General features: G+C 33.8%; 56 protein-coding genes, 3 tRNA genes, 2 other RNA genes and 4 pseudogenes (1 of these 65 cut by a window edge). 37 read left to right on the top strand and 28 right to left on the bottom strand.

The features are described 5' to 3' along the window. Positions 1-194: 194 nt before the first annotated feature. Complete coding sequence (locus BWZ41_RS02705) at positions 195-560, bottom strand: histidine phosphotransferase family protein (RefSeq protein ID WP_143689322.1); 366 nt, start codon at positions 558-560, stop codon at positions 195-197. After that, a complete protein-coding gene (locus BWZ41_RS02700; protein WP_143689321.1) occupies positions 545-820 on the bottom strand; it encodes a hypothetical protein in 276 nt (91 codons plus the stop codon). Before BWZ41_RS02700 ends, BWZ41_RS02705 begins: the two co-directional genes overlap by 16 nt. A 137-nt stretch (positions 821-957) precedes the next feature. On the opposite strand from BWZ41_RS02700, the gene purM reads away from it, so the two are divergent. Next, entirely contained in the window at positions 958-1,995 is a 1,038-nt protein-coding gene (purM, locus tag BWZ41_RS02695) for a phosphoribosylformylglycinamidine cyclo-ligase (RefSeq protein WP_063630867.1), read from the top strand. Here purM and purC read toward each other — a convergent pair. Next, positions 1,992-2,714 (bottom strand): phosphoribosylaminoimidazolesuccinocarboxamide synthase, encoded by a 723-nt coding sequence (purC, locus tag BWZ41_RS02690; RefSeq protein WP_063630866.1) that lies wholly within the window; start codon positions 2,712-2,714, stop codon positions 1,992-1,994. The genes purM and purC overlap by 4 nt on opposite strands. A 74-nt stretch (positions 2,715-2,788) precedes the next feature. Between purC and trmD the strand changes: the two genes are divergently transcribed. The 4 genes from trmD (at position 2,789) to BWZ41_RS02670 (ending at position 6,160) form a co-directional block, all read left to right on the top strand. Further along, entirely contained in the window at positions 2,789-3,487 is a 699-nt protein-coding gene (gene trmD, locus BWZ41_RS02685; protein WP_063630865.1) for a tRNA (guanosine(37)-N1)-methyltransferase TrmD, read from the top strand. Beyond that, positions 3,484-3,861, top strand: coding sequence for a 50S ribosomal protein L19 (gene rplS / locus BWZ41_RS02680; RefSeq protein WP_143689320.1), 378 nt, complete (start codon positions 3,484-3,486; stop codon positions 3,859-3,861). Before trmD ends, rplS begins: the two co-directional genes overlap by 4 nt. A gap of 254 nt (positions 3,862-4,115) precedes the next feature. After that, complete coding sequence (locus BWZ41_RS02675; RefSeq protein ID WP_143689319.1) at positions 4,116-5,366, top strand: PstA family ABC transporter permease; 1,251 nt, start codon at positions 4,116-4,118, stop codon at positions 5,364-5,366. Beyond that, complete coding sequence (locus tag BWZ41_RS02670; RefSeq protein ID WP_143689318.1) at positions 5,363-6,160, top strand: phosphoribosylformylglycinamidine synthase subunit PurQ; 798 nt, start codon at positions 5,363-5,365, stop codon at positions 6,158-6,160. The genes BWZ41_RS02675 and BWZ41_RS02670 overlap by 4 nt, the downstream gene beginning before the upstream one ends. A 198-nt stretch (positions 6,161-6,358) precedes the next feature. On the opposite strand, the gene BWZ41_RS02665 is transcribed toward BWZ41_RS02670, so the two are convergent. After that, positions 6,359-7,372 carry a DNA-methyltransferase gene (locus tag BWZ41_RS02665; RefSeq protein ID WP_143689317.1) on the bottom strand — a complete coding sequence of 338 codons (1,014 nt, stop codon included), beginning with the start codon at positions 7,370-7,372 and terminating at the stop codon, positions 6,359-6,361. 55 nt (positions 7,373-7,427) lie between these two features. On the opposite strand from BWZ41_RS02665, the gene BWZ41_RS02660 reads away from it, so the two are divergent. Continuing rightward, on the top strand, positions 7,428-8,147 hold the full coding sequence (locus tag BWZ41_RS02660; RefSeq protein WP_143689316.1) for a helix-turn-helix domain-containing protein: 720 nt from the start codon (positions 7,428-7,430) through the stop codon (positions 8,145-8,147). A gap of 82 nt (positions 8,148-8,229) precedes the next feature. On the opposite strand, the gene pdxH is transcribed toward BWZ41_RS02660, so the two are convergent. Genes pdxH through BWZ41_RS08270 form a run of 3 tightly spaced genes read right to left on the bottom strand, consistent with a single transcriptional unit; the run spans position 8,230 to position 9,754 of the window. After that, positions 8,230-8,823, bottom strand: a complete 594-nt coding sequence (pdxH, locus tag BWZ41_RS02655; RefSeq protein ID WP_143689315.1) for a pyridoxamine 5'-phosphate oxidase — start codon at positions 8,821-8,823, stop codon at positions 8,230-8,232. A gap of 15 nt (positions 8,824-8,838) precedes the next feature. Continuing rightward, positions 8,839-9,654, bottom strand: a complete 816-nt coding sequence (gene mutM / locus BWZ41_RS02650) for a bifunctional DNA-formamidopyrimidine glycosylase/DNA-(apurinic or apyrimidinic site) lyase (RefSeq protein WP_029237631.1) — start codon at positions 9,652-9,654, stop codon at positions 8,839-8,841. Beyond that, positions 9,620-9,754 (bottom strand): hypothetical protein, encoded by a 135-nt coding sequence (locus BWZ41_RS08270; RefSeq protein ID WP_255324779.1) that lies wholly within the window; start codon positions 9,752-9,754, stop codon positions 9,620-9,622. The genes mutM and BWZ41_RS08270 overlap by 35 nt, the downstream gene beginning before the upstream one ends. A gap of 28 nt (positions 9,755-9,782) precedes the next feature. Between BWZ41_RS08270 and BWZ41_RS02645 the strand changes: the two genes are divergently transcribed. Together BWZ41_RS02645 and BWZ41_RS07840 are read left to right on the top strand one after the other, a co-directional pair. Further along, positions 9,783-9,855: transfer RNA gene (locus BWZ41_RS02645), tRNA-Thr, on the top strand. Between the two features lie 66 nt (positions 9,856-9,921). Further along, positions 9,922-10,086: a hypothetical protein gene (locus BWZ41_RS07840; protein ID WP_241653867.1), complete on the top strand. Its 165-nt coding sequence runs from the start codon at positions 9,922-9,924 to the stop codon at positions 10,084-10,086. A gap of 608 nt (positions 10,087-10,694) precedes the next feature. On the opposite strand, the gene BWZ41_RS02630 is transcribed toward BWZ41_RS07840, so the two are convergent. Next, positions 10,695-12,221 (bottom strand): acyl-CoA carboxylase subunit beta, encoded by a 1,527-nt coding sequence (locus BWZ41_RS02630; RefSeq protein WP_143689314.1) that lies wholly within the window; start codon positions 12,219-12,221, stop codon positions 10,695-10,697. A 124-nt stretch (positions 12,222-12,345) separates the two neighbouring features. After that, on the bottom strand, positions 12,346-13,170 hold the full coding sequence (locus tag BWZ41_RS02625; protein ID WP_143689313.1) for a hypothetical protein: 825 nt from the start codon (positions 13,168-13,170) through the stop codon (positions 12,346-12,348). Positions 13,171-13,305: 135 nt separating this feature from the next. Between BWZ41_RS02625 and der the strand changes: the two genes are divergently transcribed. The 4 genes from der (at position 13,306) to lpdA (ending at position 18,083) form a co-directional block, all read left to right on the top strand. Then, positions 13,306-14,631, top strand: a complete 1,326-nt coding sequence (gene der / locus BWZ41_RS02620; RefSeq protein WP_143689312.1) for a ribosome biogenesis GTPase Der — start codon at positions 13,306-13,308, stop codon at positions 14,629-14,631. Positions 14,632-14,928: 297 nt separating this feature from the next. Next, positions 14,929-15,423, top strand: a complete 495-nt coding sequence (locus BWZ41_RS02610; protein WP_241653866.1) for a hypothetical protein — start codon at positions 14,929-14,931, stop codon at positions 15,421-15,423. Between the two features lie 92 nt (positions 15,424-15,515). After that, positions 15,516-15,995 carry a disulfide bond formation protein B gene (locus BWZ41_RS02605; RefSeq protein ID WP_063630855.1) on the top strand — a complete coding sequence of 160 codons (480 nt, stop codon included), beginning with the start codon at positions 15,516-15,518 and terminating at the stop codon, positions 15,993-15,995. A gap of 702 nt (positions 15,996-16,697) precedes the next feature. Then, positions 16,698-18,083, top strand: coding sequence for a dihydrolipoyl dehydrogenase (gene lpdA, locus BWZ41_RS02600; RefSeq protein ID WP_143689311.1), 1,386 nt, complete (start codon positions 16,698-16,700; stop codon positions 18,081-18,083). Position 18,084: 1 nt separating this feature from the next. Here lpdA and BWZ41_RS02595 read toward each other — a convergent pair whose 3' ends face one another. After that, a complete protein-coding gene (locus BWZ41_RS02595) occupies positions 18,085-18,438 on the bottom strand; it encodes a hypothetical protein (protein ID WP_063630853.1) in 354 nt (117 codons plus the stop codon). Positions 18,439-18,528: 90 nt separating this feature from the next. On the opposite strand from BWZ41_RS02595, the gene BWZ41_RS02590 reads away from it, so the two are divergent. Further along, on the top strand, positions 18,529-19,551 hold the full coding sequence (locus tag BWZ41_RS02590; RefSeq protein ID WP_063630852.1) for a UDP-N-acetylglucosamine--N-acetylmuramyl-(pentapeptide) pyrophosphoryl-undecaprenol N-acetylglucosamine transferase: 1,023 nt from the start codon (positions 18,529-18,531) through the stop codon (positions 19,549-19,551). Here BWZ41_RS02590 and gshB read toward each other — a convergent pair. Beyond that, on the bottom strand, positions 19,536-20,462 hold the full coding sequence (gene gshB, locus BWZ41_RS02585) for a glutathione synthase (protein ID WP_063630851.1): 927 nt from the start codon (positions 20,460-20,462) through the stop codon (positions 19,536-19,538). The two genes, BWZ41_RS02590 and gshB, sit on opposite strands and share 16 nt — an antisense overlap. Positions 20,463-20,525: 63 nt before the next feature. On the opposite strand from gshB, the gene bcp reads away from it, so the two are divergent. Together bcp and recF are read left to right on the top strand one after the other, a co-directional pair. Beyond that, the gene (gene bcp / locus BWZ41_RS02580; protein ID WP_143689310.1) at positions 20,526-20,993 is read left to right on the top strand and encodes a thioredoxin-dependent thiol peroxidase; all 468 of its coding nucleotides are present in this window, start codon (positions 20,526-20,528) and stop codon (positions 20,991-20,993) included. 8 nt (positions 20,994-21,001) lie between these two features. After that, positions 21,002-22,081 (top strand): DNA replication/repair protein RecF, encoded by a 1,080-nt coding sequence (gene recF / locus BWZ41_RS02575; protein WP_143689309.1) that lies wholly within the window; start codon positions 21,002-21,004, stop codon positions 22,079-22,081. Between the two features lie 17 nt (positions 22,082-22,098). Here the strand turns inward: recF and BWZ41_RS02570 are convergent, their stop codons facing one another. From BWZ41_RS02570 to BWZ41_RS02560, 3 genes are all read right to left on the bottom strand, one after another. Then, the gene (locus BWZ41_RS02570) at positions 22,099-23,259 is read right to left on the bottom strand and encodes an aspartate kinase (protein WP_143689308.1); all 1,161 of its coding nucleotides are present in this window, start codon (positions 23,257-23,259) and stop codon (positions 22,099-22,101) included. Between the two features lie 89 nt (positions 23,260-23,348). Further along, positions 23,349-25,073: a monovalent cation:proton antiporter-2 (CPA2) family protein gene (locus BWZ41_RS02565; protein ID WP_143689307.1), complete on the bottom strand. Its 1,725-nt coding sequence runs from the start codon at positions 25,071-25,073 to the stop codon at positions 23,349-23,351. Positions 25,074-25,078: 5 nt separating this feature from the next. Next, positions 25,079-25,651, bottom strand: coding sequence for a thioredoxin family protein (locus BWZ41_RS02560; protein WP_143689306.1), 573 nt, complete (start codon positions 25,649-25,651; stop codon positions 25,079-25,081). 102 nt (positions 25,652-25,753) lie between these two features. Here BWZ41_RS02560 and tmk point away from each other — a divergent pair, with 102 nt between their 5' ends. Then, positions 25,754-26,347 carry a dTMP kinase gene (gene tmk, locus BWZ41_RS02555; RefSeq protein WP_143689305.1) on the top strand — a complete coding sequence of 198 codons (594 nt, stop codon included), beginning with the start codon at positions 25,754-25,756 and terminating at the stop codon, positions 26,345-26,347. Between the two features lie 426 nt (positions 26,348-26,773). Here tmk and BWZ41_RS07835 read toward each other — a convergent pair whose 3' ends face one another. Continuing rightward, on the bottom strand, positions 26,774-27,037 hold the full coding sequence (locus BWZ41_RS07835; protein WP_241653865.1) for a hypothetical protein: 264 nt from the start codon (positions 27,035-27,037) through the stop codon (positions 26,774-26,776). Between the two features lie 350 nt (positions 27,038-27,387). Continuing rightward, positions 27,388-27,464: transfer RNA gene (locus BWZ41_RS02545), tRNA-Met, on the bottom strand. 96 nt (positions 27,465-27,560) lie between these two features. Here BWZ41_RS02545 and BWZ41_RS02540 point away from each other — a divergent pair. Genes BWZ41_RS02540 through BWZ41_RS02530 form a run of 3 tightly spaced genes read left to right on the top strand, consistent with a single transcriptional unit; the run spans position 27,561 to position 32,383 of the window. Beyond that, positions 27,561-29,585 (top strand): ComEC/Rec2 family competence protein, encoded by a 2,025-nt coding sequence (locus BWZ41_RS02540; RefSeq protein ID WP_143689304.1) that lies wholly within the window; start codon positions 27,561-27,563, stop codon positions 29,583-29,585. Positions 29,586-29,630: 45 nt separating this feature from the next. Next, positions 29,631-31,436: a hypothetical protein gene (locus BWZ41_RS02535; RefSeq protein ID WP_143689303.1), complete on the top strand. Its 1,806-nt coding sequence runs from the start codon at positions 29,631-29,633 to the stop codon at positions 31,434-31,436. Positions 31,437-31,471: 35 nt separating this feature from the next. Next, the gene (locus BWZ41_RS02530; RefSeq protein WP_143689302.1) at positions 31,472-32,383 is read left to right on the top strand and encodes an RluA family pseudouridine synthase; all 912 of its coding nucleotides are present in this window, start codon (positions 31,472-31,474) and stop codon (positions 32,381-32,383) included. A 6-nt stretch (positions 32,384-32,389) separates the two neighbouring features. On the opposite strand, the gene BWZ41_RS02525 is transcribed toward BWZ41_RS02530, so the two are convergent. From BWZ41_RS02525 to BWZ41_RS02510, 4 genes and pseudogenes are all read right to left on the bottom strand, one after another. Then, positions 32,390-32,737 (bottom strand): diacylglycerol kinase, encoded by a 348-nt coding sequence (locus tag BWZ41_RS02525; protein WP_143689301.1) that lies wholly within the window; start codon positions 32,735-32,737, stop codon positions 32,390-32,392. A 512-nt stretch (positions 32,738-33,249) separates the two neighbouring features. Continuing rightward, positions 33,250-34,458: an ankyrin repeat domain-containing protein gene (locus BWZ41_RS02520; protein ID WP_241653864.1), complete on the bottom strand. Its 1,209-nt coding sequence runs from the start codon at positions 34,456-34,458 to the stop codon at positions 33,250-33,252. A 38-nt stretch (positions 34,459-34,496) separates the two neighbouring features. Then, entirely contained in the window at positions 34,497-35,237 is a 741-nt protein-coding gene (locus tag BWZ41_RS08455; RefSeq protein WP_410543274.1) for an ankyrin repeat domain-containing protein, read from the bottom strand. Between the two features lie 16 nt (positions 35,238-35,253). Then, positions 35,254-35,991, bottom strand: a pseudogene (locus BWZ41_RS02510) (transposase); the annotation flags it as partial. Positions 35,992-36,325: 334 nt separating this feature from the next. Here BWZ41_RS02510 and BWZ41_RS07825 point away from each other — a divergent pair. Then, positions 36,326-36,623: pseudogene (locus BWZ41_RS07825) on the top strand (IS982 family transposase); the annotation flags it as partial. A gap of 161 nt (positions 36,624-36,784) precedes the next feature. Here the strand turns inward: BWZ41_RS07825 and tldD are convergent. Continuing rightward, entirely contained in the window at positions 36,785-38,203 is a 1,419-nt protein-coding gene (gene tldD, locus BWZ41_RS02500; RefSeq protein WP_143689299.1) for a metalloprotease TldD, read from the bottom strand. A gap of 62 nt (positions 38,204-38,265) precedes the next feature. Here tldD and BWZ41_RS02495 point away from each other — a divergent pair. From BWZ41_RS02495 to BWZ41_RS07820, 4 genes are all read left to right on the top strand, one after another. After that, a tRNA-Leu gene (locus BWZ41_RS02495) sits at positions 38,266-38,350 on the top strand. A gap of 61 nt (positions 38,351-38,411) precedes the next feature. Then, positions 38,412-38,903 (top strand): hypothetical protein, encoded by a 492-nt coding sequence (locus tag BWZ41_RS02490; RefSeq protein ID WP_143689298.1) that lies wholly within the window; start codon positions 38,412-38,414, stop codon positions 38,901-38,903. 812 nt (positions 38,904-39,715) lie between these two features. Then, a complete protein-coding gene (locus BWZ41_RS08260) occupies positions 39,716-39,847 on the top strand; it encodes a hypothetical protein (protein WP_277750550.1) in 132 nt (43 codons plus the stop codon). 107 nt (positions 39,848-39,954) lie between these two features. Next, positions 39,955-40,635 carry a molecular chaperone DnaJ gene (locus tag BWZ41_RS07820; protein ID WP_241653863.1) on the top strand — a complete coding sequence of 227 codons (681 nt, stop codon included), beginning with the start codon at positions 39,955-39,957 and terminating at the stop codon, positions 40,633-40,635. Here the strand turns inward: BWZ41_RS07820 and BWZ41_RS02480 are convergent. Both BWZ41_RS02480 and BWZ41_RS02475 read right to left on the bottom strand, forming a co-directional pair. Next, positions 40,623-41,975: a bifunctional folylpolyglutamate synthase/dihydrofolate synthase gene (locus BWZ41_RS02480; RefSeq protein WP_143689297.1), complete on the bottom strand. Its 1,353-nt coding sequence runs from the start codon at positions 41,973-41,975 to the stop codon at positions 40,623-40,625. The two genes, BWZ41_RS07820 and BWZ41_RS02480, sit on opposite strands and share 13 nt — an antisense overlap. Then, positions 41,972-42,556 carry an MlaC/ttg2D family ABC transporter substrate-binding protein gene (locus BWZ41_RS02475; protein ID WP_177429451.1) on the bottom strand — a complete coding sequence of 195 codons (585 nt, stop codon included), beginning with the start codon at positions 42,554-42,556 and terminating at the stop codon, positions 41,972-41,974. The genes BWZ41_RS02480 and BWZ41_RS02475 overlap by 4 nt, the downstream gene beginning before the upstream one ends. A gap of 115 nt (positions 42,557-42,671) precedes the next feature. On the opposite strand from BWZ41_RS02475, the gene ssrS reads away from it, so the two are divergent. The 3 genes from ssrS (at position 42,672) to BWZ41_RS02460 (ending at position 44,058) form a co-directional block, all read left to right on the top strand. Next, a non-coding RNA gene (ssrS, locus tag BWZ41_RS02470) (6S RNA) lies at positions 42,672-42,833 on the top strand. Positions 42,834-42,850: 17 nt separating this feature from the next. Continuing rightward, on the top strand, positions 42,851-43,312 hold the full coding sequence (locus BWZ41_RS02465) for a type II toxin-antitoxin system RatA family toxin (RefSeq protein WP_143689296.1): 462 nt from the start codon (positions 42,851-42,853) through the stop codon (positions 43,310-43,312). Between the two features lie 14 nt (positions 43,313-43,326). After that, positions 43,327-44,058: a thioredoxin domain-containing protein gene (locus BWZ41_RS02460; RefSeq protein WP_143689295.1), complete on the top strand. Its 732-nt coding sequence runs from the start codon at positions 43,327-43,329 to the stop codon at positions 44,056-44,058. Between the two features lie 28 nt (positions 44,059-44,086). Here BWZ41_RS02460 and BWZ41_RS02455 read toward each other — a convergent pair whose 3' ends face one another. After that, positions 44,087-44,365: a DUF2671 domain-containing protein gene (locus BWZ41_RS02455; protein WP_007302334.1), complete on the bottom strand. Its 279-nt coding sequence runs from the start codon at positions 44,363-44,365 to the stop codon at positions 44,087-44,089. A 252-nt stretch (positions 44,366-44,617) separates the two neighbouring features. Here BWZ41_RS02455 and BWZ41_RS02450 point away from each other — a divergent pair, with 252 nt between their 5' ends. Then, positions 44,618-45,295, top strand: coding sequence for an O-methyltransferase (locus BWZ41_RS02450; RefSeq protein WP_006013497.1), 678 nt, complete (start codon positions 44,618-44,620; stop codon positions 45,293-45,295). On the opposite strand, the gene BWZ41_RS02445 is transcribed toward BWZ41_RS02450, so the two are convergent. Further along, on the bottom strand, positions 45,267-45,920 hold the full coding sequence (locus tag BWZ41_RS02445; RefSeq protein ID WP_143689294.1) for a glutathione S-transferase family protein: 654 nt from the start codon (positions 45,918-45,920) through the stop codon (positions 45,267-45,269). The two genes, BWZ41_RS02450 and BWZ41_RS02445, sit on opposite strands and share 29 nt — an antisense overlap. Before the next feature lie 197 nt (positions 45,921-46,117). Further along, positions 46,118-46,246, bottom strand: a pseudogene (locus BWZ41_RS08450) (WPE palindromic element domain-containing protein); the annotation flags it as partial. 109 nt (positions 46,247-46,355) lie between these two features. On the opposite strand from BWZ41_RS08450, the gene ffs reads away from it, so the two are divergent. The 7 genes from ffs (at position 46,356) to dnaN (ending at position 52,342) form a co-directional block, all read left to right on the top strand. Next, an RNA gene (gene ffs, locus BWZ41_RS02435) (signal recognition particle sRNA small type) lies at positions 46,356-46,454 on the top strand. A gap of 16 nt (positions 46,455-46,470) precedes the next feature. Then, the gene (gene dnaX / locus BWZ41_RS02430) at positions 46,471-48,054 is read left to right on the top strand and encodes a DNA polymerase III subunit gamma/tau (RefSeq protein WP_143689292.1); all 1,584 of its coding nucleotides are present in this window, start codon (positions 46,471-46,473) and stop codon (positions 48,052-48,054) included. Between the two features lie 21 nt (positions 48,055-48,075). Next, a complete protein-coding gene (locus tag BWZ41_RS02425; RefSeq protein ID WP_019236840.1) occupies positions 48,076-48,390 on the top strand; it encodes a YbaB/EbfC family nucleoid-associated protein in 315 nt (104 codons plus the stop codon). A 336-nt stretch (positions 48,391-48,726) separates the two neighbouring features. Further along, the gene (locus BWZ41_RS02420) at positions 48,727-49,404 is read left to right on the top strand and encodes a P44/Msp2 family outer membrane protein (RefSeq protein WP_143689291.1); all 678 of its coding nucleotides are present in this window, start codon (positions 48,727-48,729) and stop codon (positions 49,402-49,404) included. 302 nt (positions 49,405-49,706) lie between these two features. Further along, complete coding sequence (locus BWZ41_RS02415; protein ID WP_143689290.1) at positions 49,707-50,600, top strand: RNA polymerase factor sigma-32; 894 nt, start codon at positions 49,707-49,709, stop codon at positions 50,598-50,600. After that, positions 50,593-51,090, top strand: coding sequence for an invasion associated locus B family protein (locus BWZ41_RS02410; protein WP_143689289.1), 498 nt, complete (start codon positions 50,593-50,595; stop codon positions 51,088-51,090). The genes BWZ41_RS02415 and BWZ41_RS02410 overlap by 8 nt, the downstream gene beginning before the upstream one ends. 112 nt (positions 51,091-51,202) lie before the next feature. After that, positions 51,203-52,342, top strand: coding sequence for a DNA polymerase III subunit beta (gene dnaN / locus BWZ41_RS02405; RefSeq protein WP_143689288.1), 1,140 nt, complete (start codon positions 51,203-51,205; stop codon positions 52,340-52,342). A gap of 1 nt (position 52,343) precedes the next feature. On the opposite strand, the gene truA is transcribed toward dnaN, so the two are convergent. After that, a complete protein-coding gene (truA, locus tag BWZ41_RS02400) occupies positions 52,344-53,081 on the bottom strand; it encodes a tRNA pseudouridine(38-40) synthase TruA (RefSeq protein ID WP_006013481.1) in 738 nt (245 codons plus the stop codon). 113 nt (positions 53,082-53,194) lie between these two features. On the opposite strand from truA, the gene recA reads away from it, so the two are divergent. Next, entirely contained in the window at positions 53,195-54,262 is a 1,068-nt protein-coding gene (recA, locus tag BWZ41_RS02395; protein WP_143689287.1) for a recombinase RecA, read from the top strand. Positions 54,263-54,528: 266 nt separating this feature from the next. Then, positions 54,529-55,617 (top strand): annotated as a pseudogene (locus tag BWZ41_RS02390) (IS256 family transposase). Between the two features lie 92 nt (positions 55,618-55,709). Here BWZ41_RS02390 and carB read toward each other — a convergent pair. Further along, positions 55,710-57,201: the final stretch of a carbamoyl-phosphate synthase large subunit gene (gene carB / locus BWZ41_RS02385; protein WP_143689286.1), read on the bottom strand. It continues 1,736 nt past the right edge of the window; the window shows 1,492 of its 3,228 coding nt (coding positions 1,737-3,228); its start codon lies off the right edge, out of view; its stop codon occupies positions 55,710-55,712.

Below are 57,201 nucleotides of genomic sequence, written 5' to 3'. Positions count from 1 at the left end.
AATTAAAGGTAGGAATAGTTTTATTGGTACAAAGTTATAAAAATTAGTTGTTTAAGTATTTTTAGCAATCTGTAACTTTCAAAAAGAAATTAACTACAGATTTTATGTCTAGGTTACTCCACAAAATTTTTCCTTTCCTTATCCAAGATTCAAATTTATAGTATCGAGTCCTTTTTATGAAATATGAAGCCATCTCAAGTTATAGTTAAGCCTATATTCAGTGAATTACTTTCACAAGTGCAATTGATTTTAGTGTTATACTGTTCTAACAGTAAAGAAGTCATATAGATAATAATGTCTTTTGTATCCAAAAGAATATCATTTTTTTTTGTTAACTTGCTCACTAATGATGTGCTTATTGATCTATGTTCATTTTCTACTTTTATAGTTAGTAGTGTTTTATCTTCTGTTTTAGCCAGCAAAATAGACACTAATTCAATTTGTGCTACTGCACTGACTATAGTTATCACCATATTGGAGATTATCTTATTTATTCTTTCAATTAAGTCTTCTGTAGGGCATTCACTTACTCTCCACTGAAGCTTTACTTTTTTTTTAATAAATAATTTTCTATATTGGATTTAGTCTTAACAAAGCTGCAATTATCTGATGAACGAGAATACGCTTGCTTCATAACTTTATATTTATATATTAAATCATCGGAGCTTTCTTTAAGCAATGACAATGCTTCGTTTTGCATATTAGGGTTGTTTTCTTCAAGCTCTTCCAATCCACCCACTATTCCTTGAATAGAACTAGCAAAATCATGAAGAATTCGTCCTGATAGGCATTCTGTTATTAACATTATGTTTTTATTCATTGGATAAAAGTATAAATGATTTAAGTTAACCCTATATTGGTAGGCACGTAGTAGTCAATTTAAGAGAAAGTTTCGTTGCGCTTTTTGTGTCAAAGCATTAATGTAGTATTAATAATTATAAGATTTATGAAGGCGCTATGAGTACTTATGCTAAATCTGGAATAGACCTTAAACTATATAATGAACTAATAAAAAAAGTTAAACCTATTATTGAAAAGACTAAAGGAGAAGAAGTAATTAGTGAAGTAGGATCATTTTCCGCATTGTTTGACTTTTCTTCGCTGAGCAAGAAATACGACCATCCAGTACTTGTTTCCTCAACTGATGGAGTGGGCACAAAACTATTAATAGCTCAAGAGGTAAATAAGCATGATACTATAGGTATAGACTTAGTTGCAATGTGTGTAAATGATTTACTTGCACAAGGAGCAACACCTTTATTTTTCCTTGATTACTTTGCAACAGGCGTTTTGAGTAAAGATGTTTTGGTATCTGTGATCCAAAGCATTGCAAAGGGGTGCGAGCAAGCTAAAATAGCATTGGTTGGTGGAGAAACTGCAGAAATGCCTGGAATGTATGGTAATGGTCACTATGACCTTGCAGGGTTTGTGGTTGGAGTGGTTGATAAAAGTAAAATTCTTCCAAAGTGTAACGCTATGAAAGCAGGTGACTGTGTAGTCGGTTTAGAATCAAATGGAATTCACTCAAACGGGTTTTCTTTGGTGCGCCATATTTTCAAAAGCTTAGGTATAAATTACAATGATATATCTCCATGGAATAATAAACCTTGGGGTGAAATATTACTTGAGCCAACAAAGATATATGTTGATTCTTTGTTGGCTATTATGCCAAAGGTAAAAGGCGTTGCGCATATAACAGGTGGCGGGTTAATAGATAATATTCCAAGAATTCTTCCAAAAAACTTATTTGCAAACATAGACATTAATTCCTGGAAATGGCCAGATATATTTTTATGGCTGAAAGAAAAAGGCAAAATAGAAAAGAGAGAAATGTTAAAAACATTTAATTGTGGTATTGGTATGGTGATGATTCTAGATCCCGCAAATGTTAAGGATGTGGAAAGCCATTTCCAAAAGTGTGGAGAAAAAATTGAGATTATTGGAAAACTCGATGAAGCATGTAACCCTCTACTTGATAGAGTGGTATTTAGTTAGCATAACTTTACTGATAATCTTTTTGCAACTTCTGAGTATGCTTCCTTTAAGTTTCCTAGATTTAAACGGAAAACATCTTTGTCTAGCTTTTTATGCGTATTTTTATCCCATAGCCTACAATTATCAGGGCTGATTTCATCAGCTAAAATGATTTTAGTGCTGTTGTTTATCAATTTGCCAAATTCTAACTTGAGATCAACTAAATATATACTTGCATTTGAAAATAGGTCGACTAAGATTTTGTTGATCTTTAAAGCTGTAGTTTTAACTTCATCCATTTCTTTACTAGATAGCCAATCAAAATACAGTATGTGATTTTCATTCACCATTGGGTCAGCTAGGTCATCATTTTTGTAAAAAAACTCGATTATAGGAGATGTAAGTGCCTCACCTTCTTTGATATTAAAACGTTTGCAAAAGCTGCCAGCTGCAATATTTCTAACCACTACCTCAAGAGGTATTATCTTGAGCTTTTTGACTAGCTGTTCTCTTTCATTTAGAGTTTTTATAAAGTGCGTGCTAATTCCTGCTTCTTCAAGCTTTTCCATGATAAAAGCACTAACATGATTATTAATTATTCCTTTGCCCTCAATAATTTCATATTTTTCCTTATTGAATGCTGTAACATCATCTTTAAAGTACTGTATAACAGTTGATGAGTCTTCAGTTTCAATAATGACTTTGGCTTTACCTTCGTATATCGTTTTATTCAGTGGCATATTTAATTTAACTATGTATCATATCAATTTACTGTTCTTAGAGTATAGCCCCAAATAACTTAAAATAAACCTTAATGGCGTTCAATGTTACAATATTAACCATATTTCCAGAAATGTTCCCCGGATTTTTGAACTATTCTCTTGCTGGAAGAGCGTTGGAAAAAAAAATATGGAATCTTGAAATAGTAAATATTCGTTCTTTTGCTAAAGATAAACATTCAACTGTGGATGATGTTCCATATGGAGGTGGAGCAGGGATGGTTATGCGCCCAGATGTGATTGGTAATGCAGTTGATAATGTGCTTTCTGCTCATAAAAATACTAGATTTATTTATATGACTCCATCTGGTACAAAATTTAATCAGAGAATTGCAAAAGAGTTAACAGAAATTCCTCATGTAACAATATTGTGTGGTCGATTTGAAGGTGTTGACCAAAGAGTAATTGATGTGTATACTCCTTATGAGTTAAGTATTGGAGATTATATACTTTCGGGAGGTGAGCCAGCTGCGATGGTGGTTCTTGATGCATGTATTAGGCTTCTTCCAGGTGTAGTAAATAATTTCGATAGCGTTGCTGAAGAAAGTTTTAGTTATAGTGGTGGTATGCTTGAATATCCTCAATATACTAGGCCTGAGCAGTGGAGTAGGTACAAAGTTCCTGAGGTTCTGTTGTCTGGCAATCACAGGAAAATAAGTGATTGGAGAAGGGAACAGTCATATGTTAGAACAAAGGAACGTCGACCTGAATTGTTGAATGGAGATGATAAATGACAAATTTGCTTGAGAAATTTAACGAACAACAAGTACAAAGATTAACCAAAGAGATGCCGGTTTTTTGTTCTGGTGATGATTTGAAGGTCACTTTTAAGGTAGTTGATGGTACGGGTGAGCGTATACAGATATTTGAAGGCGTATGTATATCAAAAAGAAATCGTGGGTTACACTCTTCTTTTTCAGTTAGAAAGGTAAGTTATGGAGAAAGTATAGTATCACAATTTTTTGTTTACTCTCCTGCATTAATTTCAGTACAAGTGATAAGAAAGGGAAAGGTCCGTAGAGCAAAATTATATTATCTGTGCAAGCTATTTGGGAAAGCTGCAAGGATCAAAGAACGTACTACTTATGTTAAAAAAAAATCTAAGTAGATATAATAGGGAGTGATGTCAATTGTATCATCTCAAAACTCTCTCTTATTATCCCAGTGTGTGACGCACAACTGTACGTTTGCCTCCCGCTGTGGTGTCATCCCATTGCTTGACAATGGGATCGAGATTCTTCTTTTGGTTTGTGCTTTCATGAGAAATATAAAAATTATTTGCAGGCAAAGCCTGCTAGATCTCAGTGTCACGCACTGGAAAAAGGGGAAAGTTTTTTCAAATCCTCATATAAAGAAAAGTAAATGAGTATAAAGAAAAACTTTCTTAAGTTACTTCAATCTAAGCGCGTACATGCTCGTGTAAAAAGAAAAAATAAAAAGAACAACATTTTATGCTTTTGCTCTTTTACAGCACTGATTGTCTCAATTGGGTGTCCTATATGTATATTACTAAGTATATTAGTTAACTCTTATAGTGCTTTAACAGTAACGAAAATTTTATTGCCAGTTGAAATAAATGCTGATCTTATTTTAACTAATAATCCTGGTGATTTACGATATAAGTCCATTATCCTACTCAATAACTCTTTACATAAAGTGTTTGAAGGCATTGACTTTAAAGACAGTGACGAAATTTTAAGTCGTAACTCTTACAAGGAGCTAGAGAGGTTTTTTCTTAAGAGAGTAAAAAATAGTGGTGAATATGAGATTTGGTTTACCGCATCGAGTGTGATCAATTCACTATATAAAAATAAATGTTTGAATGATCATTATGCTAAATTACTTGATTGGTTAAAAGAGAAGGGAAGAGTAAGAAAATTTTTTAATAAGTCTCTGTTTCTTAAGTCTGATTCTCGTGAGCCTGAGAATGCGGGGATTTTAGGGGCATTTATTGGTTCATTAATGACAATTATAGTATGCTTAGCATTGGCATTGCCAATAGGAATTATGTCAGGTATCTGTCTTTATGAATTTATGCCTAGAAATAGGCTAATAACCAGTATTGTAGAAATTAGCATGAATAACCTTGCTGCAGTTCCTTCGATAATATTTGGTGTGGTAGGGCTGACTCTCTACTTGGGCATATTTGGGTTACCCCGTTCTTCACCGCTTGTTGGCGGAATGACTCTTTCATTTATGATGCTGCCTAATATTATTATTGCGACAAAAAATGCCTTTACAAATGTTCCTATTGCAATAAAAGATGCAGCGTTTGCGCTAGGTGCACCTCACATCAAAGTAATATTAGACCACTCTTTACCGATTGCGTTACCACGGATAATACATGGTGCTGTGCTTGCAATTGCAAGGATTTTAGGCGAATCTTCCCCTTTACTTATGATAGGCATGGTAGCATTTATTGCTGATACACCTACATCTTTCTTCGATCCAGCAACTGTTCTACCTGTACAAATATATATATGGTCAAGTAGTCCTGAAATTGCATTCATTGAACTTGCTGCAATTGCAATTATAGCTTTATTGTTAATGCTATTTGCTTTGAATTTAATAGCAAATTTTGTAAAAAGAAAGTTTGAGTTTTTTGATTCATGAAAATTATTGTTTTATCTGGTTATGGCTTAAATTGTGAAAAAGAAACTGCATTTGCATTTATAGAATGCAGTAAAAAACTTGATATCAGCAATGTAGAAGTAAAAATCGTTCACATTAATGAAGTTATAAGTAATCCAGATGAATTAAAATCAAGTAATATACTTGCAATTCCAGGAGGTTTTTCTTACGGTGATGACACTGGTGCTGGCAATGCATTTGCTTTGCGTATAAAAAACAACTTGTTAGACGAATTTCAAAATTTCTTATCTCAGGATAAGCTTATTATAGGGATATGTAATGGTTGCCAGATATTAGTAAAATTAGTTCCAGAATTCTCTAATCTAGCTTTAACCTCTAATGATATAGGTAATTACCAATGTCGTTGGATTAGAGTGAGAGTTAATCCGCAGAGTAGTTCTGTTTGGCTACGGGGCCTGAGTGAGCTATATCTTCCTGTTGCTCATGGAGAAGGCAGGTTTTTTATGGATCAAGATATTTTAAATCAATTGATTGAAAATAATTCCGTTGCACTGCGTTACGTTGATGAAAATGGTGACTATGCAAATTTACAATTTCCTTACAATCCAAACGGGTCTATATACGACCTGGCAGCTTTGTCAGACAAAAGTGGTAGAGTTTTAGCTTTGATGCCTCACCCAGAGAGAGGAATATTTTTTACTCAGCAGGACAACTGGCCTCTTGAAAAAGAAAAATGTAAACGTTCAGGAGTGGCTATGCCAAAATATGGTGATGGAATGCTCATATTTGAGAATGCACTAAAATATTTTGCGTAAGTATTACAATACGTTACATACAACAAGTTTTTAAGCCATAAAAAGTTACTTGATCAGGATGACAATAAATCCTTATTTTTGATCTGCAGAGTAGCTTCCTCCAGTAACGCTAATGTGGAAAGTGTTGAGGATAGGCAACAAAAATGCTTATATAAAAATTATTGCTAAAAACGGGAAAACCATGAACAAAGAGCATAACTAAACTACTAATGACTGCCGAAGATCCAATACAGACTGTTTAACCTTTAATACTTGCTCTTCACCATGAACAATGCGTTGATAAATAGTTTCTTTTGAGCATTCTTTTTTTAAGAACCTAAAAGCAGATGCAGCAAGATATTCTCTATTCTCTTCAAATGCTAACCAGTGGCGGCCTTCTTGCTCACATACAAAACCTGTTGTGTTAGAGCCAGCAAAAATATCTAAAACAACATCACCTGGTTGTGTTAGAAACCGAATAAAAAATTGAGGTAATTTAGCAGGGAATCGAGCTGGATGCTCTTTTACACCTAGTTCCTTACATGCAGCAAGATACTGGCTGTTAGATTCTGAATTGGGAATCTGCAAAAGATTTGATGGAATAGCTCCTCCATTATCTTTACCAAAGCTACTACCAATATTATGTCCTGATGGTCGTTCTTTTGGAGTATAATAAGCCTTTGGGTTCTCGATAAGTTTTTTCATGCGGCCACTGTATTCCACTAGCACCTTTGTGACATCTGCTTTAGGCCACTCAGTTTTGCTGAACCACCATACTGTATTAACAGAATCTTTTGCTCTGATTTTTCTCTTATTTACCCATTCAATTGGACTTGGCAATTTAGAAGGATTATACCAATAGAAATCTTCTGCAAGGAAGAAGCCTATATCATCACAGAAATGCATAAGCACTCTAAAATTATATAAACTTCTGGATGGCACGCCTTTTTCATAAGCCCCACCTAGATCAAGTACAAAACTGCCTGTATCTCTGAGTTTGCTATATACTAATTTTGCAAATTGACCAAGCCATGCAACATATTCCGCTTGGGATTCATTTCCGTATTCTTTTTTTCTTTGCAAAGCAAACGGTGGACTGGTGATTACGAGATCTAAGCTATTATCTGGTAATTGCGGCAATAGGTTAAGAGAGTCTCCACAATATGCAGCTCCCCTATCCGTAGTATATGTGGGTTTATTATTAAACTTAAATTTTTCCAATATATGTGCCATATAAAAGATACTTATAGTCTGTAGACTTATAATTGTCAACTATTATCTTACAAAGATGATAAAAATAAAAAAACAATCTTTGCGGTTACTTCTTTCCCAAAATATACGAAAGATAAGAAATATAAAAGGGCTCTCCCAAGAAACCCTTGCTGATTTATGTGAATTACACAGAACATATATAGGCTCCGTTGAACGTGGTGAGAGAAATATCTCTATAGATAATATTGAGCGCATAGCAGATGCCCTTGGTGTTGAACCTACTGCACTTCTAAATCAGGATCAAGACAGAAAATGTCTGAAAGATATATTTTCTCATATACGGAAGTATCAGGAATTTGCTGTTAAGCACGGTATAAATGATATCTTTCAGGATAACGGCGGGAAAATTCTACAAGTCTTGTTACTAACTGGACTCACTATTCTTCCAGCACGCGAGGGAAATGATGCCATTGATGAGTATGGTAATGAATATGAGCTTAAATCAGTAAATGCTCTTCTTACAAAAAGCTTTTCTACTCATCATCATATGAATCCGACAATAATTGCAAAATACCGAAAGGTGGATTGGATATTTGCTATTTACGAAGGAATAGAGCTAAAAGAAATATATAAATTAACGCCGCAAGACCTTGAACCATATTATATTACATGGGAAAAGAAATGGCATGATACTGGTGGTAAAGACATCAATAATCCCAAAATTCCTTTAAAATACGTCAGAGATAAAGGTAAGCTTCTTTATCATTGTGATGAAAGAGTATGTGACCGCCACTAACTTCCTCCATCGCAGGTTGATTTTAGGGTGTCACCCAATTCCCAATAGTAAATTAAGAAGGGTCAGGAGCTTTCCAATAACGTTAGGGATATAATTGTTCCACTTTCCAATTGCTTTCTTTAATAAGAGTATATCTAAATCTAGTGTGTCTCCTATATTCACCTTCTTGCCAAAATTCAATTACCTTTGGGATTACGCAAAATCCCACCCAAAATTCAGGACGAGAAACTTGTGTATTATGAAATTCTCTCTCTTTCAATTCTATAGCCTGCTCAAAATCTTGCCAATTTTTCAGAACTCTTGATTGTTTTGAGCACCACGCGCTAATTTGACTATCACGTGCTCGAGAAGAGAAATATTCGTCAGCCTTTTTGCCGCTTAGAAGCCTAACTTCTCCTTCAATTCGTACTTGTCTAGAAAATTCTGTCCAATGAAATACGAGTGCAGCTTTGGGGTTCTCAGTCAATTCTTTTCCTTTTCTACTGTTTACGTTAGTAAAGAACACAAAACCTTCTTTACTATATTCCTTTAGTAATACCACTCTTGCAGATGGAATGCAGTCTTTGCTACACGTTGCTAGCGTCATTGCAGTTGACTCTTTACACGGAAAATTAAGTACTTCTTGATACCAATTTGAAAACAAATCAAAAGGATCCTTTTCAGGTGAGAGTGTCATATTCAAAAATAAAATTTAATTCTGACATGCATTGCAAAAATAAGTGCTACGACCATTTTGTCGTATAAGTGTTATGATATTGTTGCAGATTCTGCAAGGTTTTTGCACTTTACCATATACGTAAAAGTTATTTTGAAAGTATCCAGCAGATCCAGATGGTTGTGCATAATCTTTCAGTGTTGAACCACCAGCAGCAATTGCATCACTCAGAGTATTTTTTATTTCGATAGCAAGTTTTTCGCACTCTATATATGTTAAATCTTGTGCTAGCCTAAGTGGTGATATGCGAGCTCTAAATAAGCTCTCAGAAGCATATATGTTACCTACGCCAACTATTAGCTTATTATTCATTAATACTGATTTGATATTTGCTTTTCTGTTCTTTAGCAACTTCTGTAAATAATGTCCGTCAAATTCATCTGTGAGGGGTTCTATTCCTAGGTTATTAAAAAAATTTAGTTCTTGCTCTCTGTTTAAAACAATCACTAATCCAAACCTTCTTGGGTCATTAAAGATTAGTGAAGTGTTGTCAGAAAATAAGAATATCACATGATCATGTTTGTTCTGTGCTTGATTGTCTTCAGCATATATAAGCTTTCCGCTCATGCCAAGGTGTATGATTACAGCCATACTAGCATCTATATTCGAGATTATATATTTACCTCTACGCTTGATATCATTTATAACTTTGCCCTTTAGCAAATCATCAATATTTTTTGTTATTGGTACACGTAAATTACAATTATTAACTGTCACATTGCTTATTTTCTTATTTTTGATTTTATCAAATAAGAAGTTAGAGATTACTTCCACTTCTGGGAGTTCTGGCATCTTGTCTACTCTGTTGCTGTTTTTTTCTTTTTAGAATATTTTGCTTTAAAGCTTTTGCCAATCTTTTTCTCTCTTCTTCTTTTTCCTTATTTTTTTTCATGTTATTCATTATCATAATACGTGAACTTGCCGTTGTAGCTCAGGTGGTAGAGTACGTCATTGGTAATGACGAGGTCCCAAGTTCGAATCTTGGTAACGGCACACTGAATTATATTCATGTTATTGTAGACGTAAAGTAATTAATAAGGTTTAAGGTAGGAGCAATAAATGGTAGAAAATGTAGTTATAGATTTATCGCACTGGAAGCAGGATATAGATTTTAAGTTAGCGAAAGAAGATGGGATATTAGTCTTAAAAGACAGGAAAAACAACTTATTGGATAAGTATAGCCCTTCCCATAATACAAAGACAACTTTTGTATATCTTTGTTAGTAGTTAGTATCTTATTTATATACTCTCACTTGAAGTCTTTTTCACAATTACTGATGAGTATCTTTACTTAAAATCAACTACAAAGTTAAAAGAACAAGGTTATAGAGGTTTTCTATATTCTTATCAATAGCGCTGTTACTACAGTAATAACACTAAGAATAACTATAAGTTTCTTTGAATGATAGTTGAATTTTGATTGAAATTTTGAGGCTATAAAAACCGCAGGTACCAGTTGGTTTTTATTAGCTAAAGTAAAGGTCAAGTATCTGGAATTCTGAACATAAAATCCCCCTGTGAAAAAAAAGATTAGAAAAAGATGCAGTGCACATACGACAGAAATTAAGTATGTGTGTATGCACCCACATACGCTGAAGAGGATACGCTACATTTTTTTATGAGTTTAATAAAAAAGTCTGCAGACAAAGATAAATTTTTGAGCTCTAAAAGTATCTCTAATTGTCATTATAATCAGACTTAAAATATGCGGAAGTAATTTTTAGCTAAAGTAAGAATATATTGTAGAAAAAAGAACCCAAAAGTTAGCGTTATTGGTAATCCAACTTGGTGTAACGGCACTGTAGACCTTACAATAAAGACTGAGAGGAAAGTTACAAAGGAAGATTATCATGCTTCTTCCATATTCTTTCTACTTTCTTGTTTTTAAGTAGTTCTAGTGCTTTGTGAAGGTGATACCTTGTTTTACTTGGCACTATTATATCATCAATATATCCATGCGATGCAGCAAAAAATGGATTAGCAAATTTCTCTTTATATTCTTTGATTGACGTTTGCTGGTCTTTTTCATGCCTAAATATAATTTCAACTGCACTTTCAGGGCCCATTACAGCTATCTCAGCGGTTGGCCAAGCATAATTTATATCACCTTTTAAATGTTTTGAGTTCATAACAATATATGCACCACCATACGCTTTTCTAGTGATAAGGCTAATTTTCGGCACGGTCGCTTCAGCGTAAGCGTAAAGCAGTTTCGCTCCGTGTTGTATTATATTATTGTATTCTTGATTCGTGCCAGGTAAAAACCCTGGAACATCAATAAGTGTGATGATGGGAATGTTAAATGCGTCACAAAATCTTACAAACCTCGCAGCTTTTCTTGAAGAGTCAATATCCAAGCATCCTGCAAGGTGCATAGGTTGATTTGCAACAACACCAATAGTATTTCCTCCAATTCTGCCAAAGCCAATTATGATGTTACGAGCAAAATCGGGTTTTAGTTCAAAAAATTTCCTTTCATCACACACCTTTTCAATAAGTTCATACATATTATAAGAAATGTTAGGGTTTATAGGAACTAGAGTATTTAAAGATTCATCAACATCATCGATTAAGTCACAGGTTGGTACAGGCTTTGACAATTCTTGATTATTGGCTGGCAAAAAGGTAAGGAATTTACGCATTTTCAGTAGCATTTCAACATCATTATTGAACGCAAAATCTGCTACTCCTGTTTTGCTTGTATGAATTTTTGCTCCACCGAGATCTTCGTGGCTTACGTTCTCGTATGTAACTTTTTTCACTACATCTGGTCCGGTTATAAACATGTATGAGCTATTTTTTACCATGAAAGTAAAGTCAGTTAGCGCTGGAGAGTAAACTGCACCGCCAGCACACGGGCCCATGATTAGAGAGATTTGTGGTATAACGCCTGATGCATTTACATTCCTTTGAAAAATTTCTCCATAACCAGCAAGGGAATTTACTCCTTCTTGAATTCTGGCTCCACCAGAATCGTTTAGTCCGATAATTGGAACCCTGGCATTAATTGCCATATCCATAATTTTGCATATTTTTTTTGCATGTGATGCGCCAAGCGATCCGCCAAAGACAGTGAAATCCTGAGAATAAACAAAAACTTTTCTGCCATAAATAGTACCATGGCCAATTACAACTCCATCACCTAAAAAATCAGCATTTTGCATGCCAAAATCAGTTGCGTGATGTTTTACAAACTTATCATATTCTTGAAATGAATTTTCATCGAGCAATATACTCAGCCTTTCTCTAGCAGTTAATTTCCCTTTTTCATGTTGCTTGTTAACTCTATCAGGACCTCCTCCTTTTTCAGCTTCTAATGTTTTGATCTTTAGAGTTTCTAGTATTTCAGAGTCTTGCATGTAGTAAAATAACTTTCAAATTGGTTGCAAACTTTATTGAGCTTACAAATCCTATTGATTATACACATACACCGTTACTGCATGCAACGGTGTATGTGTACGATAATTAATGCGCTAGCAATTTCTATTTAATATTTTGAGAATGCTGAGACTCACTAACATTCTGTGCACTTGCATTTGTTACACCTGTTGATGGATTGATTGTTATAACTTCTCTTTCAATTCCTTGTAAGTTTGAAGCCAATGAGACCAATTTTGCTAGAGTCATGTCATTATATTTATCCATCTTCTTATTCTCATAATAGCCAATTTTTATTTTTACAGCTTTGTTTTCCTCGAAGTCCTCAGGACTTATATTATCACTTAAACCAGTACAAAATATGTTACCATTTTCACTAATATTTAAAGCAATACTGCAATCTCTATCACCCACTTTCCAGTTAAATTTAATTATACAAGACTCATTTAGTATTTGATAAAGCCTTACACCATCATCACTTTGTGAAACGCGCACCAACCTTTTATCTTCTGGAGATACCAATGTAAAAGCTCCAATTTTTAGATTACTATCCTTTAAGGCTTTACCAGGAAATGAGTTATCAAATTTTAACTCACCTCTGCCTTCTTTTAACGATACCCATGCAGTAAATGATTTATCTTCTTTTCCTCTCAACCTCACATCTACAGAATCATTACCTGTATATTCAGCAATTCCTTTTCGAATTACACTCAGAAGTTTCTTAGTTTCTTCATCATTGTCACTCAAAAAAAGCTCCTTATTTGCATGTGACCGGGATGGATCATTGAGATTCTCCAATGCTTTAGCTAAAGTTATATAGTTATATATACGTGTCCTGTTGTTATAAGGTGTCCCTAATTTATAATTTTGAGAAGTTAATTGAGCAACTTGATCGAAATTCATTATTAAAGTTTCATTTGCATTATGCATAGCGCCTCCAATTTTACATAATAAACTTAAGGTAAAATATCCTAATTTTAGGATAGGTATATAATCTATCAAGTCAATAGTTAAATTAAAAAATTTTGATTATAATTTACTATTTATAAAATACGCTCTTAAACTATGCTGAAAATAGTCATAATAGGCCTTCCAAATGCAGGCAAGTCAACTCTATTTAATAGGCTAGTAAGAAGAAAAGCAGCGGTAGTTAGTGACATTCCAGGAGTAACGAGAGATAGGCGTGAAGGAATTGGAAGAATTAGTGATTTAGAGTTTAAAGTTATAGATACAGGAGGATGGAATGACCAAACCAGTTTTTCACTACAAGTTATTGAACAAATAGAGTTTTCTTTATTAAGCGCAGATGTAATTTTTTTTCTTGTTGATGCAAAAGTGCAAAACGAGCAGAACAAAGAGTTTGCAAAGTGGCTGAAGAGAAAAACGAACAAACCTGTAATACTAATAGCAAACAAATGCGAAAGTCATAAATCAGAAAACGTTGATTACCTGCAGTTCTTTGATTTCATGGGTCCGGTGTATATCTCAGCCGAACATAATCTTGGTATGGTAGATCTTTATGATGCATTAACTGGTGTTATTGAAGGTTTGAACAAAAAAACTGAGCTGCCTGAAAGTGAGTCCATTAGACTGAGGATTTCAATCATCGGTCGCCCAAACGTTGGAAAATCAACTTTTTTAAACAGTTTACTTGCAGAAAATAGACTAATAGTAAGCTCAAAACCCGGTACCACGCGTGACTCTGTGGATATTTCATACGACCATAATGGGAAATTAATCACTCTCATCGATACTGCGGGAATCCGCAGAAAGGCAAATGTTGTTGATAACTTAGAATCAAGATTTGTTGAAAAAAGTATAGAGTCAATAAAGCGCTCTCATGTAGTGATTTTAATGCTAGATTCCTTGCTTGGCATTGAGCAGCAGGATTTATCAATTGCTGAAGCTGCAATTAAAGGGGGGAAGGGAATTATCATTGTTTTAAATAAGTGGGATTTAATAGGTAAGGATGACAGAAGTAAGTTAATAAAATTTGTCAAACAACAGGAAGTGACTCGGTTATTTTTGGAAGTGCCAACTGTAACAATTTCTGCGTTGAAAGGTATGCGCTGTGGTGATGTGATAGATAAGTGTCTTGAAGTGAGTGAATCCTTAAACAAGAAGATCAGCACTGCAAAACTGAATAATTGGCTAATAGATGCCGTGGAAAAACATTCTCACCCACTTATAAAAGGTAGAGCAATTAAAATGAAGTATATTGCTCAAATTGGCACCAAACCTCCAGCTTTTTCTTTGGTATGCAACGTCCCGGAAAGTGTTGATGAGAGTTATAAACGTTATTTGACTAATGGTCTTAGAAAAAACTTCTTTGTTGAAGGCGTACCAGTCAGATTACTTTTGAAAAAGAACAAAAATCCCTATGTAAAGTAGGTAATCTTGCTTCCTTTTAATCTAGACAAAAATGTAGAGATTATAGACTTTAATGAGCTGGATTTAGGAGAGTATGGATTTAGCTTTCACTTACAACCAAATAAGAAAACAGAACTATCTAAATGTCCTTTATACACTGTATCTCAATATTTTAGAGATCTATACTCTATTCCAGAAAGTAAAATTTTGGTGTTGAGATAGACAGTATGCGTATATTTATGTTGTTAGCACTGAAGTCTCCTATGATCTATTTTGATTTTACCTAAAGAAGATAAGAAAGTTGGTGAGATTCAGGCTGTGCATGGCTTTTTGGTTGCTGAAAATGACAGAAAAGGTTATGACTATGATGGTATAGCAAGTATTGAAAATGCTATCATTGCTCTAAGCGATGCTGGTAGAGTAAAAATTATGGAAATTTACAATGAAGTAAAGAATAAGTTTCAAAAAGATTATCCTTTGTTTAAGTTATCAGAACATGAGATTTACAAAATTATGGAAGAGATAGTATATTTCACTCTTTCTAATGACGTTCTTCTTCTTATATCTAGCTATCAAGATTCTAACAAACGTTACAATAGACGTTTGGAAGAAGCAAGATTGCTTATGCAAGAAACATTTGGGTTTAAAACCAATGGAGGAGAAGTTGATATTCAATATGACAATAGCTGGACGAAAAACAAGGATGAATTGTATACCAAAGAAGAAATTGCAAAAATAGATAGTGTTACTAGAGTTGTAACTAGTATACAAATCAAATCAGTATCCAGTTGTGAGCATGTGTATAGAGGTTAAAAGTAGTAGAGTAGCACATAGGTACGTGGGTTACATGAAACGTTGTCAAACAAGAGTTGACTCTTCACAGATATTGTAGTAATTCATTAACTATGTCAGATGTAAATAACAGTTCTATAATTTTTCTCTTATCAAGCGCTGTCGCTTTAATTTTTGCATATGTGCTAGAGTATTTTTTCAATATGATACCGTGTAAGTTATGTATATACGAGCGAGTAGTTTACTATGTTACAGGGCTACTTGCAGTTGCGTATATGTTCAAAGACAACAAAATCCTAATCTATGCGATGTTTTGCAGCTATCTCATTGGTGCAATAATATCTTTTTATCATGTAGGTCTTGAACTCCACTTATTTCATGATGTTTTAGGCTGTACAGAGAAAGCAAGTGGTAACGTTAGCATAGAAGAGCTAAGAAATAATCTATTAAACCCTAACTACTCTCCGTCTTGTGACAGACCTCATTATATTTTTGGTGTTTCGTTAGCAACATGGAATCTTATTTATCTTATAGTAGCTCTATTCTTATCAGGTAAAATGTATTGTGAAGAAAGAAATAAGGTACAACAGTAACTGGTATAGACGCTGTACTTGTGCGTTACTTGGTGCTGTCCGTAATTTAAAAATTTAGCAAGTCATACCCACTGATTCTTGCACAGCTGTACGAACATTATGGTTCAGCATGCCAGTGCCCTCTTTCTTGTCATCCGAGTAGCTGACACTGGAAGTGTGGCTATCATCCAAATAACCTTTCGTTGTTATTCAAGCAACCTATTTCTTGTCATCCTAGTGCCCAGATACTGGGATTAAGTTTGTCCATAATCTCACCAAAAACGTTGTGTTTTAGCATAATTTTGTGCTCAATATGCTTATTTGTAGTAAAGGTTTCTGGATTCCAGCATCAAGTGCTGGCCTGAAGCTTTAGCTATAAATATTAATAAAATTTACTAAGTAAAAAAAAGGCAAAAGAATCCCTATATAGCGAGTTTTAATAATGTAAATAGATAATGTGCTAACAAGCGTGTTTTGGCTGAAGTAGAAAAAATTTAAAAAACATGCAGCCGCTATAATTTTTATGTAATCTGCCAATAAATATCTGAGTTTTTTTTACTGAATTTTGTTGCTAAATCCGCGGAGATTAAAAACAAGGATAAATACTCTTATTGATATAAGAAGAAAAGTGGGAAGGTTTGTCAAGCCGCTTCTATGCACCTGAGCATTGATCATACGGGTTCCATCTGTTATATATAATCTTTTTGAATACGAAGAAAGCTGATGAATGAGTATGATATTACAGTTATAGGCAGCGGTCCTGGTGGTTATATAGCAGCAATTAGAGCGGCGCAGCTTGGACTTAAAACTGCAATTGTTGAAAAGGAAGAAAATTTGGGTGGTATATGCTTAAATTGGGGATGTATACCAACAAAATCGCTACTTAGAGTGTCTGAAGTTTATAGATTAATAAGAAGATCAGAAGAATTTGGCATAAAAGTAAAGGATACAAGTTTTGATATACAATCAATAGTGAAATGTTCAAGGAACGTTGTTGATAAGCTATCAAGTGGTGTTGAGTATTTGATGAAAAAAAATAACATCAAAGTTCATCAAGGCTTTGGTAAACTTGCAGGTAACTATGTTGTAAAAATTCTTAATGATAAGAAGGAGGAGGAAATTTCTTCTAAGCATATCATTTTAGCAACAGGTGTAAGGGCAAGAAATCTTCCTGGAATCGAAGTAGATGGAGATTTAATATGGAATGCGCAGCACGCTATGACTCCAAAGAAGTTACCAAAATCTCTACTAATCATAGGTTCTGGTGCGATAGGAATAGAGTTTGCAAGTTTTTATAGTACTTTGGGAGTTGATGTAACAATTATAGAAGTAAAAGACACTATTTTGCCGCTGGAAGATAAAGATATTTCAAATTTAGCACAAGAAATATTCACAAAACAAAGGATAAAAATATATACAAACAGTAGCGTAAAAGCTTTGACTAAAAATAAAGACTTTGCTCAAGTGTTACTAAGTAGTGGTGAGAGCAAAGAATTTGATAGGGTGATTGTTGCAGTTGGCGTGCAAGCAAACACTGAAAATATAGGTTTAGAAAATACAAAAATTAAGTTGAGTCCTTCTGGTTTCATTGAAACGAATGAGTGGTATGAAACAAGTGAATCAAGTGTGTATGCAATAGGTGATGTAGCTGGTCCCCCATGTTTAGCGCATAAAGCAAGTCATGAAGCTGTAATCTGTGTTGAGAAAATTGCCGGTAAAAATGCTCATAAGTTAAAAAAAGAGTGCATACCAAATTGCACTTACTCTCATCCGCAAGTAGCAAGCGTTGGCCTTACTGAGGAACAGGCAATAAAAAGTGGATACGATATAAAAGTAGGAAAATTTCACTCCAACTTTAATGGTAAATCTATTGCACTAAGTGAAACTGAAGGTTTAGTGAAAACAATTATAGACAAAAAAACAGGCGAACTTCTTGGAGCTCACATGATAGGAGCGGAAGTAACAGAGTTAATTAGCAATTTCGCTCTTGCAAAGCAACTAGAGGGAACAGACTGCTACATAAAATCTACGATTTTTCCTCATCCAACTATTTCGGAAATTATACACGAATCAGTACTTGCCGCAGATGGTGAATCGTTAAATAGTTAAGCTAACTTATTGTTTTAGAGCTACAATTATCCTGATTAGGCGATTCAATTCTAATAGATTGATTACCAATATCAGATTTTTCTAACTTTTCTTTTAACCCTTCAGCGGCTTCTTTCACTTCAAGCTTTTTTGCCTGACTAAGATCCTCTGGGCTTTTTCTTTTACTATCTAAACCTTGTTGTCTATCAATATTTTTATTGAGTTGTTCTTGCTGAGGTAGATCAACAACTGAGTTAAAAAGAGCTTTTATCATGCTTTTTAACAATCTTACAAGACCTCCGCTTCTGCCTTCTCTTTGCTCTTGAGGCTTATTTTTCACGTTAGATTCTTTTTTGCTGTCACTACTTTTAGGCATTTTTAACTCACTATCATAAAGCTTAATAAAATTTTACATGCAAATTATTAAAAAATAATTGACAATCTATTATCAAATTGCTACTTACAGATGACTATTATTCTAGCAACAGGTGGTACAGGTGGACACATTTTTCCAGCTATAACCTTAGCAAAAGCACTAAAGGCACAAGGGCACAATTGTATATTATTCACTAATCAAAAAATCATCAATGTAGAGGGTTATATTTTACCATTGTGCAAGCCAAGCAGCAACAAATTGAAGTTTCTCTTTTTGTTAACATATAGTTGTGTACTAACAATATATAAAATCAGAAAATTGAAACCAAAACTAGTCATTGGTTTTGGTAGCTACGCTTCTTTTCCAACTCTTCTTGCAGCAGGGATTTTTTCTATACCTATAATTTTACATGAACAAAATACAATTTTAGGGAGAGTAAATAGATTCTTTTTCAAGAGTGCAAAATTAATTGCAATTAGCTTTCCAGAGACTAAGTATGCAGAAGGTAGTAAATGCGTTTTTACAGGAAATTTTGTCGATATAGAAGCACAAGGCTATTCTAGAGATGAAACAGTTTTAAACGTGTTAATAATAGCAGGCAGTCAGGGTGCAAATTTTTTTGATGATGTAGTGAGCAGCGTAATTTGTGATCTACCTGTTGAAGTAAAAGAGAGGATTAGAGTAACGCAGCAATGTACGAAGAAAAATATAAACAAGGTCAAGAGTCTATACAAAAGTGAAGGGATTGATTGTGAGTTAAGTGAGTTTTTCGATGATATGGAGAGCAGACTGGCCAATGCTCATTTGGTAATTAGCAGAGCGGGAGCAACTTCAATAGCAGAGATTACTCTTGCTGAGCGCCCTGCTATATATATTCCTTACCCTTACTCAAAAGATAATCATCAATTTTGTAATGCAAAACATATTGAAGATTCGGGAGCAGCTGTAATGGTCGAGCAAAATAGTAACGCGAAAAAGAATCTAGGAGAGTTGCTAGTTGATTTATTGCAAAATTGTCAAAAATTGTGTGATATGGCTAATAATACTAAGAAAACAAGAATAAGGAATGGAGTTACTGAATTTATTAAGGCAATAGCTCAAGAACTTAGTTGACGAATTGCTTTTTCTTCAAATGCATCCCATAGTGCTTTTTCTAGTGATATATTATATAATTTGTTGATGTAAACTACTCCCGTGGGTGAAGTCGTGTTAATTTCGAGAAGGAAGTCATCTATAATATCAATACCAACAAATATTAGCCCTCTTTTCTTTAGCTCAGGACCAATTTTATTACATATTTCAGTGTCTCTATCATTCATTTCAATAGATTCAAAACTTGCTCCAAGCCTCATATTTGTTCTGATTTCTCCGCTAAACTTTGGAACTCGCTTCATTACTCCTATTGGCTTTCCATCCAGTAGCAGTATTCTTTTATCTGTATTTATCTTTTTACAAAATGCTTGTGCAATTACAGGACATTCATATTTTGCAATCATGAGATCGACTACCACTTGAATGCTATTTTGGTCTTGTATTCTTATTACGTCATTTCCTCCATAGCTATATAGTGGTTTCAAGATGATATCCTGATAGTCGTGACAAAAATTTCTAATCATCGATATATTTTCAGTGATCAAAGTTGGAGGAATTAGCTCTGGAAATAGTGAAGTAATTAATTTTTCAGGACAGTTTCTTATTTCTGTTGGATTGTTTATTACTAACGCAGTAGTCTTTTCTAAGATATAGGTTGTTGTAATGTACCGCATATCAAATGGTGGATTCTGTCTGATAAATATGATATCCATTTCATTTAGGTTGATTACTACATCCTCTTTTGAAATGAAGCTACAATCATCAACGCTGACTTTCTGAGCAAGGGCAATTGGCTGATTTAACTTGAGTGCTAAATTATTAGGTACATAAACAAAAATTTCGTACCTTCTTCTTTGCGCTTCTTTTATTAATGAAAATGTAGTATCAGCTTCAAAATTTATACTTTCATCCATCTGAAAAGCTACTTTCATTTATCCTCCCTTCCTATTACAATATAATATAGTACCATAAAAGTGTTAATAATGGAGCAAAGTATGGAATTAACAATAGGAAATAATACACCTGATTTTAGCTTGCCAACAGATTCTGGTGAGATTTTATCACTGAGTGAATTTTTTAATAAAAAAAATGTAGTTCTTTATTTTTATCCTAAAGACGATACTCCGGGCTGCACAATGGAGGCAAAAGGCTTTAGAGACAATATAGAAAATTTTTCTTCTCTTGACACAGTGATAATTGGTGTATCAAAAGATAGCGTTAAGTGCCACGCTAACTTCAAAGCAAAATATTCTCTGCCATTTTCTTTAGTTTCTGATGAAAATGCTGAAATGTTGGAAAAGTATGGTGTTTGGGTAGAGAAAAGTATGTTTGGCAAAAAGTATATGGGAGTAGAGCGTACTACTTTTTTAATAGATAAAAAAGGTAAAGTAGTGAAGATTTGGAAAAATGTAAAAGTGAGTGGACATGTTGATGAGGTTTTAGAGGAAGTAAGCAGAATATAAATTAAAGAATGGCTACCCATTGCTATATAAAAAAATTGAAATTACATAATTTCCGTAGTCATTCAAATTTCGAACTGGATTTAGACGATAGATCGGTTGTAATAACTGGTCAAAATGGTATTGGTAAAACTAATATACTTGAAGCAATCTCATTGCTTGCTAAAAGTAATGGCATGAGAAAAGTAAAAATTAGTGAGATGCAAAATAGACTCAGTAATGAAGATTGGGCAGTGCATTATGACTTTTTTAATGGAACATACTTTAACTCAATTGGTATAGGAAAGAATCTTAATAATAAACTAATACAAATTGATGGAAAAACACAATCAAGTTATTCATCTCTGTATAGAATATCCAATGTAATATGGCTCATTCCACAAATGGACTATATTCTTCTTAATTCTCCGAGCGACAGATTAAAATTTTTAGACCGTATCGTCTCACTGTTTGAAGAAAATTACACTTATTGCTATATGAAATACAGGAAAGCTAAACATGAGCGAAGTAAACTGCTTAGAGAGAATATTTTAGACGGAAATTGGCTCTCTAGCCTTGAAAATGTCATGGCTACCAATGCAGTTGATATTTTACGTATGCGTTTGTCTGTTTTAAAAATACTACAGGGCACAATTGATAACCATTCTTGTGAGTTTTTTCCAAAGGCAAGTTTGAAATTTAGCAGTCAGCTAACTTTGAACGATACTGCAGAATATTTTCAGAATCGTCTAAAGGAAAACAGAGAAAAAGACTCATTAACTGGTAGAGTAACCTTTTCTGTACATAATGATAATTTTCGGGTTTTTTGCCAAAAAGGGGACATGCCAATAAATCTTTGTTCTACTGGAGAGCAAAAGCTATTACTGCTTTCTATCATCTTATCCAGTGTAAAAGCAAGGTGTATTTACTACAATAAAGCACCTCTTCTTCTGCTTGACGATATAATGTCGCATCTGGATAAAGATTACAGAAAGGTGTTAATGGAGGAGGTGTTAAGCATTCAATGTCAAACTTGGATAACCGATGTAAATCAAGATAATTTCAATAACTATCTTTGCTCTTTCAAGTTTGTTGAATTATCAAGTAAATAAATTTCAAGCGTGCTGCCTCATACATCAAGCTCATATTCGGTATGTAAATCTCTAATTAAAGCCTCAGCGTGTTTTTTTTGAACAACTATACTGATCTTGATTTCGGAAATTGTGACAGCAAGTATTTCTATCTTTTTTTCGCTTAAAACCTTGAGTGTGCGGTACATCACTTCAGTGTTAGACATAATACCAATACCAATTATTGAAATTTTAGCTATATTATTGTTTACGACATAATTTTCATTTTTGTTCAATAACTTTGTCATTAAATCAACATCAAATTTAGAAATCAAAAAGCTTGACCCATGTATCATGTCAACTTTAACGTTTGCTCCTGCTATATCTCTTAAAGTATCCAGAGTATTTGCAAAGTTAGTAAAAGTTACAAGAGCTTCGTGAGTGCTATAAGTTATTCCAGTAATTAAGTATCTTTCCAGTACATCTTTTTCGTGTAGTACTGTAGTGCCTTCTACTTCCTCAAAAGTGGATAACACTTGCACCTTAATATTATGCTTCATTGCAAGTTGTACTGAACGATTATGCAATATTTTAGCACCAGATGACGACATCTCCAATATTTCATTGTAAGAGATAGATTTAAGCTTGCGTGCCCTTGGAACAATTTTTGGGTCTGCTGTATATATTCCGTCAATATCAGTAAAAATTTCACAAGTCCTAATACCAAAGACTACAGCAAAGGCAATTGCTGAGATGTCAGATCCTCCTCTACCAAAAGTAGTGATTCTATCATCGTATATACCCTGAAAACCAGCAATGATTGCAGCAGTATAACCCTCAGCAAAAGATCTTTTTACATGGTCAATTTTTATCTTTTTTATTTTAGACTCAGAATAAAAATTATCCGTTAGAATTGGTAACTGCCAGGCGAGCCATGATTTAGCATTAACTCCAACAGACAGAAGAGTGATAGCTAATAACCCGCAAGATATTTGTTCTCCTGCTGAAAGCAGGACATCATACTCTGATAACTCTTGTCTACAATTTAAATTTGAAATTTGCCTGGCTTGAAAAGCCATTTGGTCAGTGAATCCTGCAGCAGCAGATACAACAGCAATTACATTATAACCTTTTTTAATATCGTTTTTTATTAGATTTGCAACTCGATTTAAGTCAGTTAGCGAAGTACCACCAAATTTTTTTATTATTATTTTGTTCATAGTTACAATAAGGTCAATTTCACCTTTCTAGAGAGTATAGTTACTTAATTAAATGTGTTTTTCTGGTCACTAATTAAAGTTATAGAGGATTATTCATCTTTATCACTACCACTACCAAGGTCTTTTAACATACTGTAGTTGCCTTTTCTGAATTTACCTTTTAAAGATGTAACTCCGCTTTCGCTAATACCACTTAAACTTAATGCTGCTCCACCTAGCTGCAATCCAATTTCAGACGTTTCGGGAATAACTTTACTAGCCCCTAGATCTTTATAAACCTCCACATTATTCAAATCTGGTAAACGTATTATAATATTTACATGCGGGAAGTTTGTTGCAACTAGAGAAACTATTTTCTTTATAGTGACTTCGTTCTTTATTGAAACCACAAGAGCTTGAGCTCTTTCTATTCCTACTGATTTTAAAATTTCATATCTTGTAGCATCTCCAAGATATATAGGGAAACTGTCATTTTTTCCTTCTTTCACTATTTTTGATTGAATATCTACAACAACATAACTTAAATGCTCTGCAGTAAGCATTTTCGTTACCATATATCCCACTCTACCAAACCCGGCAACTATTACGTGGTTATAAAGATCTTGTGTGTCTGTTTCGATTGCTTCATCGTCTAGTATTATTTTTTCAGTGCTAAATGAATTTGCTATCCAGTCTCCTATTCCCGATAAAAGAGGAGTAAAAGCCATAGTTACTGTAGTTACCATCATAAGCACTTGAGCGATTTCACTTGATAGTACATCTAATTCATCTGCTAAACGGAATAAAATAAATGCAAATTCACCGCCTTGTGCAAGCAGTAATCCAGCTTGTATTGCAGGTGCACTTCTAAATCCAAAAAATCTACACAATGTATATATAATGGACGTCTTTAAAAGGATAAGGATAATTGATAATAAAGTAACGAGTGGTAACTTATTGAGTAAAAGGTCAATATCAATAGACATGCCAACAGTCATAAAGAATAAACCAAGAAATAAGTCTTTAAATGGCAATACTGCATGTTCTACCGAATTCCTGTGTTCTGTTTCTGCAACTAGTAACCCAGCAACAAATGCGCCTAATGCCATTGATAAATGAAATTGTTCAGTAATAAATGCTGATCCTAATATTATCAGAAGTGTTGTTGATATAAAGATTTCATTACTCTCCATTTTGGCAATAACCGAAAACAATGGCCTCAGTAATAACCTACCAGTTACAAATATCAACACCAATGCAATAGCTGCTTGCACTAATGAGCCTGCCAACGAGCTTATTAAGCTGTGTTCAGAATTGCCAGTAAGCAGGGGCACTAGTACTATTAGAGGTACCACTGCAAAGTCCTGCATTAGTAGCACTGCTATTGACAATCTGCCAACTTGGCTTGCTTGAGAACCCTTTTCTTGCAGAACCTGCAACACTATTGCTGTTGAAGATAGTGCAAGCCCACCACCAATAACTGCTGCCATGTTTATGCTCACTCCAAAGGCGAGAGCAATGCACCATATTGCTATCATAGTAACTATAACTTGAAGAGAACCAAACCCAAATACATGCCTACGCATAGCGATAAGGCGTTCAAATGTCAATTCAAGACCTATAATGAACAATAGGAAAACTACGCCAAACTCTGCAAAGTTATCCATTACTTCAACTGAATGTATCAGATTAAACCCATGAGAACCAATCAATGCACCTGCAACAAAGTAACCAAGTACTGGGCTAATATTCATTTTCCAAAACGCTATGACTATAAACACAGCAGCAGAGAGTAAAATTATAATATCAAACAAATGCTGAGAGCCGCTGTGCATAATATTCAACCTGTAGAATTAGACCATTTTATTGAACAACCAATGCTTGATTTTTGGTCAACTGGAGGATTGCTAGTTTCTGCAATAAATTTCATGGCTTGAAATAAATCACTACTTCCTACTTCGTAATTTTGAACTTTCTCTTTTTTTGTGTTGTTAAAACGCCCGCGATAGCAGAGGGCTAGTTTGGAATTAAAGCCAAAAAAATCAGGGGTACAAACAGCACCATACTCTTTAGCTACTTCTTGGTTATTGTCAATCAAATATGGAAATGTAAACTTATTTTCCTTGGCAAAATTAATCATGTTTTCAAAGGAGTCTTCTGGGTACTCATTTACATCATTTGGCATGATTGCAACGGTGTTTACCTGATAATCTTTTTTTAACAAATTAACATCGCTTACTAGATTGCTAATAATTGATTGAACGTAAGGACAGTGATTGCATATAAACATTACAATGAGACCATTTTCCCCATAGCAGTCACTTAATGTATAATATTTTTTATCCACTCCCAGGAGATTGAAATTCTTTGCAGTAAAGTCTAAATTTATCTTAGGAGTGTCTAGCGTAACCATAGCTCATAGAGAATTTCATACCATAATTTATGATCTTATTGCTTAAATGTCAAATGGTTTCTATGTAAACTGTTTGCATTTAGCATTGTAATTATAAAATTTATGTTCATAACCTTTGAAGGAATAGATGGTTCTGGTAAAACAACACAGTCTGAGTTACTTGCAAATTATTTCAAGCAAATTCACGGTGAAAATAATGTCGTATTGACTAGAGAACCAGGTGGTACTGATTTTGCAGAAAAAATAAGAGGATTACTACTTAAGGATAATATTGATCCTATTTCTGAACTCTTGCTGCTTATCTCGATGAGGCACGAACATATGAAAAAATTAATATTGCCAGCTCTTTTAGAAGGGAAAATAGTGATTTGTGATCGGTTTATTGACTCAACTATTGCGTATCAAGGGTATGGACTAGGTGTTGACTTAAGTCTAATAAGAGACTTACACAAATTAGTGGAAATTAAATATCCAGATATCACATTTATTTTAGATATTGATGTTCAAGTTGGACTCAGCAGAGCAAAAGACAAAAATAAATATGAAGAGATGAACGTTGATTTTTATAATAAAGTTCGAGAAGGATTTCAAGAAATAGCTAAAAAAGAACCCAGAAGGTGCAGTGTTATTACTAAAATTGAAACAAAAAGTGATAATCACGTACAAAATGAAATTATTGATATTGCAAAAACTTAGCTACACGCATTGAACTTTTGCTAGTTTAAACAGTTACCATACCAGCCTGTAGCAAAAAATTGTCAATTTTAGGTGACATTATTTCATATGAAAGACTCTCTTTTTGATTATCTAAAAAACTTTGTATTTCATTTTTAGGTTTTTCACTTATTGTTCTATATATTCTTGCGCGATTAATTAGCTCATTTCTAATATTCTTATTGCTTGCTTCAGTTATGCTAAAAAATTGATCAAAGTGATTTAACAGATCCTCGTCTTTTATCGAGGATGCAACGCTATCAATGTCTCTTACATATAAAGCAAGTTTGTGCGCTTTGCTACGATCCTCAAAACAAAAGTACTTTACAAAACTTATTTTTTGTAATATCTCTTGTCTCTGCCAGCAAAAATCCGATTCCGTCTTGGCAATGCACTCTCTTAACTGACTCAGCAGATACCTAGAACATTCTCTACTACAGACTTTTTCTCACAACCAAAAAGAAACGTATAATATCCCATAGATAGGGTCAAAAGAAGGAATATAGCTGGAAGCAAGAAAGGAGCAAGTATATTTTGCGATCCAGGAAAGATAAACCAAACAGCAGTTGCTGCTGATACAGCTAAAAATAACCCTGACATAACGAGTTTTATTTTTCTTCTGTATCCGTTATCAATAACTGTCTTTACACCAATAAAAGCTACATCAACCATTGCTCACACCTCACTAAAAGTAATATTAGCTTAATAATAGCATTGTTGTGATAAGAAATCAATATTATGAATATTTTAATTAATTTATAAAATCATCCAACCAAATAGAAAAAAGGCAAAAGAAGTCCCGAATAGCGAGTTTTAATAATTTAAATTGATAATGTACTAATAAGCGTGATTTGGCTAAATGTAGAAAAAATAAAAAAGACATGCAGCCACTATAATTTAATGTAATTCACCAATAAATACCTTAAGTTTTTTTGAGCCTACAGGTCAAAAACAAGCTTTGAGTCAAAAATATCATTGCTATTATAATTAAGAGAAATCGCGATGTTTGTACAATTGCAAGATGGTTGCGGGAGTAGGATTTGAACCTACGACCTTCAGGTTATGAGCCTGACGAGCTACCGAGCTGCTCCATCCCGCGTCGTTGCTTATTTATTATTATATGCGTAATAATAATAAATAAAAGAATAAAATCACACTATTACATATATTTATATATCTATTAACCTTTCTTAACATGATAGTAAATTATATACATAACAATCTGTGCAATGAAAAATATAACTTGATATTGTGGTTCCCTGTTTTTCAGTGTGCAGGAATTTTAACCTATTTCTCATTAAATTTTGAACCAAGCTGTGCTTTCACTATATCTATTTTTCTCTTGCTTTCACCTATACTAATTCTGATTGCAACATTATACAGGAAGTACGTAATATTATGCATTTCTTTAATTGCAGTGCTCATAGGATTTACAACCAGCAAATTCAGAACAGATTCAGTTAATACTCACATTCTTGATAAGGAAAGGTATGTGAAAGATATTGTTGCTACAGTGAAGGATATTAATAACAGGGGCTCATATAAACAATTTTTGCTTTATGAAATAAAAAACACGAAGTTCAAGCTGGATAACATCAGAATATCAGTTAGAACCAAAGCGGAAGAAGGCATTAAAATAGGGGATCAAGTAAAATTATCAGCAAAACTCTTTCCTCCAAAAATTGCGCCTTCGGAATATGCATATGATTTTGCAAGAATAGCATATTATCAGAAAATAAGTGCAACAGGCTTTGCAACAAGCAAAATAGTCCTGTACAAAAAGGCTGAAGCAAGAAAATTTCAAGAGTATATAGAATCTTTCCGTCAATATATCTATGAAAACCTACAGCAAAATACCAAAAAGCCACACGCGGACATAATCTCTGCATTATTAATTGGCAAAAAAGACGGGACAGATCAAAAAACTATGAATGCGATACGAGATTCAGGTATAGCACATTTATTCGCTATATCTGGTTTACATTTATCGTTTGTTGCTGGTCTATTTTTTATAGTATTCCGTAATTTATTTGCAATATCTGAAACTTTGACTCTTAAATATAACACTAAAAAAATATCTGCATTCTTTACTATCTTGCCAACTACCTTTTATTTGTTGATTACCGGTATGCAAATTTCTGCTCAGCGTGCCTACATCATCGTGATCTTGGTACTTGTTGCAATAATCATAGAAAGGAAATATCGAGGATTAATAGCAATTGCGTTTGCTGCTTCGGTGATACTCATAGTGGAGCCAGAAGCAATCTTAAAGCCAGGTTTTCAAATGTCATTTTCTGCTGTTTTGGCACTAGTTGCCAGCTATCAGATCAATGCTAATAAGTTATTCAAAATAAAAATAATAAAATATTTTGTGTCGATAATGATCAGCTCAGTCATAGCAAGTTTAGCAACTGTTCCGTACACAATATACAATTTTAACTATTTTTCAATCAGTGGCATTATCACAAATTTGATTGCTATACCAATAGTTACACTCATTATTATTCCACTTGGAATAATTTATGTTTTATTGATTCCTTTAGGTATTGAATGGATTATAGCGCCATTTATAGAGCGCCCAATTGACAGTATCTTGTGTATAACAAATGCAATCGCTAGTCTTCAGTATTTGGTTATTCCCACTCGCACTTTTCCTGGCTCATCAATTATTATAATAACACTTGGGTTATTGTGGCTATGCTTGTGGGAAAGGAATTGGCGTTTTTTTGGAATTTTCTTTATTGTGCTGGGTATTTTCTCTAGCGCTATGTATACAACTTCTGACATTCTAGTCAGTGCTGATAATCTTGCTGTAAAAGAAGATGACAATTTACTATATTCCCTTACTAGAAAAAACAGAAATTTTGTTGTCAAAACGTGGGCAAAGCAAAACGGGCAGAATCAAATTGTGAATCATACTAAATTCAGTAATTCAAACAAAAGGCTAAAATGTAATGATTATGACTGCATATATAATAAAGGAAATAATAAGTCAGTGTTGCTAGCTCACAAAAGAGAAGATATTTTAGAAAATTGTAACAATGTCGATCTAGTAATTCAGTTAAGCAAGTTTAACTATCCAGCTTGCAATACTAAAATCATCAAATACTCTGACTTAGAGGCATATGGCACACACTCTGTTTGGCTAGCAAATAGTGGCATAAAGGTTAGCAAAGTCCGTTCTAATCGTCCTTGGCATAAGCCAAAAACTTGTTTTTAAAGTATCATTTATATATAATTACTTAATTATGATGCAAGGAAATTTATGCCTTTAGATACAACAAATCCTTTCAATGTTAAAGTAGATCATAATTTTGCCAAAATAGATGATGCTATTGGTTTTTTTCCTAGATTATGGCGTGCAACAAAAAAATATTCTGTAAGTAACACTCTACCCATAGCAACTGTAAATATTTGGCTTCAGTTTTCTTTGGCTTACGTGGCTGCAATAATAATAACCCATAATGATCTAAGGTTTATTACAGATATTTTTAACCCAACATTCATGCCAATTTACACTTTGGTTTCTGTTATTCTTTTAACAGCTTTTGTTGCCTCTTCTGCTATGAGATATATGCATAAGCAGAAGATAAAAGAAGGAAAAAAGCTGATAGAGGAATTAATAAATGATAAAATTAGAGGTGGCAAAGACAACGAGATAAGTGAAATTGCTGAAAATGCTTTGAAAATAGAGATAAAACCAAATGTAAGTCTTATAGGTTGCAAAAAAGCAAACTTTTCAATAGTTTTGCCAATTTCTGAAAGTCAAAAAAAAACATTAGATGATCAAAGACAAGAGAATAAAAATAAGGCAATTTTTCTTACCATACCATATATAATTAGCACTGTAATTATAGTTGGCGCATTAATACAAAATAGATTTAGCTTTGCCAATGTTCAGGATTTGGAATGGGCCATAGTTGCACTGGCTAGTATCATTGCTATTGTTGGGATATGTATAACATTCATCAAGCTAAAAAACAATGAGATAAACAATAATCATAATATTGTTAAAAAGTTTAACAATTTGGATATTCTCTTTCCATTCAGAAGAGGTGGGGTTGTATCGGTAATAGAAAAAAAGACAAAAGATGAGGAAGAAAATGATTCTATATCTCGATTGATAAAATTACTTGATAAGCACTTGACTGATTTTACAGATAAAATTGTTGCTTCATTTGATAAGCAGCTAGATGAAGTTAAAGATCTACTTGATAATAGCCTTCTAAAGCCTGCAAATGATGAAATTCAAGAAACACTTGTTCATCTACAAGGAATTAGAGGAGACATCAAAAAAGATTTAGATAAGTTGCGTAAGGAAATGATGGTCATTTTAAACGAAGCTAAAGGGTTGGCAAAAAGAACAAATTCACTAAACATTGAAAGCATTTTTTCTAGTTTAGAGAATACTATTAAAATCGCTGAAGATAAGGTTGAGCGATTTGAACCAAGCAGATTTGTTGGCTTTTTTCAATCTAGAGAAGAAAGAATTAGCAACGACAACGATTTTTTTTGTATGTTGAAAAAGCAAGAAGAAGCGGAAAAGATAAAGAAGGAATTAGAAGAAGAACTAAAAAAAGTAAAAGATGAACTAGAGGAATTAAAGAATAAACAAACAAACGAACCTACTAGCAATGAAGAAAGTGCTATTCCTCCTTCTCCTCTTGAAGAACAGCGAGATGAAGAGAAAAAAGCAAAGGAAAAAAATAGACTATTAAAATCAAAACAAAGGATGAAGGAATTGGAGAAAGAAAATGCAAAATTGGAAAAAGAATTATCTGAACAAGAAAAAACAGATAAGTGGAAAGAAAAAATTAACGGCAAAGCAAGTGAGTTTTTCTTCTATTTATTAGAATCTATTAAGTTGGAAGAAAAAGATGATAAGGGAGAAAAAGTAAGTGAGGTAACATTAAGAAATTTTGATAATAAGGTAATAATCCACTGGGAAGATGGCTCTCAAATGACTTTTAATATCCAGAAACAAGATGGGCTTCAAGCTCAACCTAACACAAAAGTTGATTTTGTGGATCCAGATGTTCATGCAGCACTTGAAGTAGCGTATTCAAGGTAGCTACTATAGATATATAGTCTTAGATATTGTTAGTAATGAAAAGGCTAGATACCTACATAGCTAAAAAGTGTAACATATCACGCAGTAAAGCACAAAGATTGATACAAGATGAGCGGGTAACATTACTTGGCACACCGATAATTAATAATGACCACATAGTAAAACCAGGTGAAGAGTATATAGTACATCTCGTTCAACCTGACATATCCACATCAATTGAACCTAACTATAATATAAAGCTTGATATCATCTACGAAGATGGGGACATTATAGTTCTGAGTAAACAAAGTAGATTAACAGTACACCCAGGTGCTGGAACAAACAATGATACACTCCTGAATGCAGTGATCGCTCACCTTGGCAAAATTCCATATACAAATACAAGACCAGGAATTGTTCACAGGCTTGATAAAGATACTAGTGGACTCATGGTAATTGCAAAAAATGAACAATCCCACAGCTTCTTGTCTGAGCTGCTATCAAATCGTAAAATAAAACGGGAATACTTAGCAGTAATTTGGGGAGCATTACCTAATCTGCAAGGAACAGTAAAAACCCATATTGCTCCAAAACGCAGTAATAAAGAAATGATGTGTGTCACAAAAACAGCAGGTAAATTAGCAATCACTCATTATTCAGTGAAGAAAATTATAGGGCAAGCAAGCCTGGTTAAATGTACTTTAGAGACAGGCAGAACACACCAAATTCGAGTACACATGAGCCACATAGGACATTCTGTAGTTGGTGATCAAGTTTACGGAAAAAATAGTAGTAAAAGTGTAAAATATGCTAAAAATTCTGACTTTATCCGTAATTTCAATAGACAGGCACTACATGCTCACACGCTAGGCTTATATCATCCAAAAAGTAAAGAATATATTGAATTTGTTTCTGATGTACCACAAGACATGCAAGTCTTAATCGGTGAATTTGAAAATATATCTTAATAAAATTCATATCAATATTATCATCCATGTTATCAAGAAGTTAATTAATGAGAGAAAAACTGCTGCACTACCTAAATCTTTCACCTTTTTTGACAGTATGTGTTGTTCACTGGAAATACGCTCAATTGTTGTTTCAAAAGCAGTGTTAATAATTTCCACAATTAACACTAGAAATAGGCTGCTCACCATTACTGCACGTTCTAGATTACTTACATCTAAAACAAATAAAGCTGAAACACATACTATAAAAAGCAGTAACTCCTGTCTAAATGCAACTTCTGATATAAAAGCTGATTTTATTCCTTCACAAGAATATTGAATTGCCTTTACTAGACGAATAATACTTTTCTTCATTATCAATTTTGGAAACTCAATGAATTATACTTATTGCACTCAGGTAAAAAATGCATAAAAGCACCTTTCAGTAATGATTACTTGCAAAGCAGTCTATAAGTACAAAGATTTTTATAGTCAAAATCTAGCATATTGTTTGAACCTGGAGAATTAATACAAATCCTTTCAACAAACGCTTAAGAAAGTTATATATCGATACTGACACAAAAATTCTTTAATTAAATTTCTCTTACCTTAGCTNCCATGCAGTCGAAAAAGCCCTCTATTTCTATGCCTTTCTTTGCTGGCTAATCCATAGTTGGGGTTATCATAACGTTACCCAAACTTCTATATCAAAGCTACGTGCTGTAAGTTCAATATGGAAAATACATTAATCACTTAGCATTTAATGTCTACTTCATCCATTTTAGCATTAAGACTATCAAACTTGCTACTGGTTGTTTCCCTAATTATTTTGGCTACCCTCACTTTAAATTTTCCACTACTTGGCATATTACCTCTTATATTATAACCTACCTATTGATATTACCTCCAAGCTTGGTTACTCCTATCTCAGAAAGACAAGTTGATACTTTGTTCTTTGAATTGCCTTGAACGGAAGCATTACTTAAATAACTTTGAGGCTCTAAATTCATTTGCTTTGCACTATCAACTTCTAATCTACCATCTCCGTTGTGCTCTATTGATTGATTTAGCAGACCCTTATTAAATTGAGCCTTAAACTTTTCAAATTTCTTCGGACTTAATTTACCAGCTTCTTTACCAGGACATGCTTTCTCTACATATGAGCTTAAAACCTCTGAAATCTCATTAAATTTACCACCCATGATTTTTGCAGTAACCTCTTTCTTCATTTCTACATAATCAATATTTAACCGGTGCATTGATATGCCACTTTTTAATGCAGCTTGATCTACTACTTTCTCAAATTCCTCTATAATATTTAATGAATAGCCATGTACCTCTAGTAAAGATATAGACTGATTCACTGTAGAAATGTACTGCTGACCTTTAATTTTGCTTATAAACATATTTAGTAATAGTAGTGTACCATTTATATCACTACTTTGAATTGCCACAGCTTTGGAAGGTTCCATCTCTATAGCTGACTTGAAAGGAGAAGATATAAATTGAAAAACATTTTTTATAGTATCTACTGTAGTGTAAGCAAAAATATTTACCCATAAAGATGGCTTGCTTATTCCGCTTGTAACTCCTATTTCATCATTTTGTAATGAATTTTCATCTTCTTTTGCAATACTACGGCGATTATGGGCATCTATTGATAGAGAGCTGCCTTTCCCTTGTGAGTTAAGATGTTGCGTAATTCCTTCATTTTTCCTTATTCTTTCCTCTAGAAGGCTTACTATTTCTGAGCTGTTTTCTTTACTAAGCGTATTTGCCACGGTTAAAGCCCCTATAGCATCAACATCATCCCTTTTATCAAGAATGAGCTCAACTACATTCAAATTGCCACAAGCAGCTGCAAAGTGCAAAGGCGTCCAATCATCTTTATTTTTAGTGTTAACGTCAGCATGCTTACTCATAAAAAATTCAGCTACTTCTGAATTATTATTTCTAGCAGCCTCGTGTAGAGGAGTATCGTCATTATTGTTCCTAGCATTAATATCAGCCCCTTTCTCTATAAGCTTTTCTACTACATTTAAGTGACCAGTGATAGCAGCCTCATGTAGAGAGTTAAACCACACAATTTTTAGCATAATATCAGCCCCTTTTTCTATAAGCTTTTCTACTATATTTAAATAACCATACTTTGCAGCTTCGTGCAGAGCAGTACTGCAAAACCACTCTTAGTATTAACATCAGCTCCTTTCTCTATAAGCTTTTCTACTACATTTAAATGACCATTAATGGCAGCCAAATATAGAGGAGTATTGTCAAAACTGCCCTTAGCATTAACATCACTTCCTCTATCTAATAAAAGATCTACTAAGTTTGCATTATTGTCCTTAGCAGCATGATGCAACAATGTATAATGATGTTTATCTTTATAACATACAAAAAGATTTACTATCTCTGCATTGTTTTTGTTGTTTGCTAATTCTAAAGGAGTTAAGCCATAATTGTTTTTATCATAAACTTTAGCCCCTTTCTCTATAAGCTTTTTTACTACATTTAAATGACCACTGATAGCAGCCTCATGCAGAGGAGTAAAACCTTTATTATTGTTCTTAACATTCACATCGGCTCCTTTCTCTATAAGCTTTTCTACTACATTTAAATGACCATACTTTGCAGCCTCATGCAGAGGAGTATCGCCATTATTGCTCCTAGCATTAACATCAGCCCCTTTCTCTATAAGCTTTTCTACTACATTTAAGTGACCAGTGATAGTAGCCTCGTGTAGAAGAGTATTGCCATTATTGTTCCTAGCATCAACATCAGCCCCTTTCTCTATAAGCTTTTCTACTACATTTAAGTGACCAGTGATAGCAGCCTCGTGTAGAGGAGTATCGTCATTATTGTTCCTAGCATTAATATCAGCCCCTTTCTCNGTAATACTTGCTCAGCACTAATTTTATCCTCTGGAATATTAGTTTTGACCAGTTCAACAATTTCTGATTCCTTTTGGAAGATCATGTGATTTTGCCAATTTATTAGCTTTTCTTCTTCTGGCTAGAGACTGCTCTTCAGTTAATTTATGACATATCATTCTTACTCTAATCTTTGCTTCTTTTCCCAACAACACCTTCATTTCTAAAAATAGCTTATCTCCTAAACATTCCAATAATTCCATTTTTTGATTTGTTTCTATAGCATATACATTGGTATCAACGACTTATAAAATAAGCTCCCGTTCCATTGATCTGTTTAAAAGAACTTGAACCAAGGTCAGATATTAGCAACTTCTCCCTATAACCTTCTTACTCCCTCCGTTATGTTAAGTTGATCCAATGTCTGATTTAGGTAATCAAAAACTAATTTTAACTTTATTCCACACTTAGTGTTACTCTCATAACCTTTTCCATAACCTTTATATAGATTTTCCATGCTGTTAGGCAAAGCTACTATCCAATGCTTTTAAATTGCTGCAAGATTCTACAATCAATTTGCAGGGTATTTTAAATAAAGCCATTGTACATTCTTTTCATAAATTCTACTGCTTCTTTAGTAAACCTGAAATCTAAACCCTGTTTCGTTATTATCACAGATTCTTCATTTAATAATTGGCACATTGTATCTATGATTCAGTTTGTAACCCCTATATTACCCAAAATTATAGCTTTTATGAATCATCAATTACTCAATTTTCTTTTCCTTTTCTGTTTCAATTATTTGCCATTTCATTGAAAAACTTTGTTGAGGTGATTTGATAAGCAAGTTATTTATTCATCATTAGTTCTCTCACTAAAACTATACCCGAGAGAATTTTTATATCTTCTTAATCCTATCTTCTTCATACCTTTATTTCCTTAACTTGACCCTTATGCTTTTTTTAAAACTGTTTCCCGAATTTGTGGTGGTTGCATCCTTCTCCACATATGTCGTCATTACCAAACGTTCAATTTTTAATTTATCTAAAAGAGGGTAAACTCCAGTATTTTAGACATAATAGGAGGTTACCCATTGAATAAGAATGTAACAGAATTATTCTGTTTTGTAGATGATTATTGTAAAATGATAGACAAAAATTTTGCAGGTAGATTATTATCCAATGGTAAAAAACCTACAATAGTGACAGAAATAACGCATTCCGAAATTATAACAATAATTTTGTTATATCAGCAATCTAAACTTTAAATCATTTTACATACGTTACTTACAGTTGCTGCATAAGTCAGACTTTTCCAGACTACCTTCTTATGATAGATTTATTGCGCTAAAACCTCGAGTTTTATGGTATTTAGCAATAAAGATCACCTATTGAATTCTATGATATTATTTTTTGTGAGATTGTTATACACGTTATGGCAAGAAAGGCAGAGAGATTTGTTAAGTAGTTTTTGCATCTATATGGGCTACTTGGATAATGGTTACAATGTTTGTACAATTGTACAGCATGAGCTGAGTTCGCTTAGCACTTATCTACATTTCAGTTCCACCAACAGTTATTGCATCGACCTTAAGTGTTGGCTGACCAACTCCAACAGGCACATTTTGTCCGTCTTTTGAGCACGTACCAACACCAGGATCTAGCTTTAGATCATTACCAACCATAGATACTTTTTTCAACACTGTTGGACCGTCACCAATTAGTGTTGCTCCTTTTACTGGCTGTGTAATTTTACCATTTTCTATTAGGTAAGCTTCTGAAGATGAGAAAACAAATTTTCCTGATGTTATATCAACCTGCCCACCACCAAAATTTACCGCATATAGACCTTTCTTTACACTAGATATTATTTCTTCTGGTGTATGTTTTCCTGGCAACATATAGGTATTTGTCATGCGTGGCATAGTAACTTCTTCATAACTTTCCCTTCTACCATTACCTGTTGGATTTACACCCATAAGTTTGGCGTTCATATGATCTTGCATATATCCTTTGAGAATTCCATCTTCTATCAGCACATTATAGCCAGGTGAAGTACCCTCATCGTCTATGCTAATAGAGCCACGCAAATTAGGTAGAGTTCCATCATCAACTACAGTAATGTTATTCGCTGCCACTTGTTTACCCATAGAATTTGAAAATGCCGAGATTCCTTTACGGTTAAAATCACCCTCAAGTCCATGACCCACAGCTTCATGCAACAATACTCCTGGCCAGCCTGGACCTAGAACAACTGTCATCTCTCCCGCTGGAGCTGGAATTGCCTCAAGATTTACTAGTGCTTGCTCTAACGCTTGGTTTGCAACTTCTTTCCACTTCTTCTCAGAAACAAATTTACTATAAGAGTCTCTTCCACCGTGCCCTGCAGAACCTCTCTCAGCTCGGCCATTTTTCTCTACGATGACTAGTACATTAAAACGTACCAAAGGCCTAATATCGCTTAACCTGTGATCATCTTTTATTATTTGTACAACTTGCCATTCTCCATTTAGAGTTATTTTTACCTGCTTCACGCAATTATTCTTCGACCTTACATACTCATTAACCTCATTAAGTAGTTTAATCTTTGAGCTCAGGTCCATTTCATTTATGGGATTAATCGTTGAATACAGGCTTTTTGCCTCCTCATTTAAGTTTACTGAATTTGTTTTGCTTAAAGATGCTGAACTTTTTACCATGGAAGCAGCTTTACTAATTTCCTTTTCGCTAATTTCAGAAGAGCAAACAAAAGACGTACTATCCTCACAAAAGGACCTTAACCCAAATCCCCTTCTGATATCCAAATCCATGTGTTTCAATATGTTATCATCAAAAACCAGGGACTCTGATTGGCAAAATTCTAAAAATAATTCACCACCATCACTATCGCTCAAAGCGTTGTTGACTATTTTATACACATTATTAATATTAAAATCGTTTTGAGCAAAAAATATTTGATCTAGATTTGGCATTACCTTTGAGCTAAAAATTGTTTAAGTATATTATTTAATTTTAACATAGTAAATCACAAAAAGCCCGGGTGGCGGAATTGGTAGACGCGCTAGCTTCAGGTGCTAGTAACTTTTCAAGTTGTGGAAGTTCAAGTCTTCTCCCGGGCACTCTGTATTGATTTTCAAGTCAATTAATGTTATGATATAATATGTATTTACTGTTAAGTTTATGAGTTATGAGAAAAAGGGGCTTATTTACAGAAAAAAAATACGAACTTATTCAAAACGCTTAGTTACTGCACTATCTATTGCTTCTTTGAGTGGGTACATAGCAGCATTAGCCCTAAATATTTCTTCCTTAAGCTTGTATTTTACTATTGTCAGCACTATGCTAAGTGCACTTTCGCTTGCTTTAAATATATGGTCATTAACTGATCATTTTAGGCAGTGTGGCCTTAATAAGCAACTCGATACCTTTTGGCAAGAGAAATTAATGAAGATCTGCCTCGACATTGCATCTAACGTTTCATTTTTAATAGGAGGAATTACATCTATATTACCTCTTGAATTTCCTATTATCCCCTTTATTTCCGTTGCTTTTTTTATTCTAGGTTGTACCTTTATGGCAACTAATTTCATTCGAACTATGATTAGTCAGCTGCAAATAGATGAAACTAAAACCTCAAAGTTAGTGAACATTCAATCTGCAATAGCTCCCTGATTATTACATGTTAATAAGTTAGCTTATTTAACTTGACAAGTTATGCCATCTCCCTTACTATGATAGCAAGAGTATTTATCCTTGTTTTTAATATCCGCGGATTTAATCGCAAAATTCAGTAAAAAACTCAGATATTTATTGGCAAATTACATAAAAATTATAGCGGCTGCATGTCTTTTTATTTTTTCTACATTCAGCCAAATCGCGCTTATTTTAAGCGTTAGCACATTATTACAACGCCAATTTAAATTATTATAGGGTCAAAACTCGCTATACGGGGGTTTTTTGTCTTTTTTTTATTTAGTAAATTTCTTAACACTTGTAGCTAAAGTAATTTTAGAGAGCCAGCGTGGGACACACAACCGCACTAACATTTATTTTTGAAGGTACTATTTATATAGTAGATGGTCACTGGAATCCAGCTTTTTCATAATCATCAAAACATTGATTACTTTTATACTCGTAAATTTAACTAGATCCCATTGTCTAGCACTGGGATGACAGCATCATAAAGGAATCAATGTCAGATACTTGAATAACATCACTATAAAGTAGATTCCTGTGCTGAAATAGAGGCTACTTAAGTGACAAGATAGATAGAACTGGCATGAATCGGATTTGAGTTACTTCAAATGACCAATGAAAACTGTAACCCTAAACATTGAAGCACTATTATGCACTAAATGATAACTTTCATACACTTGTCATGGTAGTCGTGAAAGAAATAATTCATACAATAAGCATCAATGAAAGAATTGACATGATTTGGAAATTTATATATTTAATAGTTAGTTAATTTATGAGGTGGAGACATGGGCTATAAGCTAAGAAAAAGAGAATATGATTATAATGAAAGTTTATTTAAAGAGATAGGTATTCAAGTACAAGAAGTAGAAGGTCGTAACTTCTTAGGAATATCTAATATAATAGCAAAAAAATTATAGAAGGTTATCAATAAAGTGTCACCCAGATAAACCAGGAGGTAGCGATGAAAAAATACAGGCCCTTAACAGAAATAAAGCAGCACTTTTGCAATATATTAAACCACTAAGTGAGACGAAAGGGATTAATAATTCCTGGAGAAATGCGAAGGTGTGTACAATTGATTCAGCAACGTCAGAATGATAAGCATACAAAGTATTATGTTGTTTTTAGTTTAGTAGGATTCCTACTGTACATCTCGTCATTAGTGTCGTATATTTACTTGGGGTGTAAGCTATATAAGGCTGCTAATTTTACTGATACACTTGGCATTTTGTTTAGTGCGAGCCTAATAACATTTGTTACAACTTTTTTCTTATCTGTTTATTTGATATCTTCTTTATTTAAAAAAGCTATGGATTTGCAAAATCCTCAACGGGAACAAAGTGAAAATTTAGATCAAGAAGAGCTAAAGGATGAAATGTTCAAAAGTAAAGCATTTAAATATTTCATTTTTACTTCCCAATGTTCGAGTTATCTCTCTCCTATTTTATTAATAGCAGGTTTGGTGTTACAGTATCAATCTAGTTGCGTAGACAGTAAAATACTCATTGGATTTGCTACAGTACTAGGTTGTAGTTTATTACTACACTTAGCAAGTGAAATCTACGAGAGAAAAGTTGTAAATCTTGTAAAAACTGAAGGAATAGGTGATGAACAAAATGTACCTATAGGAGCATCAACCGAAAAGCCAAGCAGCATTGTAAATCCTGATGGTGCTTTTAACGTCTCGGCTCATCAAGTAGGTTGATTATTCTCCATACTCAAATCTCTGGCTAAAAATAACGAGCCACAAATTAGTATGGTTTTGACGTTTTGAATAGAGGCTTTTAGTATGTGATTTGATATTGCATCACCGATTGATTCACATTCAATAGCATTTACTCCTATATTATTAGCTCCTTCTTTGATTAAATCTGTACTTGTTGCTTTAGGTTCAGATTTAACACAAACGGCGCATAGTAGTTTGATGTATGGCTTTAAGTGCTCTAAGAACTCTGCGACGTTTCTGTTACGAGTGACACCAAAGATCATATAAAAACCTTCAACAAAGTTGTCTTTTATCCACCTAGCTAACACTCTGGCACCATCATTGTTGTGTGCACCATCTAGAAATAATTGCCAATCTTTTGGTAATAAAGAAATCAAATTACCTTCTTTTATAGACTCTAGCCGCGCAGGCCAATAAGTGCTCTGTAAACCTGAAGCAATGTCCTCTTCTCCAATATTAAATCCATACTTCCCACTCAAAATGCTACATGCTGCAATTGCGTTTCCTGCATTGATTATTTGGTGATCACCCTTCAGAGATGGCAAAGAAAATTCTATTGATTGAATAGCCGATTGAAAAATCATTCGATCTTCAGTGTGTGACCATTCATTTTTTTGTTTCTTGATCCCAGTTTGGATAACAGATAGTTTTTTAGTGCAATTCCACTCAATCCCCCCTCTATATAAAGGAGATTCTTTGTTTATTGCGTGTTGTTCTAACGTGTTCATTATAGATTGTGCTTGTGGTGCTATTACACAAGGAACATTAGGTTTCATTATTCCAGCTTTTTCACCTGCTATGGTTTCTACGGTAGGACCAAGATATTCTGTATGATCAAGAGCAATGGAAGTGATGATCGTTAAAATCGGATTATCTATAACATTTGTTGCATCAAGCCTTCCACCCATACCCACTTCAACTAAAGTAATATCCGCTTTATGACGAGCAAAAGCTAAGAAAGCTGCAATTGTTGTGGCCTCAAATAGAGTGATATGTTGTTCCGCAACTGCTATACGGCATTCTTCCAGTGAGTTATGTAATTCACTATCATCGATATTATTGCCTGCAACAACTATTCTCTCATTAAAATTCACTAAATGTGGAGAAGTGTACGTATGAACTTTATACCCTGCTGCTTGCATTATATATCTTATAAATGATAGTGTTGATCCTTTGCCATTAGTGCCAGCTATGTGAATTATTGGCGGTATTTTTTTCTCGGGATTACCCAGTTTATTTAGAAAACTTTTTATGCGATCAAGAGAAAAATCCTTTGGCCTACTGCCAATTGGCTTAGGCCAATGAGGCATGTATATCATAAATTATTGTTACGTTTTAATTCATCTATTACACTTGCCATGCCATTCGTGTCGATCTTTTCACTAAATTGAGAACGTTGATTAATAGAAATACTTATTCCACTCATTACAACATCGTTTATTAAGAAAGAACTGTCACTTTTAGTAACTTTAAAGTCAATATTTGTAAATTCCTCATCACCATAAGAAAATCTTGTTCCTATCAGACAAGTTTCATTGTCAACTGCTTTTGTACTCATTATGATCATTTCACTATTATTTATGTATTTATACAAAATTTTAGTGCACAAGCGCGCGAGATATACTTCATATTCTTTTAGAAACTCTTCTTTTTCTTTCTGAATAGATAAATTCCAATATTTCCCTATGACAAATCGAGATATTCCTTTGAGGTCAACATTATTCTGAATAATTTTCAGAAGTTCTTCTTGTACATGTTCTAGATTTTTTCTATTCCCTTTCATAGACGTGTTGTCTACTTGCTGCTTCATGGCAAGCACAAAAGTTTTGTGCCCTATACAATTCGCGTAAGCACTTGAGGAGATTACAATAAAAATGGTTAAGAACTTAATAAGATCCATAAGATATATTTATTAGCTATGATACTTAAAATGCAAAATTTAACAAAGGCAAAATAATAGTCGCTAGCTCTAACATACCTATAGACATACTCTATATAAATAATCTATAATTAACGGGGGTCTGTGCTATACGTTATGAGTTAAGTTAAATTTCCCGAGCGATAATTTCTGATCAAGGGAATTGCCTCTGTTAATTTCATTGAAATTAGTACGTGATGCCCACCTTAACTTTAGGTCTCAGGAATATACTAAGACTGACGGTAGATATGGATCCCTTTTCCATTATTTAGGTTTATGTTACACCAATATAAAGAACAAGGTGTTTTTTTCTGTTCATCTCATGAGATATTTCAAGTTGTAATTGACGTTGAGAAGTATCCTGATTTTGTTCCTTGGTGCAAAGCTGTTTATATAAAAGAAAAAACTGATAGCCAAATGATTGTGGACCTCCTTGCAGCTTTTCATAGCATTAAAGGAAGTTACACATCAGAAGTGACCTTTCTTTCTCCAAATGGAGCAAATAAAAGTTGGATAAAAGCTGTGTCGTCAAATGGAATATTTAAACATTTATACAACGAATGGAAATTCACTCCTATAGATGAAAGTAAAACTATGGTAGAGTTCTATATAAAGTTTGAATTTAAATCCAATTTGTTTTCCGCCTTATTAAACTCAGTTTATAAATACACACAAAGTAAAATAATTGCTGCATTTAAAGACAGAGTAGAAAGCCTTGCTAAGCAAAAGTTATCTTGACATTATTTATATAAATGCATAAATTTTTTAATAAGTTTGGTATTTCCATTGTAATGATTTTTAGATTATTGTTCTTACTTATTTTTATAAGTGTTAGTTCTTATGCAGCTATTGAACAAAACTTACCCAACACTCAAAAAACTGATGAAATAACATCAAAAGAACTACTGTCACTACTGCCTGATGATAAATTATTAGGTGATCCAAAAGCACCAATTTTAATGATAGAATATGCTTCGCTCACTTGTTATCACTGTTCTCTTTTTCATAAGAAAGTTTTTCCTAAAATCAAAGAAAAGTACATAGATACAGGTAAGATGTTATACATATTCCGTCATTTTCCTCTAGATTACAGAGGATTAAAAGCTGCAATGCTAAGTTATTGCTATGAAAAAGAAGAAGACTATTTTAATTTTAACAAAGCTGTGTTTAATGCAATAGACTCGTGGAACTACTCTAATTTTAGTGATTTAACTATACTACAAAAAATTGCTGCACTAAGCAATTTGAAGCAAGATGTATTTAACCAATGCATTAATGATAAAAAGATGATGGACAAAATTATAAATGATAAATCACTTGCAATTAATAAACTTGATATCACAGCTACTCCTGTATTCATCATCAAGCTTAACGATGACAAATCATATGTAGAGAATGGTAAAATCAAACATGAAGGGTATAGAGAGCTGGAATACTTCACTAATGTAATAGATGAGTTATATGGAAAAGCTATAGTGAAGTAATAACACTGTAGCTTACCATATAAAGACCCTATGCTGAATCATTATTTTTTGATACTGTTTGTTGCTTTTTACGCTCAAACTCTCTTTTTTTACTGTGCCAAGCATAATAATACATAGCAATTTTATTCTCTATTAATACTATCGTTCCATCATAAAATTGGACCATATCCATAACTTTTTTCTGAGCTTCGTTAAAGCGTTCTTTGTACTTCTCGCGATAAGCTGGATTGTGCAGTAATTTCACTCCTTCATTATTATTAGACTTCTTGCTTAACGTTTCAACTTCGTTAGCAATGTTATAAGACATATAACCCCCTCTAATTGATTATAAAAATTACATTTTATAAGAGAGATGTAAATAAACAATCCCTTAATTCTAGTATAACAATTGGTTATTATACTAGTTAACTATAGTAAAATATATAATAATCTTTGTCACTTAAAATTTTACTTTATAAAATAACAACTTAAAATAAAAAATTTTATTATTCTTAACCCTATTGTTATATTTATAAATCTTATATAGATTAAACCTCCTTAGTTTATATTATAAAACTTAATGCGTCATAACTTTAGCAGAAAATCGTTGTACATAAGAAGCTTATTTGCAAAAGAGTATAAAAAAATAGAAGAACATTGTACTCTTGATAAGAAACAACGTATTCAAATCACTCCTGAAGAAGGAAAATTATTAAATTTATTTATCAAAATCCATAAAGTTAAAAGCATAGTTGAAATTGGCACGTTATATGGTTATTCGTCAATTTGTATGGTAAAAGCTTTACCGAAAGATGGTCATATATATACAATAGAAAATAATCCTCAACACTCAAGAATAGCAAAAAAAAATTTTAGTGCTTTTAATCTAAGTGATAAAATTACTCTAATAGAAGGTGATGCACTGGAAAAAATTAATGAATTATCAGCAAAGGCACCATTTGACATGATATTCATCGATGCTGATAAAAGTAGTTATCCTAAGTATTTAGATTGGGCAGAGTCATACATTAAACAAGATGGGCTAATCGTTGCAGATAACACTCTATTATTTGATACAGTATTTTTAGAATCTCCTCCAAAAGAAGTATCAGAAAAGTCATGGCATGCTATGAGAGAGTTTAATGATAGATTGTCAGATGAAAAAAAATATTTCTCCATATTGATTCCTACTGACGAAGGAATGACTGTAGCTTTAAAACTAACGCAAGTTAAAAATCAAGGTCAGCGTAATGTCTAGGGGGAGTTAAGCCAAAAACTCTCTCTAATAATATTTCGCGAAAACAAGGCCTTGATTTAACAATCGAGTACCATTCTTTTAAAATCTTACTTTTTTCCCATGGGAAACTATTTACGTAGTCTATTATAGAAATATGTGATGCTAAAGTAATATCGGCTAAAGTGAACTTATCGGTTGCAAGCCAAACGTTCTTGTTAATTAAGTGTTCGATATATTCCATATGGCAAGGCAGGTTATGCTGAGCTGCATGAAGAAATCTAGAGTCAGGGCTGCGGTTAGTAATTACTTTTTCATTCATAATATACTTAGTAACTTCATTGTAAAATTTGCTATCAAACCAATTGATTAAAGCGCGTATTTTAGACTTAATAATAGTTGATGAACCAAGTAATTTGACGTCACTATTGTAAGTCTCTTCTATATATTCACAAATGGCATTACTATCCGCTATTACAAAGTTATTATCTATTAATACTGGTACTTGTCCGATTGGATTGATCTCCATGAATTCATTCCGCTTTTCCCATGGATTTTCATATACCAAATCACAACTCAGCTTTTTCTCCTTGAGAAGAACTCTAACTTTTCGTGAAAACGGACAAAGAGGAAAATGATATAAAATCATAATATTCCTCTTTTGTTATTCCAATACCTATATGTTGTCATTCCAGTACGTGACATTGGAATCCAGCTTATTTCATTATGGACATTACTTTTAACATATATTCCTAGAATCCATTGTCCATTGTGTAATTTCCAAATATTTTTATACTTGGATCCCAGTACAACTGTACGAACATTGTAGTTTGAGAGCAATCCCCACCGGAAGGGTGTCATTTCAGTGATTGACACTGGAATCCAGTTCTTATTATACAACAGCCTAATGTATTCATTTAAAATTAAGTTTTCTGGATACCAGTGTCTGGGCACTGGGATGACAGAAGAAGAGTATTTTAGGTGACAGCTGTTTACTCCAAAGTAATGTTGCAAAAGGTCTAACATATAAATTATAAGACTAATATAGAATATACCTTGCTAAAAAAAAAAAAAAGTATAACCTTTTATAAGGTATGCAGGCAAAAATTCTGTAACTTGGTCAGGTCAGAAATGAAGCAACCATATCAGAATCTTTTTGGGTTGCATACCTATTTGTACTATTTGTTTTATTCTAGGCTATGAACATAGCATTAAAATATCGTCCTAGTAGCTTTAAAGATTTAGTAGGTCAAGATATATTGGTGCGTATACTAGAAAATGCTTTTACTCTCAACAAAATTCCACAATCTATACTGCTTTCTGGTAGTAGTGGAATTGGTAAAACCACCACTGCAAGAATAATAGCTTTATGTTTGAACTGCTCATTGGGGCCAACTTTTGAACCTTGTGGATCATGTACAAGTTGTCTGGCAATAAAAAATTCAAGCCATCCAGATGTAGTTGAAATCGATGCGGCAAGTCACACTAGTGTTGAGGATGTTAGAGCGATCTTGGGAGATATTTGCTATTTACCAATAAGTTCTAAATTTAAAGTTTACATTATAGATGAAGTACACATGTTATCCAGTAATGCATTTAATGCATTACTTAAAACTCTAGAAGAACCACCATCTAGCGTAAAGTTTATTCTGGCAACTACAGAAATAAAAAAGATACCAATAACTATTATTGCACGTTGTCAAAGGTTTGACTTACATAACATTCCTTCAGCTAAGATAATGGAGCGTTTAAATGATATTGCACAAAAAGAAAATTATTTTCTTGAAAAAGAAGCATCGGAATTAATTGCTCACCACTGCAATCATTCAATGCGTAACGCTTTATTTTTGATGAATCAAGCAGTGCTATATAGCAAAGATGGTACAATATCCACTCAAAGTGTTAAAGACATACTTGGTCTAGTAGATAGAAACGTTATATTTGATCTACTGGAAGCAGTATTAGATAGTGATTTACAGAAGGCTTTGTTAGTATTCGACAATGTGGTAAAAACAGCAAATCCGCTCAATATTTTTGAAGATCTACTGCAAACAATCCAGTTAATATGCCGTTTTTTAATTACAAAAGAGATTGATACAGAGTATGAGAAGAGTAGAGTAAAAGATTTGAGTGCAAAAAAGTCTTTAATATTTTTTTCGAGATTGTGGAAGGTGCTGCTTAAGGGTATTCAAGATATAAAGGTTTCAACATGCAATGAAATTGCCGCTGAAATGATATTAATTAGCCTTTGTTATCTTTCTGATTTGCCTTCTCCGGAACAGGTGATCAAAAAAATTCTTTCACAGAATGTAGAGCAAGGAAATAGACAGGGCAGACCTGTTGCACCTTCCCCCCCTGTCATCCAAGTAGCTGACTACTCGGATCCAAAAAAACATGTGGAAAAACCTCACTCTGTCATCCCAGTGCGTGACACTGGGATCCATGTGAAAAATAAACAACAAAATTACGATTTTGATAAGATTTTGCAACTATTAAGGCGTAGTAACCAAATTTATCTTTACAAACAACTGTGTAGTAATCTACAATTAATAGATTGTAAATTTGGGTATTTAAAATTAAAAGCTGTATCTAGCTTGAACAGTAATTTTTGTAATGACTTGAAAAGTTACTTAAATCAAGCTACTAATCAGGAGTGGGTTATTATAGTTGATACGAGTTACATGAATAGGGAAGTGAATAATTTAAATTATGCACCTGCAGTTAAGGATATATTAAATACGTTTAAAGGTGCAAAGGTAGTTAATATAGAAAATAAGGAGTAGGTTGTGGATTTCAGTCAAATAATGAAGCAAGCGCAAGAAATGCAAAAAAAGCTTGCGGAAGCTCAAGAAAAGTATATTGGAAAAGAGTTTCAAGGTATTTCTGGTGGTGGTAAGGTTTCTGTATTAGTGGAAGTGATAAAAATAGGTAGCTATAAAGCTAAAAAGGTAAATATAGACTTAGAACTTATGAGAAATGAAGAAAAAGATATAGTAGAAGATTTAGTGACAGCAGCGTTTAATGATGCCATTAAAAAAGCAGAAGAAGATATGGCAAATGCAACCTCTGATCTTGCAGGTATGATGGGATTACCACCTGGATTTAAACTTCCTTTTTAAATTTACTACTGAAGTTTGCCTTAATGCAGTAACTAAGTGTTTTCCTTTTATACTAGTACTTCCATGAAGTACATTCATATTACTGCATGAATATGCAGCAATTCACAATGATGAATGCAGATCAGAAGATAAAAAGACATTAGTGAAATAGGTGTCAGAAGATCAAGAGTAAAAAAAGTAGAGTAACTCTATTTATTAATTAATAAAATCTTTGTATTTTCCTAAAAGTTAGTTAAGATACAGAAGGTTTTGTGTTATTAAGTTAGCACTTGACTTAACTTTAGTTATTATTTAGACTGCTAAAGTGGAATTTTAATTTTTTTAACGAGGGCAATTATGCATTATAAAAAGTTTTTTTCGGCAGCTGCTTTAGTGACGTTGCTAAGCCTATCAAACTCTGCTTTTTCATCAGACCCTATTGGTCCAATAAGTGATGAAGAAACTAGCTATTATGTTCGTTTGCAATATAATGGTGAAATTTTACCTTTTAAAACAAAGATTACTGGCATTACACATAAATCAGGTAAAGATGAGGATAGTCCCTTAAAAGCATCTTTTCTAGCTGGTGGTGGTGCATTTGGTTATAAAATGGATGATATCAGAGTTGATGTTGAAGGACTCTACTCACAATTGAGTAAAGACGGAGATGTGGCTGATAATCCAGCAATTGCAGAAAGTTTAACAGCATTTTCAGGATTAGTTAACGTTTATTACGACGTAGCAATTGAAGACATGCCTGTCACTCCATATATTGGTGTTGGTGTTGGCACAGCATATGTAAGCAACCCTTTAGCGACAAAAGTTACTGATGATAAAGCCTCTGGATTTGCTTTTGCTTATCAAGCAAAAGCTGGTGTTAGTTATGATGTAACCCCAGAAATCAAGCTTTATGCTGGTGCTCGTTATTTTGGTTCTTATGGTGCTAATTTTGGTAAGACAGCTAAAGATGATGCCGGAATCAAAGTTCTTTACAGCACTGTTGGTGCAGAAGCTGGAGTAGCGTTTAATTTCTAGTCTATCTTTGTCTTATTATCCCAGTGGGTTTTTCTTGTCATTCAAGTAGCATGACACTGGGATCTAGAAAAAAGAAATGTGAATTCCAGTGTTTAAACACTGGAATAACACACTGTTTACTTTAAATTATATAGCCTATCATTACACATTAGTAATTTTAGTTCTACATTCAGGTAGTTCTTGTTGAAGTTTAATGTTGCTAAGGTCTTAATTAGATATAAAGTTATGCTTTTTTAATTAAAGCTTGAATTTTTCACTGAAAATCAATATATTATATGTACAGAGTTTTAATTTAAGTTATTATGTTGACCCCAGCAGCAAATTTATGTGTTAATAGTAGCACTAATCTCATGCAATATATTGCTGAAGTGCGAAAATTTCCTATGCTTTCGCAAGAAGAGGAAGTGCGATTAGCAAAAAATTGGCAAGAATACCAGGATATTTCTTCTGCTCACAGGTTGATTACTAGCCATTTGAATTTGGTAGTAAAAATTGCAATGAAATTTAAGAATTACGGTCTATTGTTGATGGACCTGGTCATGGAAGGAAATATGGGTTTAATGCATGCAGTGAAAAAGTTCAATCCTGACTTGGGATTTCGTTTTTCAACTTATGCAGTATGGTGGATTGAAGCTTCAATGAAAGACTTTATATTAAAATCTTGGTCACTTGTAAAAATAGGTACAACGCAGGCACAAAGGAGATTGTTTTTTAGTTTACGTAAAATAAAAAAAAGAATTTTACAATACACAAACAGAGAAACTTTGAGTAAAGAAGAAATAAAAGCAATATCAAATGAGCTTTCTGTATCTGAAGAAGATGTTGTACAGATGAACTATCGTTTGGCTTGTAAGGATCAGTCGTTAAATAATTGTATAAAAATAGGTGATGACTCTAAAAAGGAGTTACAAGATATGATTCCGTGTAATTTAGTTAGTCAAGAAGTAGCTTACCAGAATCATGAAGAAAAGGCATTAAAAGAAACAATTTTAAGCAATGCGCTGGCAAGTCTTAATGAAAGATCAAGAGACATTTTCATTAGCAGATATTTATCTGAAAGTACTCAGACTTTGGATGAGCTTAGCAAAAAATATTGTGTTTCAAGAGAAAGAATAAGACAGCTGGCTGAACAAGCGATGAGTAAGGTAAAACAACATATAAAATCAGAGAGTTTGAAATTCGGTTTACATGCGTAGTCTTTTCGTATTTCTAATATTTTTTTCAATAGACACTCTTGCATCGGTTAGTAATGTACAACTGAGGGAAAAATATAAAGACTGGTTTGTGTATACTGCACTGGAAGATGGTGAGAAAGTGTGTTATATTGTATCCTATCCTAAGGAAAAAAGTGAACACTATATAGCCGATCGCAAGCCTTATGTAATGGTCAGTTACGTTGATAAAAAAGCAGATGAGGTGAGCGTCACTTCTGGCTTTCAGTATAATAATGAGCCCGTAGTTCTCAATATCGATAAAAAAATAAAATATCAATTGCCGATAATACAGAGAAGTCTTGCGTGGACAGATGATACAAAAACGGACCAAGATTTGATTCTAAAAATGAAACAAGGATTATCAATGATAGTTAATGGAAAAATAAAAACAGCAAATGTTGATGATACTTATTCTTTGCTTGGGTTTCAAAAAGCTTACCAAAAAATGCACGACTTATGCCATACAAAGTAAATTATTGATTACTAAAGTATAAGATAGGCTGTTTTTATCTTTCAGATAAAAAGATAAATAGCACTTTACATAGAATGTGGATATCATTTAAAATATACTTTTGAGAATTAGTATGTTAGAGGTTGCAGGTAAAGAGCAAGTTGTATGTGAGCAAATGCGTTTTAGCGTTGGCCGAGCAAGTCTTTTAAATACGCTATCCAGAGTGAGCGGGGTCGTTGAAAGGCGCAACGCGATAGACGTTTTAGCGTGTATAAATATCAAAGCACAACATGGCAGCATAAAACTAAAGGCTACCGATCTTGACATTTCAATATTTGCCTCACTTACTGCAAGTGTATCAGCAGAAGGAGAAGTGAAAATCTCAGCACATACTTTACATGACATAGTGAAGAAGTTGCCAACTAATTTGGATGTCAATTTCGAAATGAATAATCAAGGAAAATTATTGATATCCTGTGGAAATGCAAATTTTTCTTTACCGAACGTAGTTTCAAATAACTTCCCTGTTCTGGAAGAAGGTGATCATCAATACGATTTCACTCTACTAAGTGCAGATTTGGTAGACTTATTGACTAAAACGAAGTTTGCTGTGTCGCTGGATGATACAAGGTATAATTTAAACGGGATATATCTGCATACAGATGAGCAATTTCTGTACTGCGTTGCAACTGATGGCCACCGTTTATCATGTATAAAAAGGCCTAAACCTGAAGATATCAACGGCGAATTTGGGGTGATCATTCCACGTAAAACTATCATGGAATTATTGAAAGTATTGTGTGATTGTAATGAGATTAATATAAAACTTTCAGATAGAAAAATCAAATTTACATGTGGTGAGTATATTCTAATATCAAAATTGATAGATGGGACTTTTCCAGATTACAAAGCTGTCATTCCAACGTCTCAAGATAAACAAATGATTGTTGAGAGTAGCAAACTTGCTAGTGTTATAGACCGAGTTTCCGTTGTTGTGTCCGATAAAATAAAATCAATTAAATTTTCATTGCAAGAGAATTTATTAACTCTACATTCAAATTCCCAAGAGTGCAGTGATGCGACTGAGTCTATAGAGGTGGATTACGATGGAGCTCTTATGGAAGTAGGATTTAATTCACGTTATTTGCTTGATGCTTTATCCTGCATAAAAAATAAGTGTAAGTTTAGCTTATCAGATGGTAATAGTGCTACAATTATCACTGATGAAGATGATTCAAGCGCACTATACATAGTGATGCCAATGAGGACTTAAACTAGTAATCTATCTTTACTAAGTATAAGCCGTGAGGCGGCGCAGTGACCCCAGCGGCGTTTCTTTTACATTGACTTAATATATTTAGCATTTCTTGTGGATTAGTTCTATTTTTTCCAAATTCAACTAAAGTACCAACAATAATTCTCACTTGGTTATGTAAAAAGGAAATCGCAGATATTTTGATGTATATGTGACTTCCATTTTGTACTATATCAATATCATCGATTGTTCTGACCGGATTTGTAGCTTGACAATCTTTTGAGCGGAAGCTTGAAAGATTATGTTTTCCAAGCAGGTGTCTAGCAGCTTCACGCATGATGTTTACGTCAAGTGGGTTAAATACTTGCCACACATAACCGATTTCCAGAGCTGCAGGAGCGTAGCGATTAATTATTCTATATTCATAACATCTTTTTTTTGCTGAGAAGCGTGCATGAAATGCATCATCTACAGCTTCTGCACCAAGCACAACTATAGGAATCGCTTTTAAGTGATAGTTTATTCCATTTCTTATTCTGTAAAGCTCAAATTGCCTTTCCATATTGAAATGAGCAACTTGCCCTAAAGCATGAACCCCTGCATCAGTTCTGCCACCACAATGCAAAGAGACTCTCTCGCCACTGAAATTAAATATAGCGTTTTCTATGGTTTCCTGAATTGAGTTAGCAGAGTGTTGTTGCTTTTGCCATCCAGAGAAACCACTGCCATTGTATTCTATCGTTATTTTGTATCGCACTACAGAGTCTATATATCTAATTTAGGTAACTAACGTTCTTCGTTATTAAAAAACCCTTGGCAGATTGGTTGTGTTCAATTACCATGGAGACTATACAAGTTAATAAATGATCCATGGCACATAATCCAGAAGAAAGAAATAATGATAAGCAAAAAGCACTAGATAATGCAATAAGTCAAATTGAAAGAGCATTCGGTAAAGGTGCAATAATGAAGCTAAAGCAAAACCCTGTAGAAAAAATAGACACGATATCTACAGGGTCGATTGCACTTGATTCAGCTCTGGGTGTTGGGGGATTGCCAAAAGGACGTATAATTGAGATATTTGGCCCTGAGAGTTCTGGTAAAACTACCCTTGCTTTGCATGTAATTGCTGAAGCACAGAAAAAAGGAGGTTTATGTGCATTTATCGATGCGGAGCACGCACTGGATGTTATATATGCTCGTAAACTTGGAGTAAACACCGATGATTTAGTGATTTCACAACCAGACACTGGAGAACAAGCGTTGCATATTGTTGAGTATTTAGTATGTTCTGGTGCAGTTGATGTAATAGTTATTGACTCTGTTGCAGCACTAACTCCAAGAGCTGAAATTGAAGGAGATATGGGTGATCAGCACATGGGACTACAAGCAAGACTTCTAAGTCATGGGCTACGAAAGCTCACCTCTGCAGTTTCAAAAGCAAACTGTATATTGATATTTATTAACCAAATTCGTATGAAAATAGGAGTAGTATATGGAAATCCTGAAACTACCACCGGTGGGAATGCGTTAAAATTCTATACTTCTATAAGACTTGATATAAGAAAAATTGGTGCAATAAAGGATAAAGAGAATATTACGGGTAATGAAACGAGAGTTAAAGTTGTAAAAAATAAAGTCGCTCCTCCATTTAGAGAGGCAAAATTTGATATAATGTATAATGAAGGCATATCAAAACTTGGGGAAATAATAGATATAGGAGCAAAGCTTGGTGTGCTTGAAAAGGCAGGTGCTTATTATTCATATAACAATACGCGTCTTGGCCAAGGAAGAGAAAATGTAAAAAGTTACCTCAAGGCAAACAAAGAAATTGCAAATGAAATAGAAACAAAAATCAGAGATTTATTTAAAAATCACGATAACTCTATTGCAATAGAAGAGGAGCGTGAACAACTTCTAGAAGAATCAGTATTCTAATCTAGAGCAGCAGAATAGCAAAATAAGATAGACAAAAACATAGGAACAAATGGTGTCATGAAAGTAGATGATACTAAAGAGGCTATTTGAATAGAAAGAAATGGGTGTCATGCCAGTGCCTAGACACTGGCATCTACCGTCTTAAACATTAAGATAAAAATTATTGTTTTTTATCATACCATTTAAACAAATGATGGGGAACGTTTAAAAAAGTGCGTCAAAGCGAGAAGTAAAAATAAAATAGAAACAAAAAATGGAGATTTGACATGAGTCAAGCAAACAGAACTACCGGATTGGTAGACTATAAAGAATTAGAAACAAATATTTTATCATCTATCAGAGAAGGAAGACTTCTAACGGGAAGAGATGGAGCATTAACACCATTTATAAAAAAGCTGTTGGAGGCAAGTCTGGAAGGTGAGATAGTTATCTGTTGAAAGCGAGGAAAATAATTGCAGAAATGGGAGGAATGGAAAGACTTTGCGGACAAGTGCAGGTTCATTTGAGCTGCTAACACCAAGAGATAGGAAGGGAAGTTTTGAACCGCAAATAGTCAAAAAAAGACAAACAACAGAACTTGAAGCAAAGGTCTTAAGCACATATGCCAGTGGCATGGGATACAGAGTTCACATGTTGAGGAAATATATGACCACAAAATATCAGCAGCAGAGATATCTAGTATTACCGATAAACTGCTACCAGTAATCAATGAATGGCACAGCCGCCCACTGCAATCAGTATATCCAATAGTATTTATGGTTTTTTAAGGTCAAGGAGATTGCATAAGTAAATGTATGTACAATATATTAGGTATAGACCAGGATGGCAGAAAGAAGTTTTGGGCTTTTATTTAGCAGAAAGTGAGGGAGCTAAACTTCTGGCTAGGTGTATTAAATGACTTTAAAAGAGAGAGGAGTAGAAGACATTTTTGATAAGCTTTGTATTAAAAAGTTTTCCTGCTGCTATAAATAGCTAAAGCAGAAATGTATAGTACATCAGATAAGAAACTTACTGAAGCAGCAAAAACTTTCATAAGTGATCTGAAGAAAGTATATCAGGCTTCAAGCAGAGAAATTGCTGAAAATTATTTACTCGAGCTGATGGAGTGAAAAATATCCTTTGGTCATAAAATCGTGGCAAAACAATTGGGAAAATTTATTTTAAGTATTTCGGGCCAGTTAGGCGGCTCCACTAATCCTATCGAGGAGACATTTACTAAAACCAAAGGTTCATTTACCAGCTTGTACAAGTTGGTATATTGTGCTATAGGAAGGTGAGGAAAAGTGCTGTACATATTAACTATATCTCAGCTCAACATTTTCTTTCTCCACAGATTGAAAATTGAGTTGAACTAAAAATTCGCTTTGACGCAGTTTTTTGAACATTATCCCTTAGCTTACAAGATCCTCATTTTGAAATAAGTAATAATTTATTATAGTCTTGATATTTAAACGTTTTGTATCTGCTGTAATGATTTCACTTCCAATTTGCTATTCTTTACATATTGAATTGCAAGCGCTAACGCTTTACTTCCAGAAGCTGTGGTGCTATAAGCTATATTTTGCAAAATAGCAGTTCTGCGAATATCTTTGCTGTCTGAGACTGACTTTACACCTTTTGAGGTATTAATCACTAGATTTATTTTTCCATCTTTGAGCATATCAACTATGTGGGGTCTGCCTTCTCTCACTTTATTTACAGCTTTTGCAGCAATGCCGTTATTGTTCAGATACGAAGCTGTGCCTTTGGTGGCATATATTTCAAAACTCAGTTCTTTCAACATTCGTGCAACAGGCAATATACACTCTTTATCATCATCTTTTACTGAAACCAGAGCTGCTCCTTCTGTTGGTAACTTGTATCCTGCAGCCATGTGCACTTTTGCAAGTGCAGCTTCGAAAGATAAGTCAATTCCCATCACTTCTCCTGTTGATTTCATTTCAGGACCAAGTAAAGTATCAACTCCTGCAAAGCGGGTAAATGGAAAAACAGCAGCTTTAACTGCAAAATGATTGAAAGGCTTGTTTTCCTGATTCAAATTTTTACCCAAAATGACCTGAGTGGCAAGCTTTGCAACAGGAATGTTGATTACCTTGGAAATGAAAGGAACTGTACGGCTAGCCCTTAAATTCACTTCAAGTATGTATACATCACTCTCTTGAACAGCAAACTGAATGTTTATCAGACCTTTCACTTTTAATGCTAATGCTATTCTTTCAGTTTGGAGCTCGATCTCTTTTATTACTTCGTCACTCAATGTATTTGTCGGTATTGAGCATGTTGAATCGCCAGAGTGGATACCAGCTTCTTCAATGTGCTCCATGACCGCTGCAATGAAAACTTTTTTCCCATCACATACAGCATCAACGTCAACCTCAACTGCATTGACTAAAAATTTATCAAGAAGCAGCGATCCGTGTTCAAAAATTTTGGTTTGATTCAAGACATACTCTTTAAAGCTCTGAGTATCATGTCTAATCGACATAGACTGACCGCCGAGGACATATGATGGCCTGACTACTAGTGGAAACCCCACCTTTTCTGCGTTGGTTAACGCTTCTTCTACTGAATGGCAGATAGAATTTTCAGGTTGTTTTAAATTAAGTTGCAAAGCAAGATTTTTAAATCTCATGCGATCTTCTGCAAGGTCAATAGAATCAAACGAAGTTCCCAGAATTTTGAAACCTCTCTCGTTAAGCACTTTGGCTAACTTTAAAGGCGTTTGCCCGCCGATTTGAACTATTACACCAACCAGTGTGCCATTTTCTTGCTCTTTGCTTAGTATTTCAAGCACATCCTCTGCAATCAGTGGGGCGAAATATAAACGATCAGCGGTATCGTAGTCAGTTGAGACGGTTTCTGGATTACAGTTAATCATTATTGTTTCATATCCCATTTCTTTGGCGGCAGAAGCTGCATGTACGCATGCATAATCAAAC

Source organism: Wolbachia endosymbiont of Nilaparvata lugens (assembly GCF_007115045.1).
GTDB lineage: Bacteria > Pseudomonadota > Alphaproteobacteria > Rickettsiales > Anaplasmataceae > Wolbachia.
This window is presented reverse-complemented; position numbering and strand designations above follow the sequence as displayed.

Excerpts from the sequence above, each read along its gene's own strand:
- recA (WP_143689287.1), top strand. The coding sequence starts at position 53,195 with ATGGCACATAATCCAGAAGAAAGAAATAATGATAAGCAAAAAGCACTA.
- bcp (WP_143689310.1), top strand. The coding sequence starts at position 20,526 with ATGGAATTAACAATAGGAAATAATACACCTGATTTTAGCTTGCCAACA.
- BWZ41_RS02425 (WP_019236840.1), top strand. The coding sequence starts at position 48,076 with ATGAAGCAAGCGCAAGAAATGCAAAAAAAGCTTGCGGAAGCTCAAGAA.
- BWZ41_RS02675 (WP_143689319.1), top strand. The coding sequence starts at position 4,116 with ATGAGTATAAAGAAAAACTTTCTTAAGTTACTTCAATCTAAGCGCGTA.
- recF (WP_143689309.1), top strand. The coding sequence starts at position 21,002 with ATGGCTACCCATTGCTATATAAAAAAATTGAAATTACATAATTTCCGT.
- purM (WP_063630867.1), top strand. The coding sequence starts at position 958 with ATGAGTACTTATGCTAAATCTGGAATAGACCTTAAACTATATAATGAA.
- der (WP_143689312.1), top strand. The coding sequence starts at position 13,306 with ATGCTGAAAATAGTCATAATAGGCCTTCCAAATGCAGGCAAGTCAACT.
- BWZ41_RS02475 (WP_177429451.1), bottom strand. The coding sequence starts at position 42,556 with ATGGATCTTATTAAGTTCTTAACCATTTTTATTGTAATCTCCTCAAGT.
- BWZ41_RS02420 (WP_143689291.1), top strand. The coding sequence starts at position 48,727 with ATGCATTATAAAAAGTTTTTTTCGGCAGCTGCTTTAGTGACGTTGCTA.
- BWZ41_RS02660 (WP_143689316.1), top strand. The coding sequence starts at position 7,428 with ATGATAAAAATAAAAAAACAATCTTTGCGGTTACTTCTTTCCCAAAAT.
- dnaX (WP_143689292.1), top strand. The coding sequence starts at position 46,471 with ATGAACATAGCATTAAAATATCGTCCTAGTAGCTTTAAAGATTTAGTA.
- BWZ41_RS07835 (WP_241653865.1), bottom strand. The coding sequence starts at position 27,037 with ATGGTTGATGTAGCTTTTATTGGTGTAAAGACAGTTATTGATAACGGA.
- BWZ41_RS02625 (WP_143689313.1), bottom strand. The coding sequence starts at position 13,170 with ATGCATAATGCAAATGAAACTTTAATAATGAATTTCGATCAAGTTGCT.
- BWZ41_RS02525 (WP_143689301.1), bottom strand. The coding sequence starts at position 32,737 with ATGAAGAAAAGTATTATTCGTCTAGTAAAGGCAATTCAATATTCTTGT.
- BWZ41_RS02540 (WP_143689304.1), top strand. The coding sequence starts at position 27,561 with ATGATAGTAAATTATATACATAACAATCTGTGCAATGAAAAATATAAC.
- pdxH (WP_143689315.1), bottom strand. The coding sequence starts at position 8,823 with ATGACACTCTCACCTGAAAAGGATCCTTTTGATTTGTTTTCAAATTGG.
- BWZ41_RS08260 (WP_277750550.1), top strand. The coding sequence starts at position 39,716 with ATGGGCTATAAGCTAAGAAAAAGAGAATATGATTATAATGAAAGTTTA.
- BWZ41_RS02410 (WP_143689289.1), top strand. The coding sequence starts at position 50,593 with ATGCGTAGTCTTTTCGTATTTCTAATATTTTTTTCAATAGACACTCTT.
- tmk (WP_143689305.1), top strand. The coding sequence starts at position 25,754 with ATGTTCATAACCTTTGAAGGAATAGATGGTTCTGGTAAAACAACACAG.
- BWZ41_RS02450 (WP_006013497.1), top strand. The coding sequence starts at position 44,618 with ATGCGTCATAACTTTAGCAGAAAATCGTTGTACATAAGAAGCTTATTT.
- BWZ41_RS02530 (WP_143689302.1), top strand. The coding sequence starts at position 31,472 with ATGAAAAGGCTAGATACCTACATAGCTAAAAAGTGTAACATATCACGC.
- BWZ41_RS02460 (WP_143689295.1), top strand. The coding sequence starts at position 43,327 with ATGCATAAATTTTTTAATAAGTTTGGTATTTCCATTGTAATGATTTTT.
- BWZ41_RS02455 (WP_007302334.1), bottom strand. The coding sequence starts at position 44,365 with ATGTCTTATAACATTGCTAACGAAGTTGAAACGTTAAGCAAGAAGTCT.
- BWZ41_RS07840 (WP_241653867.1), top strand. The coding sequence starts at position 9,922 with ATGGTAGAAAATGTAGTTATAGATTTATCGCACTGGAAGCAGGATATA.
- BWZ41_RS02670 (WP_143689318.1), top strand. The coding sequence starts at position 5,363 with ATGAAAATTATTGTTTTATCTGGTTATGGCTTAAATTGTGAAAAAGAA.
- BWZ41_RS02665 (WP_143689317.1), bottom strand. The coding sequence starts at position 7,372 with ATGGCACATATATTGGAAAAATTTAAGTTTAATAATAAACCCACATAT.
- BWZ41_RS02490 (WP_143689298.1), top strand. The coding sequence starts at position 38,412 with ATGAGTTATGAGAAAAAGGGGCTTATTTACAGAAAAAAAATACGAACT.
- trmD (WP_063630865.1), top strand. The coding sequence starts at position 2,789 with ATGGCGTTCAATGTTACAATATTAACCATATTTCCAGAAATGTTCCCC.
- BWZ41_RS08270 (WP_255324779.1), bottom strand. The coding sequence starts at position 9,754 with ATGAAAAAAAATAAGGAAAAAGAAGAAGAGAGAAAAAGATTGGCAAAA.
- lpdA (WP_143689311.1), top strand. The coding sequence starts at position 16,698 with ATGAATGAGTATGATATTACAGTTATAGGCAGCGGTCCTGGTGGTTAT.
- rplS (WP_143689320.1), top strand. The coding sequence starts at position 3,484 with ATGACAAATTTGCTTGAGAAATTTAACGAACAACAAGTACAAAGATTA.
- BWZ41_RS02590 (WP_063630852.1), top strand. The coding sequence starts at position 18,529 with ATGACTATTATTCTAGCAACAGGTGGTACAGGTGGACACATTTTTCCA.
- BWZ41_RS02570 (WP_143689308.1), bottom strand. The coding sequence starts at position 23,259 with ATGAACAAAATAATAATAAAAAAATTTGGTGGTACTTCGCTAACTGAC.
- BWZ41_RS02480 (WP_143689297.1), bottom strand. The coding sequence starts at position 41,975 with ATGATATACATGCCTCATTGGCCTAAGCCAATTGGCAGTAGGCCAAAG.
- dnaN (WP_143689288.1), top strand. The coding sequence starts at position 51,203 with ATGTTAGAGGTTGCAGGTAAAGAGCAAGTTGTATGTGAGCAAATGCGT.
- BWZ41_RS02520 (WP_241653864.1), bottom strand. The coding sequence starts at position 34,458 with ATGCTAAAAATTGTGTGGTTTAACTCTCTACATGAGGCTGCTATCACT.
- BWZ41_RS02445 (WP_143689294.1), bottom strand. The coding sequence starts at position 45,920 with ATGATTTTATATCATTTTCCTCTTTGTCCGTTTTCACGAAAAGTTAGA.
- BWZ41_RS02595 (WP_063630853.1), bottom strand. The coding sequence starts at position 18,438 with ATGCCTAAAAGTAGTGACAGCAAAAAAGAATCTAACGTGAAAAATAAG.
- BWZ41_RS02630 (WP_143689314.1), bottom strand. The coding sequence starts at position 12,221 with ATGCAAGACTCTGAAATACTAGAAACTCTAAAGATCAAAACATTAGAA.
- gshB (WP_063630851.1), bottom strand. The coding sequence starts at position 20,462 with ATGAAAGTAGCTTTTCAGATGGATGAAAGTATAAATTTTGAAGCTGAT.
- BWZ41_RS02565 (WP_143689307.1), bottom strand. The coding sequence starts at position 25,073 with ATGCACAGCGGCTCTCAGCATTTGTTTGATATTATAATTTTACTCTCT.
- BWZ41_RS02415 (WP_143689290.1), top strand. The coding sequence starts at position 49,707 with ATGTTGACCCCAGCAGCAAATTTATGTGTTAATAGTAGCACTAATCTC.
- mutM (WP_029237631.1), bottom strand. The coding sequence starts at position 9,654 with ATGCCAGAACTCCCAGAAGTGGAAGTAATCTCTAACTTCTTATTTGAT.
- BWZ41_RS02700 (WP_143689321.1), bottom strand. The coding sequence starts at position 820 with ATGAATAAAAACATAATGTTAATAACAGAATGCCTATCAGGACGAATT.
- purC (WP_063630866.1), bottom strand. The coding sequence starts at position 2,714 with ATGCCACTGAATAAAACGATATACGAAGGTAAAGCCAAAGTCATTATT.
- BWZ41_RS02560 (WP_143689306.1), bottom strand. The coding sequence starts at position 25,651 with ATGGTTACGCTAGACACTCCTAAGATAAATTTAGACTTTACTGCAAAG.
- BWZ41_RS02535 (WP_143689303.1), top strand. The coding sequence starts at position 29,631 with ATGCCTTTAGATACAACAAATCCTTTCAATGTTAAAGTAGATCATAAT.
- tldD (WP_143689299.1), bottom strand. The coding sequence starts at position 38,203 with ATGCCAAATCTAGATCAAATATTTTTTGCTCAAAACGATTTTAATATT.
- BWZ41_RS02465 (WP_143689296.1), top strand. The coding sequence starts at position 42,851 with ATGTTACACCAATATAAAGAACAAGGTGTTTTTTTCTGTTCATCTCAT.
- BWZ41_RS02605 (WP_063630855.1), top strand. The coding sequence starts at position 15,516 with ATGTCAGATGTAAATAACAGTTCTATAATTTTTCTCTTATCAAGCGCT.